Raw genomic sequence first — 56177 nt, 5'->3', positions numbered from 1 at the left:
CACGTCCACCAGCAGCAGGGGCCTGGGATCAGCCATGGCGCACCGCCCGCCGGCGCAGGGCCGGGCCGAAGCGCGAGACCAGCTGGTCATCGACCCAGGCCAGTTCCGCGGCGATGCCCTGGGCCAGGGCGGTTTCGCTGGCCGGGCGCAGGGCCTCGGGCAGCACGTTCCAGCTGTAGGTTTCCACCTCCAGCACCGGGTGCAGCCCGGGGTGCGCGGCCAGGGTGTCGAAGACGGCATGCAGGGCCGCCTGGGTGCCGTGCAGCTCCGGCCACTGGAAGCGCTCGGTGAACAGCGGCACGTGGAAGTGCACGCGCAGCTCCACGCAGGCGTGCAGCGCCGGGTCGGCCAGGGCCTGGGGCAGGTCGGCCCAGCTGCTCAGCCCGCCGTCGTGGCGGCGGCCCTTCACCTGGTGCAGGTAGACGCCTTCAGCGAAGCCGGCCAGCCGCTCCAGGGCCAGGGCACGGGCGCGTGCCTGGATCGGCAGCTGGCAGGCGAGGGCGTTGGACAGCTGGATCTTGCCCACCGGGATACCGGCCTGGTGCAGCTGCACCAGGGATTCGCCCACCTCCTCGAACAGCACCGCCTGGTGGCACACGTCGACGCACAGCGCCAGGTAGCGCCAGTTCGGGTCCGTGTCGCGCCAGCGGGTGAAGAACGCCAGGGCCTCCTCGGTGCGTTCCAGCACGCAATCCGGCTCCATCTCCAGGCACAGGCGGATGTGCTTGCCGGTGCGCTGGCGCAGTTCGGCCAGGCCTCGGGTGAGCTGGCGCAGACGGTTCTCCGCGTGCTGCTGGCGGGCCGGCGTCCAATGCGCGCGGTAGCCCAGGGGCACGCTGGAGATGACGCCCTGGTTGCAGTCCTCCGGCAGGGCCTCGGCCAGCAGCTCCGCCAGTTGCAGGCTGTAGGCCAGGCGCCGGGGATCGGCCCAGTCGGGCTGGTACACCTCGGCCTTGACCGCCGCACCGTGGAAGCGCCCGAAGGGGAAGCCGTTCAGCGAGGTCAGGCGCAGCCCGCAACGCCGCAGCAGGGCGATGAAGGCGCGGCGGCGGGCCGGCACCTGCAGTTCGCTGGCAGCGTGGGCGCTGATCCACAGGCCGCTGTCCTGTTCGGCCAGGCCACGCTGCCGGCGCACCGCCTGGAACGGCCCGGAGATGGAGGCACAGAGTGCCTCCAGGTCATGGGCCGGGTGGACGTTGCCGCAGTAACCCAGTTGCGCTGGGGTCCATCCCATCGCGCCGTTCATTTCACCACCGGTTCCTGGCCGCGCAGGGCCGAGTTTTCCTGCCAGAGACGGCGTTGATCGATGGGCAGCAGGCTGCCGACTTCGGCCTTGTCCAGCTGGCCGCTCTGGGCGAAGAAGTCCACCGGGTTGTCGAACAGCACCTGCTCCACCTGGGCCTCGCTGAAGCCGGCCTGGCGCATGGCTTCGCCGGTCTTGGGCACCTTCAGCGGGTCGCTGACGCCCCAGTCGGCGGCGCTGTTGACCACCATCTTCTCGGTGCCGTACTGCTGCAGCAGCGCCACCATGCGCTGCTCGGACATCTTGGTGTTGGGGTAGATGGAGTGCCCGCGCCAGCAGTCGCTTTCCATCACCAGGGGCAGGGTCAGTTCGTTGAGGTGGTCGATCAGCACCAGGTGCTCGGGGACGCCCACCTCGCGGATCACCGAGAGGGTGCGGCGGGTGCCGCCGATCTTGTCGCGGTGTGGGGTGTGCACCAGCACCGGCAGGTTGAAGCGCTTGGCCAGGTCCAGCTGGCGGGCGAAGAAGTGCTCCTCCTCGGGGGTGATGTCGTCGTAGCCGATCTCGCCGACGCCCACCACGCCTTCCTTGACCAGGTAGCGCGGGAGGATGTCCAGCACCTCGTTGGCCAGGGCCATGTTGTTGGCCTCCTTGGGGTTGAGGCCGATGGTGCAGAAGTGGTGGATGCCGAACATGCTGGCGCGGAAGCGCTCCCAGCCCACCAGGGTGTCGAAGTAGTCGATGAAGCTGCCCAGGCTGGTGCGGGCCTGGCCCTGCCAGAAGGCCGGCTCGATGACGCCGGTGATGCCGGCGTCGGCCATGTTCTGGTAGTCGTCGGTGGTGCGGCTGACCATGTGGATGTGCGGGTCGAAGTACCTGGGCATGGGGGCGTCCTTTCTCGGTGTGCGGGGAATCAGGTGCGGGGGAAGTCGGCGGGCAGCCAGCCGGGCGGCAGCCGGCCGGCGCGGGCGTGGGCCTGCAGGTTGGCGATCTGCGCCGGGCTCAGCAGGGGCCAGGCCAGCAGCTGGGCAAGGCCGGGCAGGGCGCTGCGGCCGGCGGCCAGGCGCTCGTTCAACTGGTCCAGCACCAGTTGGTTGAGCGCCCCGTTGCGCCGCGCCTCCAGGCCCTGCACGCGGCGCATGTCCAGCTCCATGGCGACGCCCTTGAGCATCAGCTGGTGGAAGGCGCGCTCGGGGAAGAAGCGGGCGGCGTAGGGGTTGTCCAGGGCCAGGGCGGCGAACACGTCGCTGCTGTTGGTGCGGGTGGCCTGCTGGGCGAGGTCCAGGCAGATGCCGTCGCCGTCGAGCCAGTCCAGGGCCTTGAGCAGGGCGGCCTTCTCCAGGTCGTCGCCCCAGGCGAAGTAGCGCTTCAGCAGCGCTTCGCGGGCGCCTTCGGGCTGGGCTTCCAGTGCCTGGGCCAGCAGCAACGCGCGGCCAAGCTCACCGCGCCGCCAGTGCAGGCCCGGCACGTACTGCTCGCCAAGCTGGCGGCGAAGGCGGCCGCTGAGCAGGGCCAGGGTGTCGCCATCGGGGTGTTCGGCCAGGCGCTGGCAGGTCAGCTCCCAGGCCGCTCGCGCGTCATCGTCCAGGGCGGCGACCAGGGCCTGGTGCAGGTCGGCGATCCGTGCGGTGTCGAGGCGCAGGTCGGGCAGGAGGCAGGCCATGTGATTCATGTCGGTTTCACCCAGCGTTGCAGGCGCGGCAGGAGCAGGAACACGCCGATGCAGAGGAGGCTGCCCAGGGGCACGTTGGCCAGCGCCAGGACCATGCCGTCGTACAGCGGCAGCGCACTCAGCCCGGCGCCGATGAAGGCCCGCACGTTGCGCTGGTCGGGGCGTGCCAGGTGCTGGCGGTAGCTCTTGCCCAGCCAGCCGAGCCAGAGCAGCAGCATCAGCCAGAACATCAGGCCTTCTCCCCGGAAGGCCAGCAGCAGCGGGCTGAGCATCAGCAGCAGCGGAACCAGGCTGGTGAGCCGGTTGAGGTGCTCCTGCCGGGCCACATAGGTGAGGCCGCTGATGTAGGTGCCCAGCAGCAGCGCACAGAGCCACAGGGACGCCGACGGGGCGCCGAGGCTGGCGGCGGCCGTGAGGTACAGCGCGACACGGCAGCCGCCCATCAGCCACACGCTGTGCAGGTAGTGCTTGTGCAGCAGGTTGTAGGCCAGGATCAGCCCGGCCAGGGCGGCGGCGCTGGCCAGCAGCCAGAGGGGCTGCATGGCGAGGCGGCTGAGCAGGAGCACGGCCAGGGCCGCCACGGCCAGCAGCCCGGCGCTGGCCAGCAGCACCTGCTGCCGGCTGGCCTGGCCCAGGGCGATGGGGCGCGGGTTCTGGTGCTGGCTGTCCCAGTCGGCGTCGAACAGGTCGTTGAGCAGCATGCCCGCCAGGTACAGCGCGGACCCTGCCGCCAGCAGCAGGAGCCAGCCCAGGGAGGAGGGCGGCGCATAGGGCCCGGACGCGCTGGCGATCAGCGCGGCGGCCAGGACGTTGGTCCAGACCGTGGGCAGGTTGGAGACCCGTCCCAGGGTCAGCCAGGTGTGCAGCGAGCCCTGGGCCATCATGACGGGGCGCCCTCTGCAGGGGCGAAGGCCTGGTGGCCGAACCCGGCGAGGCGTTCGATGGCCTGCTCCATGCGCAGGTCGTCGATCTGGTGCAGGTCCACGGCGTGGCCGATGCGGTCGAGCATGGGGATCGACAGGGCGCCGCCCAGGTGCTGGCGGAAGTCCTCCAGCCCTTGCAGCACCCGCAGCTGGCCCTGTTCATCGCGCAGGGTCAGCTCCGCCGGGGAGAGGTCGAACCCCAGGCCCAGCAGCAGGTGCAGCAGGCGCTCCAGCTCGGAGGTGGGCAGCAGCCCGCTGGCCTGGGCGTAGAGCGCATCCAGGGCCATGCCGACGGCCACCGCTTCGCCGTGGCGGAGCCGGTGGCGGCTGAGTTTCTCCAGCTTGTGGGCGGCCCAGTGGCCGTAGTCCAGCGGCCGGCCGTTGCCGCGCTCGAAGGGGTCGCCGGCGCGGGTGATGTGCTGCAGGTGCAGTTCGGCGCAGCGGTGGATGGCGTGGCGGCTGGGGGCGTGCTCGAAACGGGCGAGTGCGTCGGCGTGCTGCTCCATCCAGGCGAAGAAGGCGGCGTCCTTGATGGCGGCGACCTTCACTGCCTCGGCCAGCCCGGCCAACTGGTCGCGGCGCGGCAGGCTGAGCAGCAGCTGGAAGTCGTTGAGCACCGCATCGGCGGGCTGGAAGGCGCCCAGCAGGTTCTTCTGCTCGAAGGCGTTGATGCCGTTCTTGACGCCGATGCCGGCGTCGTTCTGGGCCAGCACGGTGGTGGGGATGCGCACCAGGCGCACGCCCCGGTGGAAGGTGGCGCAGGCGTAGCCGACGCTGTCCAGCAGCGCACCGCCGCCCAGGGCGAGCACGTAGCAATGACGGTCCAGGCCGTGTTCGAGCATCTGCGCGTAGAGCCGCTGCAGCACCTCGGCGGTCTTCGCCGCTTCGCCGGCCGGCACCGGGATGGGCGCGGCCAGCAGGCGCAGGTCCCCGTGGGCCTGCACGTAGCGGGTGATGCGTTCGCCGAGGCCGGGCGCGGCATCGAGCAGGCCCTGGTCGGCGAAGGCCAGCAGCGAGACGGGGCCGCTGCCGCGCTGGGTCAGTTGCTCATGCAGGCAGGGGTTGGCGGGGTCGAACAGGTGGTCGGTGAAGCGCACCGGGTAGTGGTAGGCCACGGTGAAGCGGCCATCCAGGGTTTCGCCGGCCTCGTCGGCACGGGGCTGGCGACGGGCCAGGGCGCCCTTGCCGAGCAGGAACAGCCCGGGCAGGACCATGCTGGCCATCACTGCCCAGAGCAGCACCTGCTCCTCGGCAACGACGCTGCCCAGGGCGCTGTACACCAGCGCCAGGCCGGCGTTGGCCAGGGTGGTGATGACCAGGAAGCGGCGCAGCGGGTAGCGCTGCATGCCGGCGGCGAGCACGGAGGTTTCCGCCAGCACCGGCACGCCGCGCAGGCAGATCAGCGACAGGGTGTTGATGCGGTTGGCGAGGCGGCTGGCCTTGTCCCAGTCGGCGAGGTTGAGCCAGCCCGAGAGCAGGCGGATGTAGCCGGCGCCCAGCCAGTACCCCAGCAGCGAGCCCAGGCACAGCCCGGTGAAGATCGCCAGGTAGCCACCGACAGCGCCCAGGGCCGCCACGGCGAGCAGCGAAACCATGCTGGAGGGCACCGGCAGCACCACGTCCAGGGCCAGCAGGGCCACTAGCAGGGCGGCCAGGCCCAGGCTGCGCAGCGGGTCGGTCGCGGTCGGGCCGAGGCCGTCCAGCCATTGCTGCAAGGGGGCTTCGAGCAGCAGGAAGCTGACGATCACCAGGCCCACGAAGAGGGCGAGCGATAGGCAAAGGAATTCCGTACGGCCTCTGCGGGAGAGGACGTGAGTCATCAGGCCACGTTTCATGCGAAGTCCTTGTTCTTATGGCGGATTTCCGTATCCCGTCTGTCTCAAGGCGCGCTGCCGGGCAGCGGATTCAGCGGGGCCGACACACTTCCGGATGGGTCGGTTGGGAGAAGGCTTACCTATGCTGTGGTTTTGCTATCAACGTAGTCAGCGAAGGGGTATTTGCAAGGCGCGCCCCCAGCCCCGTCCGAGACCGGGAAGGCCCGCACCAGGGCGGTGCGTTGTACGTGTGGGAGGGGCTGAAAGCCGCGCCGGGCGAGGGCTTTGCCGCATCGGCGGGCAGGGACTGCGGCCGTGCATCCAAAGCCTTTGGTTATGGATACACGGCTCCATGATGAAGAAAGGCTCTAGCCGGCGGTGCCCGGCGATGCAGGGTCGACGACGGACGAGCCGGTCAAGGCAGCCACTGGGGCCGATACCCTGCGGGCTGTTTTTGGTAGGCGGGGCGGTGGGCGCCGCCCACGTCATCAGGCGCCGGGTCGGCTGGCCGCATCGAGCCGGGCCAGGCCCTCGGCGTCCAGGGTGAGCCGGCTCGCCCGCACCAGGCTGGCCAATTGGGCTTCGCTGGTGGCGCTGGCGATGGGTGCGGTGACCCCCGGCTGGTGGCGCAACCAGGCCAGGGCCACTTCGCCGGGCGCGGCGTCGAGGCGTTCGGCCTCGGCGTCGAGGGCGGCGAGGATGCGCATGCCCCGGTCGTCGAAGTACTTCTCCAGGTCTTCGCGCCGGGCGCTGTCACCCAGGTCGGCCAGGCGGCGGTATTTCCCGGTGAGGAAGCCGGAGGCGAGGCTGAAGTAGGTGGTCACCACGCAGCCCTGCTCGGCCGCCAGGGGCAGGTCGTCGGCCTCGCAGCGGGCACGGTCGTAGAGGTTGTATTCCACCTGCAGCGCCGAATAGGTCGGCAACCCGGCGTGGTCGGCGCTGGCCCGCGCCGCGCGCAGTTGCTCCGGGCTGAAGTTGGAGGCGCCGATGGCCCGTACCTTGCCGGCGCGGATCAGTTCCTCGTAGGCCCGCAGGGTTTCTTCGTGGGGCGTTTCCGGGTCCGGATAGTGGGAGAAGTAGAGGTCGATGTAGTCGGTGCGCAGGCGCCGCAGGGAGTCTTCCACGGCCTGGCTGATCCAGTGCCGCGAGAGCCCCCTGCGGGTCGGCGAAAGCTCGGCACCGACCTTGGTGAACAGGGTGATGCGGTCGCGCTCGCCAGGCCGGCTGGCCAGCCAGTTGCCGATGATGCGCTCGGACTCGCCGCCGCTGTTGCCGCTGGCCCAGGCGGAGTAGAGGTCGGCGGTGTCGATGCTGGTGAGGCCGGCATCGAGGCTGGCGTCCAGCAGGCGCCGGGAGTGCGCTTCGTCGAGGGTCCAGCCGAACACGTTGCCGCCGAGCACGATCGGGGAGATGGCCAGCGCGCGGGCATGGGTGGGGTGCAGGGACATGGTCGCTTCCTTCAGCAGACGGCGATGTGGGAGTCGGCGCGGGGCTCGGTGCCGCCGCAGAGCACGCCGGTCTGCGGGTCGCGGACGATGATCTGGCCACGGCCGAAGTCCGTCAGGTCGCAGGCTACCTGCACCTCGTGGCCCCGGCGGGCCAGGGCGAAGGCCAGGTCGCGGGAGGCGGCCTGCTCGATGCCCACCTTCAGCCCGCCCAGCCATTGCCAGCGCGGGGCATCCAGCGCGGCCTGGGGGTTGAGGCCGAAATCCACCAGGTTCATCACCATCTGCACGTGGCCCTGGGGCTGCATGTAGCCGCCCATGACGCCGAACGGCCCGACGGCGACGCCGTCCTTGCTGAGGAAGCCGGGGATGATGGTGTGGAAGGTCTGCTTGCCCGGGGCCAGTGCGTTGACGTGGGTGGGGTCGAGGCTGAATTCCGAGCCGCGGTTCTGCAGGGCGATGCCGCTGTCCGGCAGGACCACGCCGGAGCCGAAGCCGTGGTAGGCGCTCTGGATGAAGGACACCATGTTGCCTTCGCCGTCGGCGGTGGCGATGTACACGGTGCCGCTGGCGTCGGGGTTGCCGTGCCGGGGCGGGGCGGCCTGCTCGCCGATTTCGCCACGGCGGCGGGCGGCATAGTCGTCGGCCAGCAGCGCGGCGGTGCTGACACGCATGTGCTCGGCGTCGGTGATGAAGTGCAGGCCGTCGGCGTAGGCGAGCTTCATCGCCTCCAGCTGGCGGTGCCAGGTGAGCTGGCTGTCGCGGTGGTCGAAGTCGAAGCCCTGGAGGATGTTGAGGGTCATCAGGGCGATCAGGCCCTGGCCGCTGGGGGGGATCTCCCAGACGTCATAACCCCGGTAGTTGACCTTGATCGGCTCGACCCAGCGTGGCCGGTAGCCGGCCAGGTCGGCGCTGCCGAGGTGGCCGCCGCTGGCGGCGGCGTGGGCGGCCAGGCGCTCGGCGAGGGCGCCCCGGTAGAAGCTCTCGCAGCGGGTTTCGGCCAGCTCGGCGAGGGTGCGTGCCTGGGCCGGGTTGCGGAACAGCTGGCCGGCACGGGGCGCCTGGCCGTCCACCAGGTAGGTGTCGAACCAGGTTTCCAGCGCCGGGTGCTCGGCGCGGCTTTCCTGGTATTCGCGGCGCGCCACTTCCCACTGGTGGGCCACCACCGGGGAGACCGGGAAGCCGTCGCGGGCGAGGGTGATGGCCGGTTGCAGCAGCTCGGCGAAGGGCAGCCGGCCGAAGCGCGCGGACAGCTCGGCCCAGGCCGAGGGGCAGCCCGGTACGGTGACCGGCAACCAGCCGTGCACCGGCATCTGGGTGTGCCCGGCGGCCTTCACCGCGTCGATGCTCAGGGAGGCCGGTGCGCGGCCGCTGGCGTCGAGGCCGTGGAGTTGGTCCTTGACCCAGACCAGGGCGAAGGCATCGCCGCCGATGGCGCAGCCAGTGGGCTCGACCACGGTGAGCGCCGCCGCCGTGGCGATGGCGGCGTCGATGGCGTTGCCGCCGGCGCGCAGCAGGCTGATACCGGCTTCGGCGGCCAGGGGCTGCGAGGTGGCGACCATGCCATTGCGGGCGAACACGCTCTGGCGCTGGGAGGCATAGGGGTATTCGTGGGCAGAGAAGCTCAGCATGGAAAACTCTCTTCGGTTCAGCGGTCGGTCTTGATGCGGGTCCACTCGCGGGTGATCACGCGCTGGATCTTCGGCGGCAGGTCGGCGGAGACGTAGAGCTTTTCGATCACCGCGTCGCTGGGGTAGATGCCGGGGTTGTCACGCACCTTGGGGTCGAGCAGTTTCGTGGCGTCCGGGTTGGGGTTGGCGTAGCCGACGTAGTCGCTCACCGGGGCGATCACCTCGGGGCGCAGCAGGTAGTTCACCAGGGCGTGGGCGCCCTTGGGGTTCTTCGCGTCACGGGGGATGGCGAGCATGTCGAACCAGAGGTTGGCGCCTTCCCTGGGGATCACGTAGCGCACGTCGATCTGCTTGCCGGCCTCCTGGGCGCGGGTGCGGGCCTGCATCACGTCGCCGGAGTAGCCCACGGCCACGCAGATGTCGCCATTGGCGAGGTCGGTGGTGTACTTCGAGGAGCTGAAGTAGGTGATCGACGGGCGCAGTTTCTGCAGCAGCGCGGAGGCCTTGGTGTAGTCGTCCGGATTAGTGCTGTTGGGGTCCAGGCCGAGGTAGTGCAGGGCCTGGGGGATGATCTTCACCGGCGCATCGAGGAAGGCCACGCCGCAGCCGTGCAGCCTGGCCAGGTTCTCGGGCTTGAACACCAGGTCCCAGGAATCCAGCGGGGCGCTGTCGCCCAGGGCGGCCTTGACCTTGTCGAGGTTGTAGCCGATGCCCACGGTGCCCCACATGTAGGGCACGGCGTAGCGGTTGCCGGGGTCGGCGGCCTCCAGACGCTGCATCAGGCGGGGGTCGAGGTGCGTCCAGTTGGGCAGCTGGGCGCGGTCCAGGGGCTGGTAGACGCCGGCCTTGATCTGCTTGGTGAGGAACTGGCTGGAGGGCACCACCAGGTCGTAGCCGGAGTGGCCGGACAGCAGCTTGGCCTCGAGCATTTCGTTGGTGTCGAAGACGTCGTAGCGGACCGCGGTGCCGGTCTCCTTCTCGAAGTTCTTCAGGGTGTCCGGGGCGATGTAGTCGGACCAGTTGTAGAAGCGCACGGGCACTTCGTCGGCCTGGGCGGCGAGGGCGCAGGCGATCAGGGACGTGCTGGCCAGCAGGGGGAGGGCGCGCATGGGGTGTCCTTGGGTCAGAGAACGCGGCTGAGGAATTCCCGCGTACGCGGGTGGTGGGGGTTGCCGAAGACCTGGGCCGGCGGGCCCTCTTCGATGAGCTCGCCCTGGTGCAACACCACCACGCGGTCGGCCACTTCGCGGGCGAAGCCCATTTCGTGGGTGACCACGACCATGGTCATGCCGTCCTCGGCGAGTTCCTTCATCACCTGCAGCACCTCGCCGACGGTTTCCGGGTCGAGGGCGCTGGTGGGTTCGTCGAAGAGCATTGCCTGGGGCTTCATCGCCAGGGCGCGGGCGATGGCCACCCGTTGCTGCTGCCCGCCGGACAGCTGGCTGGGGTAGTGCCCGGCCTTGTCCGCCAGGCGCACCCGGGCGAGCAGGCGCTGGGCCTGTTCGATGGCCTCGGCGCGGGGCACGCCGAGGACCTGGGTCGGGGCCTCGATGATGTTCTGCAGCACGGTCATGTGGGGGAACAGGTTGAAGCGCTGGAACACCATGCCGATGTCGCGGCGGCGCCGTGCGATGTTGCGCTCGGAGTCGCGCACCAGGCGGCCGTCGGGGCGTTCCCGGTAGCCCATCAGCTCGCCGTTGACGCGGATGCTGCCACCCTGGATGTCCTCCAGCAGGTTGATGCAGCGGATGAAGGTGGTCTTGCCCGAGCCGGAGGCGCCGATCAGCACCACCACTTCGCCCTTGCGCACCTCCAGCGAGACGCCCTTGAGGATCGTCAGGTCGCCGAAGGCCTTGTGCACGTCGCGGGCCTGGATCACCACGTCATTCGTGATCGGGATCATGTCAACGCCCCCTCAGCAGTTTCAGGGCCTGCTGGCCGAACAGGCGCCCCGAGGCGGCCGGCGCCGGGGACTCGGACCGCCCGAAGCGCACTTCCAGCCAGCGCTGGAAGACGCCCCAGAGGGTGGTCAGCAGCAGGAAGTACAGGGCCACCACCAGGTACAGCTCGAACACCCGGAAGGTGGCGGAGGTGACCATCTGGGTGCTGAGCAGCAGCTCCTGCACGCCGATCACGCTCACCAGGGTGGTGTTCTTCAGCATCACGTTGAACTCGTTGCCCAGCGGCGGGACGATGACGCGCAGCGCCTGGGGCAGCACGATGCGCCGCATCAGCCGTGGGAAGGTCATGCCCAGGGACCTCCCGGCTTCGTACTGGCCCTTGTCCACCGCGCCGATGCCGGCACGGATGATCTCGGCCATGTAGGCGCCTTCGTTGAGGCCCAGGGCGATGATCGCCGCCTGGATGTTGCCGGGCAGGATGAACAGCCCGAGGTCCAGGTCCTCGAAGCGGAACACCCCGCCAGCGGCCAGTGCCGTGTAGAGGAAGACGATCTGCACCAGCAGCGGTGTGCCACGCATCAGCCACACGTAGAAGCGCACCGGGTATTGCAGCACGGGGTTGGTGGACAGCCGCATCAGCGCTGCCAGCAGGCCCAGCGCGCAGCCCAGGAGCATGGCGCTGACCGCGATCACGCAGGTCAGCCAGAGCCCGTACAGGTAGATGTCGCTGGGCCTGAGCAGGTACTGCCAGAACACATCCCAACTGAAGTTCATGGGGTCACCTCGGCTCAGTCGAGCTTGTCGCCTTCGATGTGCCATTTGGCGAGAAGGGCCTGGTAGCTGCCGTCGGCCTGCATGTCGCGGATGATCTGCTGCACGGCGGCGCTCAGCTGCGGATCGTTCTTGCGGATGCCGACCCCGGTGAGGATGCGGGCGAAGGCCGGGACGCCGATCTCGAACAGGTCGGGGGCCATGCCCTGGTAGTAGCCGGCGGTTTCCAGGGTGGTGCCGTAGGCGTCGGCCTGGCCGACCCGCAGGGCCTGGAAGGCGTCGGTGTCGGTGTTGTAGACGACGATCTTCATCGGCGCCTTGCCGGCCTGGGCGAGCACCTGGTTGTGGGCGTCGAGCAGGGTGCGGATGGTGGAGCCGTTGAGCACCGCGACCTTGCGCCCGGACAGGTCGTCGAGGCTGCGAATGCCGCGAGGGTTGCCCTTGCCGACGACCACGGCCTGGCTGGAGTACATGTAGTTGACCATGTCGATCACTTCACGCCGCTCGGGCTTGTCGAACAGCTGGTCGACGAGCATGTCGCACTGCCCGGCGAGCAGGGCGGGAATCAGCCCGGAGAAGGGCGTGACGCGCCATTCGATGGCCTTGTTGCCCAGGCGCTGGGCGAAGGCCTGGCCCAGCTCGACGGTGAACCCGGTGGGTTTCTGCGCGCTGTCGTAGAAGCCCATGGGCGGTGAGTCCATGCCGCCGCAGAACACCAGTTTGTCGGTGTTCTTCAGGCGGTCGGGAATCTTCACCGTGTCGGCCTGGGCCAGCGGGGCGGCCAGGCAAAGGGCAAGAAGGCACTGCGGGATCCTGCGTACGAACATGATCAGCTCCTGTGGGCGGGGTTGCCGAGGCAGTTCAGGGGAGGAATGAAGGCCGGGTCTCAGGCGCCCGTTGCTTCAAGGAATTCCAGCAGCGAGGGCACGGTGCCCTCGATGTGTTCGCAGATCACCCGCTCGGCTTCGCGGGCATCGCCGGTGCGCAGGGCATCGAGGATCACCGAGTGTTCCTCGCGGGCGCTCATGGGTTTGTCGACGTGCTGCAGCCAGAGGCGCATGTGCGGCTCGATCACCGAGTAGAGGGCGTTGATCTGGCGCATCAGCCGTGGCCGCTCGGCCAGGCTGCAGAGGTATTCGTGGAAGGCGCGGTGGCGGCTGACCCACTCGGCGCTGTCGTCGCGGTAGTCGTCCATTTCGTCCAGCTGGCGCTCCAGGCGGGCCAGGTGGCGCTCGGTGAGCTTGGGCACGGCCAGGCGGATGGCCAGGCCTTCGAGGGCGCTGCGCATTTCGAAGACTTCGCGCATCTCCTCGATGTTGAGGCCGCTGACGATGGCGCCGCGGTTGGGGCGCAGGGTCACCAGGCCTTCGGCCGCCAGGCGGCGGAAGGCTTCGCGCACGGGCATGCGGCTCATGCCGATGTCAGTGGCGATGTCCTCGGCGATCAGCCGGTCACCGGTGCGGTACTGGCCTTTGCAGATGGCGTCCAGCAGGTAGCTGTAGGCCTCTTCTTCGGCGGTGGCGGGGGCTCGCTCGTAGTTGGGGACCAGGCGCATCGGGGTGGCTCCGTTTGTATTTTTGGATCCAATTATCCATGCATGCACTAATGCACGCGCTGTGCCAAGGTGCGGTGGCAACGGACAAGTGATTGATGCGACGGGAATTATCCGGTCGAGAGCGGGCTGTGCAGGGGAGGAGAGTGGGGCCGGGCGTAACACCGGGAGGGCGCAGGATGCTTCCTCCTGGTGCGGGCTGTAACCGCTGCGCCCACTCGGTGAGCAGGCGCAGGTGGGGAAGAGGGGAGCGAGGCGGGACCTCGCTCCGGGGCGTCACAGCGCCATGCGGTATTCGATCACGCCGGGTTTCTCGGCGATCCAGTCATACAGGCGCTGGGCGGTGTGGTTGGTCTCCTGGGTGTGCCAGTAGAGCCGGTCGCAGTGGCGGGCACGGGCCTGGCGCTGGACGTGTTCGATGAGCTGCTTGCCGATCATCCGCCCACGGGCTTCGGGGGAGACGAAGAGGTCCTCCAGGTAGCAGAAGTCGTTCTGCCCCCAGGTGGAGCGGTGGAACACGTAGTGGACGAAGCCGAGCACCCGCTCGCCCTCGACGGCCACGGCGCACGCCACCGGCTCGGCCGCGTCGAAGAAACGGGCCCAGGTGCGCCGGGTGATCTCCGGCCCCAGTTCCACCTTGTAGAACACCTGGTACTGGTCCCAGTACGCCTGCCATTGCTCGAAGTCCGCTTCCGTCACGGGGCGAACGGCTACCACCTGCTGCATCGCTGTCATGGGTATGAATCCTTGCTGGTCTTGAAGGCCTGGGTCGGCAACTGCCAGGACCCAGGCCGGGATTTATACCGAGCGAGTGGACGGCGAGGTCGGACCAATCCGAGGCAGGTGGGCAGACCACTTGGGTGGCGGCACGGCCTATGAAGGCGAGGAGGGCGCTGTTGGGTCAGATCAGAGGCTTGCGGCCTTTCGGGCCCCGGCTTCGGCGTCGTCTTCGGCTTCCACGACGTCGATGCCCCAGTCGCCGTGGCGGTACCAGTCATCGCCCAGCATCTCGACCGGGTGCATGGTGCGGTCGGCGCCGTTGCCGCAGGCCAGGGAATCCGCCGGGCAGTAACGGTCGCAGCCCCAGCAGATGCGTTCCGGGTGGCGGGGATGCAGGGGGAATTTCTTGGCCATGGCAGCGCTTCCGATTGTCTGGACGAAATCCAGGCTAGGCCCACGGGGCGCTGCAACCTTGACGCGGATCAAGGCTGCGCAGGGTGGCGCTACACGCCCGGCCAGGCTGCCTTGACCGTGGTCAAGGCAGCCGCAAATGCGCTGCCTAGACTGGCGCATCGCCGTTCGAGCAGGAGTCGTTTCATGCATCTGGTCTGTCCGGCGGGCAGTCTGCCCGCCCTCAAGGCTGCTCTCCAGCAAGGCGCGGATGCCATCTACGTGGGCTTTCGCGATGACACCAACGCACGCCACTTCGCCGGGCTCAACCTGGACGAACGCCAGCTGGAGACCGGCCTGCAGCTGATCCGCCAGCGCGGCCGACAGCTTTACGTGGCGGTGAACACCTACGCCCAGCCCCAGGGCTGGACGCGCTGGCAGCGTGCGGTGGACCAGGCGGCGGCGCTGGGCGTGGATGCGCTGATAGCGGCCGATCCCGGCGTGCTGGCCTACGCCAGCCGGCGCCACCCCGATCTCAACCTGCACCTGTCCGTGCAGGGCTCTGCCACCAACCCGGCCGCGCTGGAGTTCTATCAGCAGCGTTACAACATCCGCCGCGCGGTGCTGCCCCGGGTGCTGTCCCTGGCCCAGGTGCGCCAGGTGGCGGAAAAGAGCAGTGTGCCGCTGGAAGTGTTCGCCTTCGGCAGCCTGTGCATCATGGCGGAGGGCCGTTGCCACTTGTCGTCCTACGTGACGGGGGAGTCACCCAACCTCTGTGGCGTGTGCTCGCCCGCCAAGGCGGTGCGCTGGCAGGAGGACGCCGAGGGCCTGAGCTCGCGCCTCAGCGAGGTGCTGATCGACCGCTATGCGCCGGGAGAGCCGGCGGGCTACCCGACCTTGTGCAAGGGCCGCTTCCTGGTGGAAGGCCAGCGCTTCCACGCGCTGGAGGAGCCCACCAGCCTGAACACCCTCGACCTGATTCCGCAGCTGGCGGAAATGGGCATCGCCGCGGTGAAGATCGAGGGCCGCCAGCGCAGCCCGGCCTATGTCGAGCAGGTCACGCGCGTCTGGCGCGAGGCGCTGGACGCCCACGCCAGCGGCCGCTTTGCCGTGCAGGAGCAGTGGCGCAAGGCACTGGACGGGCTGTCGGAAGGCAGCCAGACGACCCTCGGCGCTTACCACCGATCCTGGCAGTGAGGACCCCCATGAAACTGAGCCTCGGACCCGTGCTGTTCTACTGGAGCCGCAGCAAGCTGCTGGACTTCTATGCCGAGATGGCCAGCCAGCCGCTCGACATCATCTACCTGGGCGAGACGGTGTGCTCGAAGCGCCGCGCCCTGTCGCTGGACGACTGGCTGGGCCTGGCCCGCGAGCTGCGCGAGAGCACCCGGGCCGAGCTCGTGCTGTCGGGCCTGGCGCTGGTGGAGGCGTCCTCGGAACTCTCCAGCCTTCGCCGCCTGTGCGACAACGGCGAACTGCTGGTGGAAGCCAACGACATGGGCGCGGTGCAGTTGCTGGCGGAGCAGGGCAGGCCCTTCGTCGCCGGCCCTGCGCTCAACCTGTACAACGCCCATGCACTGATGGAGCTGCAAGCCTGCAGCCTGCAGCGCTGGGTGCCGCCGGTGGAATGCTCCGGGCGCCTGCTGGAGGACTGCCTGCAGCAACTCGACGCCATGCAGGCGCCGCGTCCGGAGGTGGAGCTGTTCGCCTACGGGCATCTGCCGCTGGCGTATTCGGCCCGCTGCTTCACGGCGCGCGCCGAGAACCGGCCCAAGGACGATTGCCAGTTCTGCTGCCAGAACTACCCCGAAGGCATCCCGCTGCTGAGCCAGGAAGGCCAGGCACTGTTCACCCTGAACGGCATCCAGACGATGTCCGCCGAGGTGGGCAACCTGCTGGCCGATTACCCCGGCATCGCGGGCCGTGGCGTCGATGTGCTGCGCCTCAGCCCGCGCGCCGAAGGCATGGACAGGGTCATTGGCGAATTCGCCGCCGTGCGTGACGGTGCCTTGCCGCCACTGGCGGTCAATGGTTGCAACGGCTACTGGCACGGCAAGCCGGGGATGCTGGCCGTGGAGGAGGGTGGGCTATGAGCGTCGCCAAATGGGCGTTGAAACTGGGCCAGCCGCTGCTGCCCTACAGCCGCCACGTGCCGTTCGCCATCCAGCGCCGGGTGATCGAACTGGCTGCCGCGCGGTTGTTCGCCACGCCGTTGTCCGAGGGGGCATTCCATCTGCTGGAAAATCGCTGGCTGCGTCTGGAAGTCAGCGACCTGGGCCTGGCCTGGTGCGTGAGTTGCAGCGGCAACCGGCTGCGGGTGGCCCAGCGCCGCTCGGTGGACGTGTGCATCCGCGGCACCTGGCGCGACTTCCTGCTGCTGGCCAGCCGCCAGGAAGACCCGGACACGCTGTTCTTCCGTCGGCGCCTGGTCATCGAAGGCGATACCGACCTGGGTCTTGGCATGAAGAACCTGCTCGACGGCCTCGATCCGGACCAGCTGCCGCCGAGGCTGTGGCAGTTCATGCAGGAGATGGGGGCGCAGGTGCGGTGAGTGCATTCCAGCCGTGCCTACAGGCCGAGCCTGCATCGGCTGATCAAGGAAAAGCGCTCAGGTCGTTCGTGATTCCTGCGTAATGCCTTAAAGTGGCCGGTCGCAGAAAGAACCGTCATGGCCGTAGCCATGAAGGGCTTTCATTCTTTACAGATACCTGTGTGGTGAAGATGAACAAGCCTTTCATTTCGCTGTGCCCTGAAATCACTCGGGCACACGCGCTGACGTTGATGGACTGGTTGGAGGATGAGCGCGTCACCTGCTACCTGAGCGATTCGCGTGATGTGTCGCGGTCCATCGAGCAAGCCATGGATCGGACCCAAGCACCGATCCTGACCCATCTGTTCAACCGGGACGGCCGATTCTTCCTGGCCTTCGACCGGCACGACGCCCCGGTGGGCTTTGTCCGCCTCATCAAGACCGGCTCGGAGTGCGAGATCGTCCTGGCCATCGGGAACAGCGGCGAATGGGGCCGCAACCTTGGCGCCCGCACGATCCGCGAAGGCATGAAGCTGGCCTTCCTCGACATGCGGGCCAAGAAGCTGATCGCCAAGATCCACCCAGACAACCTGCGTTCGCTGAAGGCCTTCCAGCGCAGCGGTTTCCTGCTCGAGAGCGAAACGCCGGCATTGAAGTCGTTTTCCATGACGGCAGGGCGCTACCTGCAGTTGTTGCGCGAAGGTGCCCTTGGCGATTCCACCGGGATCTACATCACCGAGTTCGACAAGGCCAGGCTCGAGAGCCTGATCGTCCTCGAAGAAGGTCCGGCCGTTGTGGAGCTTGAACATGAGATCGAGCGAGCGACCGTGGTCACGCCGGAGCAGGTGGCGCGCGATGTCGTCACGATGAATTCCAGGGCCTTGCTGCAGGTGGACGATGAAGAGATCGAAGTGGTCCTGGTCTATCCCGAAGACGCCGACAGCCGCGCCGGGAAACATTCCGTGTGCTCCGACATCGGCGCCGCCATCCTGGGCTACCAGGAGGGTGACGCCATCGACTGGCGAATCTCAGACCGGACCCGCCGGATCGAAATCAGAAAGGTGCTTTACCAGCCGGAAGCTGCAGGCGACTTCCACCTGTAGTTGAGTGAGCAGGCACCGGCCAAACGAAACAGCCTCGACCAGCGCCCAGTGGCGGAGGTCGAGGTGATATCCAAGCAAACAAAGCGGGGCGAGTGAGCCGGCAGAGTCATCAGTGACGACCAATCCATAATATTTGATTTAACTTATAGGCGATGTCATATATTCATAAGCTGCTCATAGGACCGAGATTACTGAATCAGTGATCTCGAAATTAACGCGATTGTTCATCTGTTGATGTTCATAGACCTAGTTTTTCCCGCCATCCTTAGCTTCGTCGCCCCGGCCTGTGACGGTCCAAGTCCAGAGGCTGATAGATGCTGGTTTTCAAAAAAAACATGCTTTGGGATCTGGTTGGAAATCGGGTAGAACCTGGCAGGCTCAGAATTGAGCATTGTGGTTTGTCCCGGAGCTGGTTGCTCATGGCACCTCCTAACAGTCTCAATTGTGAGGCTCGGAGGTCTCAAGGGAAGCGGGGCTTGTTCAGGCTACATCTTCCAGCGGCCAGTCGAGCACCGTCCGCATCGCTGGGGTTAGGCTGAAGCTTCTCAAGAGGCCGCGGCACATGATGGGCCGCTGGCGGCGACGAGGCCATCACTCACTTTGATGCACCTAGCGAGAGGGTCTTGAGCGTTCTACAGTCTTGCAGCTACTGTGTGGTCTGAAGCCTTTTTGTATGCCGACGCGCTGGAAGGGCTAGTGCGGGTGATGGTGAAAGGCAAAGTGTGGTTATTTGGAGATGACGGGTTATGGAAAGGGGACCGGTGGTGCAAAGGCCGGTCCCTTGCAGTGCTTACCCGCGAACCACGGTCAGGCCGGTGAGCGGCACCCGCAAGCGTATTGCGCTTTGCGCACACTCGAGGATCAGCCAGGCAACGCCATCATAGGCGTCGCAGAAAGCGTGGAAGCCCGTCTGTTCGCACGGGTCGGTCTTGCCGTAGATGGTGTATTGAGCGAGTTCGACCCTGATCTCGCAATGGTCTTTGTGGCCCCGGATAATGCCCTTTACGCCAACCGGTTGGGTGTCGGAGATATGTGCTGAAACAGCGGTCACGGCAAACATGAAGGCCTGTGGGTTTGCGTAGGACTTCATGATGATCGGCACACGGCTTTCACCATCGAACTGATCGACGCCAATACCGATGTGGCTGTTGTCTAACTTGGGTACTTGGACCTCCAGCCCACCACACTCAACCTTATAGAACGCCCCATCGATATTGCTGATGTCGATCTTTAGCGTTCGTTCCCAGCCGATATCGGCCACACGAATGCGTTCGCCAGGCTTGCGTTCACTCAACACCTTGTCGTAGAACCGCACTAGCAGTGCGTAGCCGAGCAGGTCGCCCTTTTCGATTAGGCATAGCGCCTGGCCTTGCTTCGCGATGGGGTTGTCGGGAGTATGTTGCAGGCAGCGCTCGAACAGTCTCAATGCAGCCTCGTAGTCGCCATAAAAGCGTTTTAGTTCGCCTTTTTGTGACAACGCTTGGGGCTGACCAGGGTTGAAAATCAGCGCTCGTTCGACATGTTCGAGCGCTTGCTTATACCGCCCTAAGTGGAATAAGCAAACAGACAGGTTCAGGTGAGCGTCGCTGAGATTGGGGTCGGCCTCGATGGCTTTCCCGAACCACTCCGCAGCTTGGTCGATGCTTTTCAGTTGCAGGTTAGCGACGCCTATGTTGTATAGGATGAAAGGGTCGCCTGGCTTATGTGCATTGGCGGACGTCAGTAACTCCAGGGCGAAGTCCAAATCACCGAGTTCAGCATGCAAGGTGCCCTTGATGGCTAACGCATCACTGCAACGCGGGAATTGTTGCAACGCCTTGTCACAGTAACCCAGCGCTTGGTCAAGATTGCCTAGCACCTGAAACAGCGCCGCGCATTTGATCAGCAGTTGTTCTGACTCGATTACATCGGCCAAGGCGTGGTAGATGTCCAAGGCTTCTTGGTACTGTTCGGCTTTGAGGGCTTGTTGCGCTTTGCTCAGCTTCGCGTCGACTGATTCCAGCAGTTGATGCTGGTCAATGTTCAGCCTATGCAAGAATTCCATCTGGCTCGAGTGGCCGGTAGCGGGGATGAAAATGCGGCCGTGTTTTTTCAGCAGATCAAGAACCGCCCTGCCAGTGATGTACCCGCGATCTTTTCTGGCAGCGGACACCATGTGGCAGAATTCGAATAGGCAGTTGTCCGAGTCGATGTAAAGATGGTGCGCTACGCCACATGCAATCAGCTCGACCGCCACACGCTGTTCCAGGCCGTGCTCCTGAATGATCTCGATCGACCAAGTATCGGGAATTGCCGCGATACCGCTCTGGTCAAAGGCGTGCTTCTTCAGCACGCCAGCAAATTGCGTGGACACGGCAAACTTGCAGTCGCTAGTTTCAGGCGAGGATTGTTGATTGCGAAAATGCTTCACGTAGCGCCAAAGGGTATCGAGTTCCTTGTTGACACTCGAACCAATAAGTATTTTTTCATTGCCCATGTGGACTTTGGCTAGCGGAACAGTCAGCGTTTCATACTTCACTTGGCAAGCAACTTTGCGCTGCCCGAATAGCAGACAGAAGTCGTCGTCGGTCTCGATCCCGAGCCCCTCGAATGCCGGATCGTCGTAATGCTTAAGGAGGAAAAGCATGGCGCAATGGTCCTGGTAGGAGAAACCGTAGGAAGCATTGGAACCGCCGGTCTTGCTTTTGCCGAAGTAGTCAAGCTGGGTCATGCGAGCACTCGATAGGGTGGTTGCGCTGTTCGTGTCTGCAAACCTACCATTGATACAGTTGAATCGCCCCGTCTTTCCTAGACACTCTCCAAACTCCGGGCTTGTGCCCCCACCTATAAGCGAACGATCCCTGTCCCCGGTGTCCGTAGCCGTTCAAGCCAATTGGCGAGCGCATCGCGCTCAACAGTCTGGATCGGATACCCCCTCGCTGTGATCGTTGCCGCAGCACCAGGGCTGAGGGTAGAAGTGGTGACGATCAGCCCGTAATCGGCCTCCATATACTGCACATCAGCAGCCAGGCCCTTGATGATAACTTTCTCAACCTTCGCCTTCTGCCGCTTGCACTGGACTAGACACGTCGGCTTCGAATCTTCAGGAGCATCTGGTTTCCAGAGCCGCACATCAACACCGTCGTCATTACTGCCTGGCCCGATCTCGACGCGGAACCCCTCGCGTTGGAAATACTCCGCAGTCATCTCTTCAAACTTCCGCCAATGCATATCCGGCATTCGATGGGTATTGTTCGAGAGGTAGTCGAGGTAACGCTGATCGATGAATGTTCCTGCCTCTGGAGTTAGGGCTGTTCCAGTGAAGAGCCTGTTCAGATCCAGCGGGTTCTGCCATTCGACGTATCGCCCCTGATGGTAAGGGCTCACACGCAACGCATTTCCCCAAGCGAGCAAGTGATCGTAGGCCATCTTCAGACCAACCGAGCTTAGCTCTGCTCTGCACCGATCAAAGAAAGGTTTGGGGTCAAGTTTTTTGTCTGGCCTTTTCGCTGCCGCCTCGATTAAGTCTGGGATCATCCCCAGAAAGATCCCGTACATTGCTTCGTACTCAGCAAGCAACTTGGGAACACCCTTGTACTTGTGGTACTCCCGAATCCCAGGTGGCACGCCTACGTGCTCGTCTTCCGTGTAGCCGATGCGGTACAGAAGCCGGTAATGGACCGCTTCGTATTCCTCAGATCGGATGCGAATGCCGTAAGCCTCGGAATGACGCACCATGTCGGCCATTCGGCCAGAACCACTGAGGTGATCGCAAATTTCTTCAACGGTAAGAGCCAAGCCAACCTTATAGCCGGCCATCTCAGAGAGGTGTTCGGCGAGGGAGCCCGGGGCGAAGTTCAATGCCATGGTGCGTGTCCTGAGAGAATCTGTCCGATAATCCCCTAGGGATCGGTACACCACCGTCGTTGACCAAGCGTCAGCTATAGCCAGAAACAGCCCTTTATCTTAATCGGCCAGAACCCGACCATGCTGGGCCATTTACGATCGGATTGACATCAGGTGCTGGGTTACTGAGCAAATGTGTCGAGCAACCAGCGATGAATCGGGGAGGGCAGCAGTCCATTGAGTGCATTTGGCAAGTTCTCGAGGCCTCCTGGTAACCGCTCGCGATTGCAATGCAATGGCTGGGCGCCGATCTGTGGTAGTGCCAAGTAGAATTTGAGTTCACCCTCAAGCCTGGCGGTGCGAAACCTCGACACATCGCATCTTCCAGCACCCGCTGCAGCTACTCACTCACTAGCCAGTAAGCTTTTGCCGAGCCCTGACGTGCGTAGCCTATGCAGAACGCCATCAAATCGCTCATGCGCTCATCAACCATGGTGCGCCGAATGCCAGGTTGAACGCCTACCACCGTGAAGGTAAGAGCTGTTGCAGGTGTTGACCGCAGCAACTCGTAGGTTTCATCCCAGTCCCCGCTGACAAAGTACTAAGGAGATGTGTGTCTGCGATGCATGCGATCTTCCATATGATGCAGCAAGGTCGCGACGTTGCAGAAGTAAGCTGACTTTACCAGCTGTCCCGCAACCTCATACACATCACCAACTCGCCCTCCATTGGCTGGCCCTCCTGCACCTTTACAGTGATAGAGGGTGACGTTCACTTCCTGGGCTGCATTGACAGTGACGCAGATGTAGTCGGCGGCCTCACCTGAGCGATGGTCATAATACAAGCACCGGAGATCTGGAAGCGTCAGAAGGTATTGCTCCAAGTGCTCCTGCACTGTTGCTTTGCCATCGAGCTCTGCACGTCGATCCAGTGTGCGACGCTCCTGATTGTTCGGCAGGAACTCTACCTCGATCGCACAGCCTGTCCAATCGATTGACTCCGCATCACCTGGAGCAAGTGCGAGGGTTCTGAGAAGAGGGGCAGCGATTTTGTTTAGCCCTTCAAACGAAGACTTATCTGTTGCATAGAAAATAGGAGGGTACTCACTAAGCCAGTCGGCCAATGGCATCCAGCCATCCTGGCTAGACTCGATCGTCATTGTGGCATCGGGTTCCAGGCAGCGAATCAGTTGGCCACCCTCAAGACTCAGGCGCATACGGATCTGCCCCTCAGCATGAACGATCGAAAAATCCAAGTGCCCGGCTTGTGGATCGCACTCAAATTCCTGGATATCCCACTCCACAAGCCTGGAGGTTTGTAGCTCTTGTTCCTGCGTAGCCCTGAAGTGAATACGAGGATTGCGAGTGAGACCTTGCCGTGACCAGTTGGCTGCCATCACCGCTTCTGGTAGCTCCCGAAGAGTCGTAGTGGTTCTGACCAAGTCGAGGTGGGTTTGGCTAAACGCAGCATCCCCTACGATGCGCCCATGAAGCGTCTGCACCCAGGCAAAGAAGTCAGGAACGGATAGGCGCTGATTGCTCCAGATTCTAGAGCTGCTACTGGCTCCGATGGTTTCACGCACCTGGCCGTTCATGCCACTCCCGAAGTAGTGACCCTGAGCGTAAGCGCGGCTGTCACCGGCAGTGACCGCGCGCTCGGCTTGAGGGCCAGTCAGGGTTCGGTAAGTTTCGACTTGCGAATTGAAGGTCGTGTTCTGCAAGCCAACAGCAAAAAACCTCATCCCCTCCAGTCCGGCCCTTGCTCGGCTCGTTTCTTCGTAGCTCAACCCTCGGCTGCCGGCACGGCAAACGATATCCATGATGGTCAGGTACAGCTTCTCTGTCCTGAGGGTTGAGCCGATGAAGCAGTAGCTCGATTCAGGAAAATACATCAGCAAGAAGGCCTCGTGCCGAATATCAGTGAGCGTGTCTGAGGTCGACCAGTTCGGAGGTGCTTCATCTGCTGTCAATACGAGAGACAGATTGCCATCTGGCGTTCCCCACTGCTTTACAATCCGAAGCACTCGACCGACCTTTTCTCCCAGCAAGTCGAAATCCGGCCTGCGACTGCAGTGAAACCCGCGGACGTGCGCGTACAAATTGAAGGACAACGCAGAAACGGATTCATAGTCAGATTCAGTCATCCGACGCACCGGCAAGCTTTCGATGAATTCTTGGGCTTCAACTGCGCCCTGGATCTCAGCAAGCGCGGCATCATCAATCATCTGCGCCAGATCGACCCCCTCTCTGAGCAGAGTCGCGGTCGCCTCACGCACTCTGAATGCTGGTGCAATGAGGGTTGGGCGTCCCGTGGCGTCGTCGATCCTGGCGAACCTGCCGATGAACTGGATTGTGGGTACAAGTGATTTGTGCGGTGCGTGCAACGCGGCGACCTTGAGCTTTGGGAAGTCATAGCCTTCGCCAAACATGTCTACACAGATGATGGCCTTCAATTCACCAGAAATGAGCTTCGCTTCAATTAAGTCCTGTTGTCGTTTGGTCAGTCGGCTGCTTATGGCGGCGACGGAAACGCCCAGTTGCTCGTAGATCGGGACGAGCGCTTGCGCGGAAGATATGGTCGAGGCGCGTACGAAAAGCCTATGATCAAAACCGTTAGCGATATCTTCTTCGAGCTGTGCCACTGCAGTTTGGGCAATTACCCGATCAACATGCTCATCATCAAGCTCGTTATCTATTGGGGCCTCCCGGAAGACGATAGGGTCGAACGCCCCTTCAGATACGGCTCTCATCACAGGATATCGGTAGACTAGCTTGCCCGGAATAACGCGGTCATCGCGCCTGAAGGGAGTTGCTGTCAAGAATATAAATCGAGCGGTCGAGTAGTGATCCAGATACGCTGCCCAGGAATCCGCCGGCGCATGGTGAGCTTCATCGAAAATCACCACGTCAAAGAGGTCGGGCGCAGCGCCCGGGGCAATCATTGGCGAAGAACTGCCGGGGGTTGAGATCACGACGTCGAACTCCCGCAACTGCTCCCAAGCCTCGGGTGTTATCGGCCGCCCCGAATGCAAGTGAGCGGAAGGTAGCGGCCCGTCTTCAGGTAGCGCACCGATGCGCCTGAGTGTTGAAAGGCTGGAAAAATGCGAGTGCACCTGTTTGCGCAGAGCACTTGATGGCTCGACGACGAGGATCCGGGTTGCTCCAAGTAGAAGCGGTAGCGACATCATCAATGATGTCTTTCCATAGCCAGTGGGCAGGCAGATGATCGCGGGGTCGTCTTGCACAGAGAAATGGGCCAATGTTGCATGCATTGCGCCAAGCTGGCCCGGCCGAAAGCCGCTATTAGGTGCGTCAGCTTGCTGAAAAAGCTTGAGTGATCCCGCCTGCTCTACGAAAAATCCAGCCATTTCGACCGTCCTTGGATATTTCTAACCAATCCTAATGTGCGACGGGCTTCAAACAAGTGGTGAAGGTGCAAGTTTCTTTCAGCATCCCCTGGCTTCTGCTTGCTTCAGCAGGAGAATGAGGTGCTGGGACCCGAGTAACTCACAATGGCTCGCCTGAGCGCGGCCCGTTCGTTGCAATTAGTATAGGTGTTGCTACTGCGGTCGCCGGCGCTCTTTGTTCCGCAAACGGACTCCCTCATGGCGCTGCCACTCTGGGTTTGATGCGGTGATCAACCAGACAAGCAAGCTCATGCCTCCTCTGTCGAGGGAGTGTTTGTATCGTACGCAGCGAGCCTCGTGCTGCCCCCCCAATTTACAGAGCCAGTCTTCGGCTCCATCCATAAGTGGCGTAATCAAGGGTCACAATGGCTGCGGCTTCAGAAGCCACCTTGTGGAAAGTGTTGTCCTTGGTCGTGTCCCCGTGGTAACGGTGCAGCAGCGCCATCCTGCACAAGCAGCGGCATTCGATAGCCTTCAGAAAAAAGGCACTGAATCAGCTTCATCGACGCAACCCTCCATGAACAAATGAGCATAGCCCGTATGTAGGAGTGGACGCTGAAGAGGGATCAGTCAAATCAAGACCTTGAGGAGTAGGACGAACTGAAAATACGAAAAGAACGGAATATTAAGGCTTTGATTTTTCGGCAAAATTTAAAATTTTTTATCTTTCAATACTGCTGGAGAAAAGTAAAAGCTAAGTGGTAGCGCTGTAATGACTCTGCCATGAACTAAAGATCAAAAATGGTAGATGATGACATCGACCAATATATATAGCGATGCGCCATACACATGGCCAGCATGGAATAAATAGAGGGTTTTTTATTGGGAAATAGTCTAGGGGTCTTGTTATCATCTGATATCTTGCCAGTGGGCCATCTCCACCTGTGCGACACAGTACTTATAAGAGAGATCACCATGGACCCATCTATTCCTTGTGCTAGGGAGGATGGGTTGTGGTTAGGCGCAATTCTAAGATTTCAAACTTTACCAATCGTGGCCAGCACTTTGGGAACTCATGGGTAGTCTATAGCCATAAAGCTCGAAGAAGCCTTACGATTGTTAACGACATTGAGCTATGCTACTGGCTTACATTTTTGGAGTTTCAGCCAGACGTACTTAAGTTTAACCTTCATCCCGCATTCCGTATATTACCCACCAAAACGCCACGAAAAATCCTACTGACATCCGAAGCTACTCTCGTAGACGGAGCGTTAGAATGGCATTTACTTTATTCTCCAGAAAAAATCAATTTTGACTATCTGGCCGAGCTGAGAGAGCACGCCAACAGTTGTGGTGCAACGCTGCGAGAATTTACACCAGCGACTATCATTCCGCACAAATATAAAATAATGCCTCTGCTGAAGGTATGTGCATGCTTGGCAGCTGGAAAAGAATATTCTCTTCCGCCAGAAATAGTAAGCAAGGCTCAGTTTTACATCAGGCAGCGCGTCAGAGGTCGCATGAGTGATCTCTACGAGCAACTACGAGATTTTGACACGGCAACGGTGCACTATCTTGTTGCAAGAATGTTTGTCGAGGGTCGTCTTAAAGTTGAGTTGTCACCGTATTTTTTCAGTCCCAGCACCGAATGGGTGAGCGCATGAATGTTCGTGGGCGCTTAAAGGGTATCAATCTAGAAGAACTGATGCATGTTAATCCGGAGGCACTTCAAGAAAATATTAGAGAGGTGTTTGCCAATAGATTGACTGTTATTCGGTTAATTAACCAGGGTAGAACAGGAAACTTCATCTATCGTCGATGTGGTATCTCGAACTCCGAGCAAACTCGACTAGCTAATAGATTTCTCCAGCGTGACCCTGAAGGTAGATATTTTGGCGATCGTGCCCTGATTCCCCAGATGCGTACAACAGAGTATCGGAGGAATGCGCCTGTACAGCCAATGAGAAGCCAGCAGCAGGGTGGTTTGAGCGGAGTTCTTAAGCTGACATTAGAAAGGCATCCTACAGTTGCGACTGAAATTTCTAATTTCATTCTCCGATTTCACAGTGACTTTTCTGGTCAGAAATTTGATCGAAAATTCATTGCAGCAAAATTCAGATCGATACTGAAGGAGTCCGGTGTTACGGAAGATGAGTGGCCATTTAACCATAAAGGGTTAGGTCAAAGGACGATTGAGAAATATATTAATGAAATCCTGCGCAGCGATTTCATGTGTGCTGCTTCGACGCTTGGAGAGTTTGGCGTAACACATGCACAAATAGGTAGTGGGGAGCAAGGGTTGATCAGCCCCAGTCTACCATTTGACGTAGTGCAACTGGATGCCTACAAGGTCGACCAAATGTGCATAGTTAAAGCGGAGCCACTGCCCGGAATTCACACATCAAGAGTTATAGATCGTTTTTGGCTGTTGGCCGCTGTGGATACCGTGTCAACGGGAGTGCTTGCTGCGAGATTCGTGTTTAGCAGCGAGGTAAGGGCTCAAGACGTAGAGGATGTTTTGATCAGCGCTTTTCTGGGAAATTGGAAACCACGCGACGAAGCTGAGTTGCAGAACTTATCCTATGTTCCAGGTAGTGGAATGATTGGCTATGTGCTTCCGGAAACGAAGGGAGCGCTGTGGGGGGCGCTTTTTTTAGACAATGCGATGGCGCATCACGCGGACAGGATCAAGATTAAGCTAAAGGAATTGATTGGCTTCTCCGTAAGCTATGGTCAACTTAAACGACCTGAACGGCGATCCATAATTGAAAACACTTTTAAGCAGATTGCAGAACAAGTTATGCATCGGAGCCCGTCAACAACTGGGAGTGGACCCGGATTTGGCCGAGCAACTGACGCCGAAAGTAATGCAGAAAAATATGAGATATTTGTGGACGAGGCTGAATGTCTGCTCGACGTTTGGTTGGCTAACTTAAATGTAACCCCCAGGTCCGGCTCTACCTTCTCAATGAGTCCTGTTGAATTGATTCGAGCGCATTTGAATAATTATAAAGTGCCAATTTACCTTCCGACGGCGCGGGAAGAGAGCCTTAACAAAACTAAGCTAAGCCTGGATGTTGAATACTGTATTGTCAGAGGAAGTGCCGAGTCAGGAGTGGCCCCGCACATCACTATCGATAAGGCTCGGTATACCAACAAGGTTCTATCAAGGTCGCTGGAGTTAGTAGGGCAGCGACTGCTCGTCAAAATTGACCCCAAAGACCTTCGGCAAGTGGAAGCGATTCTTCCCAATGGGCAATCGCTGGGTTGCCTGAGCGTATTGGGCTACTGGTCTAAGACTGCCCACAGTCGAATCACACGGAAGCTGATCAATCGTGCACTCAGGGACAGAACGCTGGAAATAACGCGAAAAGACGACATTGTAATGTCCTTTGTAGATAACCTCTTGAGGAAGCGGAATAAGCGAAGCTTACTGGAATGGCAGCGAATGGAAAGGGAGCTTTCATCATTAGGGCAAAGCTCGTCAGGTGACGATTCAGAGAGCATTGAACGAACTGCATTTCAGCTCACTGACGGTGGAGTGACTAAGTTGGAGTTTCTGGATGATTTCTTTGATCAGTCCGCAGGGGGCGTTGCTGATGAATAGAGATCAGATGGATGCTCATGCCGTGTTCAGAAAGGATTTCACGGTAATAACCAATGCAATAGCAAAAGCAAGCAGCACGGCATTGGAAGCCATATTCATGCGGCAAACTGGCCTGATTTTTCACGGCCTTTCAAGAGTGGGAAAAACTTCGTGCATCAAGACCATCAACTCCAAGCTTCGCGGGTTTATGCCGCGCGCTTATGTAATCCAAATTGAGGTGGTCAAGAAAGAGGGTTCCTTCACAAACAATATACTCGATCAGCTAGCCACGGAGGAAGGTGTGAAGTTTCGAAGTCGAGAAACTCCGGTAGGTAAGTTAGATAGGATATCAGAGCACGTCATTAATCGTTGCGCCGAAAAATTTTGCAATCATTGGGTGCTGCTTCTTGACGAGTTTCAAAGACTTCGACCTCATGATCTGCATGTGCTTTTTGATTTGTTTAACAGGCTGGATCGTAAAGGTATTACTATGACCATACTATCGTTTGCGATGCCAGCTGTTTTCAAACAACGTGAAGATCTCATGTATGCTGGAAACAGCGAGCAACTAATCGCGCGATTCATGAGTGAGCTCATCGAGTTTAAAGGCTGCACCAGCGCTCAGGATCTCGCGGTAATATTGCAGACTTTTGACGAAAAATCGGAATATCCTCCTAAATCAGGTATCACCTATACCAATGGTTTCGCACCTCAAGCATTCGCAACGGGGTTCAGGCTGGAGCCACTTCACGGCTCATTCTGGAAAGCTCTTAACTCCGCCTCTGCCGGAGGCTATAAGAACAACGTACCTCTTGAACATCTATTTTTATCAATTCGCTACCTGCTAAGGTATCTGTCGCAAAATGACTATTCCAGGATTGTCATTCCAGATAAGTTGCTCGATGAGGTGGTGCAGAAATCGAATCTTCCGCAATTTTGTATGCTCAATGGAGGAGGGCAGGGGTGAAGCAACTGCCATTTTTTATTCGACGTGCCTATCCATTCGAGTCTACTGTCGGAATCATTGCCAGCCTGGCGCGATTCAATGGGGTCAATCCTGTCGATGTAATGCGGTGGCTGGAAATAAGAAGCGCTGGGAGTGTTCATAAGCTTTTCTATCTACCCGAGAGGGTTGCCAGCGCTCTGCCCTCAAGTCGGGCGCATGACTACAGGATGCATTTCCCCTCAGCGTTCCGACTGGCACCGTTCTCAGCGACAATGGTTGTACGGTACTGTCCGGAGTGCTTAGTCTGGGGATATCACTCTACCTTTTTTTGCCTGCCTCAGGTTGAAACATGCCTGATTCACAATGCCCCCCTCAAGCCGCTGTGTAAATGGTGTCACAGCATGTTGAGTCGTGATCTGCTTGATGCACCATGCTCACAGTGTGGTTTCTATGTTTGCCAAGCATTAAACCAAGTTAAATACCGCTGTTCCCCAACGATCGCGTTAAAAACATATAGAGCGGGAAAAGCACTAGCGGCGTGGTTTAAATTTGTCCGGAGCGGTGCACAATCAGGATCACCTTTCTTTATAAAACTGGACAAACTAGGTAGCTACACTGAAGACCCCATTGATAAAGTACTCATCACTTCCCTCGGTTGCCCGATTGCTAAGAATGAGGGCGTCGTACGGCGTCAAACCAAGATCGTGAACTGGGAAGTGCCGTCCAATCGCCGTCATTGGAAAGATTGGCAAGGCGCATGCCGAAATATAGAGACAGTCCATTTGCAGAGACATGAGTATTGTCTTGCGCATTGCGAAGGGTTGCTAGGGTATTGGGATGGAGTAAAGACACCTAGACCAACATGCCTCAAAACTGCTATTTACCTGCTCATTCGGTTGCGGCTAGCCATAACCTCCAGTGTGCCGTGGCTGCCTAGCAAGTTGGATTGCTTAGGTTTTGGATACATTGATGCGCTTCAACAATCGACATTCATTGATCAAGAGATTCCAGTGGTTTTGGTGAAAGTATATTATTTGAAGTTGTTATACGATGCTAGCATTTATCTCGAGCTTGGTTATGTCATAAGATTTAGAGTTAGAATGTGGCAAGGGCTGCTCCATGAGTTGGCGGCGCCCGCCGGCATCTCGATGAGGCGGGAAACAGTATTGGGGGTCGTTTCTGAAAAAATGTTGCGGTGCCCACATGTGCGTCGCGTCGTTAATACTCCTCATCTCTACATCTGTCGCGACAGCGACTCTAGTTGGACTTTGTCCTTGGCTTGCAGTGGAACTCAGCAAGTCATTATGGATTTATAGTGCTGTAAACGAAACAGCTATTTAGGAGTTCAATATGGTACCTAAAGGACCTTCCATTACACGCTTGGATGTAGCGCGCGCGGTTAATTTTTTGATTGGAGCAGGTGAGCAGGTGACGATTAGGGCAGTGAGAAATACTATCGGAGCCGGCAGCTTTACTACAATCAGCAAATATCTTCATGAGTCTGCGGTGCACTTGGACGGTGTTGGTACGCATGAGACGGATGAAGTCGCTGAGCGTAAATTGCCCAAAAAAGAGCTGGCTCCGCTACTGAAAAGCTCTGCAAGGGTGGACTGCCGTAGAACCTCAGTGCTTGATGGCCTTGCAGGAGAGTTACGAGAGATTTTTTTTCAATGCGATGAGGTCATCCGCAAGGCTGAAATTGAAATAATTACTGCGCGAGAAAAGCTTCAGAGATCCATCTCAAACGCGGATAGACTAACGCACGAAAAGCACGCGCTTATTCATGAGGTTCGTAAATTGCGGGCTGAACTCGCGGCGCTCAAGGTGCATATTCAATTCAAGAATCAGTAGTAGCTTGTATCAAGCCCCGACTTCACTGGTTTCGGCTCGAGCGCTGTCGAGCTATTCACCTTGAGGCGGCGAGACCAGCCTTCAGCATATTGCTTTGGGCTGCAGGTTAACCGTGGCTTTCTGTTCTGCATGGTTCAGGATCACGAAGGCTATTAATCGCGGAGCGCCGACTGATCCGACAAAGCCCTTCATCGAAAATGCCCTCAGTAACCATGCTCCGACTTGTGGGGCAGCGATTTCGTAAAAGCGAATGTTTGGCGTTTTCTCAGGGACTTCTGTCGCTGTCAGATCTTTCTTCCGAAGCAGTGGCACCCACGGCCGGGCCTAGCAACTGGCTCGCCTGACTGGATAGCAGCGACCCCGCCTGGAAGTAGTTCATCACCGTGGTGACGCTGCGGTGCTCAGTCATAGCCATCACTTCGCCGAGCGGTACGCTCTGACGCCCTGCCTCGGTGACGAAACCTGAGCGCAGGCTGTGCGCGGCCCAATCGCCGTCCAGGCCCGCCAACTGCGCACGGCGCTGGACAATTCGCGCCACCTGGTCGGCTGACAGGCCTTGGGTGCCGACCTTGCCACCCCTATAAATTCGACGGAACAGCGGTCCGGATTCGGCAGGCGCGACTTCCAGCCAGGCGGCGAGGGCTAGTGCTGCCGGCCCACGTAGCGGTTTCTCGCGGCGCAGCCCGCCGGTGTCGGTTTTAGTCGTGCCCAGTGCGTAGAGCCAGGTGTCAGCATCCAGTCGGCGTACATCACCGATCTGCAAGCCGACCACTTCGGAGCGACGGCGGCCACCGCCACTCCATGCCAGCAGGAGGAGGGCGCGATCACGTATCCCGCGCACGCCGTCGGTGCAAGTGGCAAGTAGCGCTTGCAACGGCTCGAGGATGATGGCGGTTTTCTTGCGCACCGACACGCCATGGCGCGACTGGGCTTTGCGCGCTTCGCGCAGCAAGGCCTTCAACGCCGCCGTCTCGGTTGGACTGCCCCAGCCGTTAATCCGATGCCATTTACCGAGTACCGCCAGGCGATGGCTGACGGTGTTGTAGGCCAATGGGCCGAGTTTGGCCTTGACTCGCGCAGCCACCAGCGCGGCGTCGATGGTAGGTGGCAAAAGGTGCACCCAGCCACCGCCAGCCGTCGGACGAGCCAGGTGGTCAACCACAAACTGTATGGCTACCGAGGAGGGCAATGCCGCATCGCCCAGCGCCTGGCCGTAGCGCAGTTGCAGCCACGCCGACCAGTAGGCGAGAGCGCTGCGGTAGCTGCGCAGGGTGTTGGCTGCGGTACCAGCGGCGATGAACGCCGCTGCCGCTTCCTGGGCGTTGATCGCCAGAGAATGTAGGTCCAGCTGCGTTTCGTTGGCCAGCGATAGGTGTTCTGTAATATTTAATACGTTCAACGTATTATATTTCCAAATTCAAACAAATAAGGTCGGATAACATTTGTTTATCAGATCTAATTTAACAGGAGACAGGGTATGGCGGTAGGCGTGCCGGAAACCGATGTATTCGCGGCTGCGGATGCGGTCTTGGCCCGCGGCGAACGGCCGACGGTGGAACGAGTTCGGCTGGAGCTCGGGCGTGGCAGCCCGGCGCGCGTCGGTGCACTACTGGATCAGTGGTGGGGGCATCTGGCCGAGCGGCTTCGCGGTGAAACACGGCTGCCAACACTACCGGCAGAGGTTTCGCAGTCCTTTGTCGCGATCTGGCAGCAGGCCATGCTATTGGCGGAGGGCGTTGCCGAGCAGGCGCTGGCCGAGCGACGCGCCGTGATAGAAGCCGAGCGGTTACAAGTGGCCGCAGTCGAGGATGAGGCACGACAGTTGATAGCCAAGGCCCGGCAGCAGGTAGCTGCCGCACAAGCAGCTCAGCACACTGCCGAGACTCGTCTAGCCGACTTGGAGCTGCTGCTGGTACAGCACCAGACACAGCTGGCGGACCAGAAAAGCCGCTGTACGGAGCTTGCCGAGGAGCGCAGAGTAGCTGTGCAGGAGGTGACTGTGTTGCGCCAAGAGTTGCAGGTCGCACAGCAGCAGTTGATCCACGAGCGTGATACCGCGACGGCCTACCTGCGCGGTATCGAAGATCGCGCCCACCGCGAGGTCGATCGAGCTCGTGAGGAGAGTAGGCTAGCCGCCGCTCAACTCAAGATCGTGACAAGGCAACACGGCCAGTTGCGCCAGCGGCTAGACACAGTGTTATCCCAACTTCTCGAGGCACAACAGGTCGCTGCCGCTGAGAAGGCACGGGCCAGCACCCTTGAGCAGCAACTGGTGAGACCTACCCGAGCCAGGCGCACAAAGGCTAAGCCGACCAAGTCGAAATCCAAAGCGGCTGCTCAAGCGGAGACTCCCGGCTCTGGGTGTTAGTTCTGGTTCCTTGAGGACGCTGATTCGCCTAGTGGCTAAGCGTTTAACTTTGTCGCGGAGTCCATGTGCTCAACTAATTCGTCCGTTCGGTCTGGAACGAGGGGGGTCTTGCTCAGCACAATACAGCGAGTAGTGCCGACATACTCTTCGATGAGATAGAGACTGTCCCCGACCTCAACGCCCATTACTTGGAGAATTTCATCAGGAATCCGGATGGCGCCATCGCCGTCCCAGTCTTGAATCACTACCCGAGTTGCAGCCATCTTTCGAAACCTCTGATGGTAGAGCTGGCGCCCTACAATGACGGACTACTTCTGTCGTTGCGAAATGCCCTCTAAGCATTGATGTCATTCCGTCGCAGATGCATTTCGGCCGAAAAAATAACGTCGGTGACAATCAGTGCCTCCAAGTTTTTCCGGTGATGCATTGAGTAGCTGACGCCATCGGCGACTTTATAGAGGTAGCCCGGATCTCCGGCGGGCCCATCTCGAACGATGCAAATTTCTTTCAGTGGCTCCATCAACCACGTTGAGTGGCCATTGACGTGTGCCGGTGTGACCAGCTGCACTTCCTCCACCCAGGCCAGATTCGACTGATCATCAATGATCTTTTTTAGATCATGGGCGTGATTAAGCATCAGCATGCTTCGATAGGCCTGACGGCCGTGGCGTCGGGCGATTTGCAGGTAGAACCAGGGCCAGCTGATCTCCTGCTCAACATAGCTCCACAGTTGGGCGGTGGTGCCCTTTGCGGTATCCAAGTGGATCTCCGCACTCCGGTAAGTCGTGAACATAGCCCTGCACCTGAAAATGAAACCTATAGATTGTAGCCCTATAGTGTACGTGAAGGCTTCATCGATCCCTTTTTAAGGATCGGCAAAATGGAGCTGAACACAGCATTCGGGCTGGCGCTTAAAAGGCTGCGCAAGCAGCAGGGCCTTACCCAGGAAGACTTTTCCAACGTCAGTAGCCGAACCTACCTGAGCAGCCTGGAGCGTGGCATTAAGGGGCCGACCATCGAGAAGGTCGAGCAACTCGCCAGCGTGCTGGATGTCCACCCGGCTACCATTCTGGCCGCCGCCTATCTGATCAAAGAAAGCGGAGTAGCGCGCCGTGACCTCGTTCTGCGGATTGAGGAGGAGCTCAGTCGCCTTGAGAATGCGCATTATTGATAATACGACTATGATCTATCAGTCACGCGATAGGATTTGAAATGGAGCGCAATCCCTGAGCCCAATGAGGCCTTCCGGGCATTACTTGTGAGATCTACTGCCAGAGTGCTCGGGTGGAAGGTTACGTTCGCAGCTAAGCTCAAGTGCTCTGCGCATCCACTGAGGCATTTTGCAGGTCATCAGGGTGATTTGGTCTGCAGGCTTGAGCGCGTTTTGGATGGCTGTAATGCATCCTGCGTTTGCACCTTCTTTGCCTAGATAAAAGAGAGCACTGATTGCTGTCCCAACTTCGGTTCCGGCATGCTGCATAACCGATGGCGGAGCATGTATCAGACGTACCTCACCTTTCCCGAAATGGAATGATCGACTTGGCCCGCTAGTGTAGTAAATCGGGACCAATGGCATCTGGGTGCTGAGACCAAACATTCGTACAGCATTGGCGCCATGCATTTGGAGGGTTTGACGGTTCTGCCTGGCAATCAACCTCACGACCTCCCAAGCACTAGGCCGGTACCGCGCTACATACCGACTAGGTTTGGGGCGCATGTAGATGCCTCGATGTAGCCTCTCTAAGTCGCCTCTGTTGACCAGCAGTGCTATTGCCTTGTAAACGGCATTGCGGGTGCCAAACTCCGCAAAGTTCCTGATAGAGAAGGGCTGTCCTTTCGGTAGGCGCTTGACCCGCTGTGCAATGCGGATAGATGTCGATTGAGATTTATCATTCGGCATTGCGGTTTCCACGCCTAGGATATGAACTCTATCGCTGCTTCCTGCGACTGAGGAAGAACAGCGATCTAAATAGGTCTCGGTTTTTTTATAAACCGTCCTGCCTCAGAAAATAACGACGCTCGAACTCTATCGGCGATAGCTTCTCGGTGAAACTATGTCGTCGCTTGGGGTTGTCGAATACATCGCTCCATGCTTTGCCGCGGCTCTCGTAGATTCTGCGCTTGATCTGCTCGCGCTTGAGCACTTGGAAAAAGCTCTCGGTGATTGCGTTGGCATGATGTTTGCTGGGTGACTCATGCTGCTCGTCAGATTGTTGGCTCGGATAAAGCGCTGCCAGTCCGCACTACTGAACTGACTGCCTTGGTCGGAGTGAATCATCACCTCTTGTCGCGGCTTGCGTCGCCATACCGCCATCAGCAGCGCGTAGATAGCCAGATCGCTGCTCATGCGGGGCTCCATCGACCAGCCGATGACCCGACGAGAGAACAGGTCGAGCGCTACTGCCAGGTAGAGCCAGCCTTCATAGGTGCGTATGTAGGCGATGTCGGTGCCCCAAACCTTGTTCGGCTCACTGACATTGAACTGGCGTTCCAGTCGATTCGGTGTCGGCGTAGCTGGCTTGCCATCGTAACGGCCAGGCCAACGACGATAGCACGTCTGCGAGCGCAATCCTTCCACACGCATCAGCCTGGCAACACGATGTCGTCCGCAGCGCTCACTCAGTTCACGCAAATCCGCATGGATCTTGCGGCAGCCGTAGACACCACCGCTTTCCAGCCATGAATGCTTGGTCATGATCGTCCTTGGCTCGCGCAGACTTAGGCCCGCTCAGCCAGCCTTAGTAGCCGCTGGGATGCACTTTCAGCACCTGACAGAGGCGTTGAACGGCGTAGTCCGCCGAGAGCTGGCGGACAAAAGCGTACTTCAGCCGGACTCCTTGGCAAAGTACGCGGCGGCCATTTCAGGATGTCGCGCTCCTAGGTCACTCGCTGAGCTCAGCACGTAGGCGGCGCAGTTCGGCCTGCTGATCATCTTCGCGCTTGCGCTGGGTCCGGTATAGGCCGGGGATGTCTACTGGAGCGGGGGTAGTCCACTTACTGTAGTGCTTAGTCCACACATACAGGCTTTGTGTGGATACGCCCAGCCGAGCCGCAACCTCGGCAGCAGGGAGGTCGCATTGGGTCACTTGCTTGACCGCTTCGATTTTGAGTCCTCAGGGTAACACTGGTTGCTCATGGTACCTCCTAAAGGCCTCAATTATGAGGCCCGGAGGCCTCTAGGGAAGCGGGGCGATACAATATTCAATTCCGCTATATGTCCAGGCGACAGCTCAAGCTCCCGAGCTGAATCAGCGCCTAAAGAAATTGGCAAGTCCTGTAGCAAGCAGTAGAGAATGTTAAAAATAAGCGGGAATCACCTGTAGAGACATGGGAGCAGAACAGTGACGATGGCATACGAACGCACCCGTAGCGTCGTGCAGACACGGGAGTTTTTGCAGGCTCTGTCCAAAGATAAGAGCCTTCCTGAGAACATACGACGTCAGGCAGAAAATCTGCTTAGACACTACCCAACAGCAGAAGCCATCTGGTTAGCTGGTCGGGTGGAAGAGCGATCAAAGGAAGAACTCTCGCTGCTGGCAGACAAGCATGGCCCCATGCATCCAGTGCTAGTTAGCTGGCTGCTGAGTGACCCCATGTTCTGTGGCCGCGAGGTCGGCTCCATTAGTATCGTCCACGATTTTTGAGTTGTTAGTTCTGAGCGCTTTCTCGCCATATGCAGGTTGAGCTGATAGTCGCCACTGGGGCTAGCGTCGCCAATAAATGGGGGCTGACAACACAGGTTCCTGTTCGGTATGTATTCCTAACCACCGGACGTTCTAGGGTGCTTCAGGTTGGCAAGACCACGGTATCGATTCGGCATGCGCCTCGATGGCTGATGGCTCTTGGCGCTACTGGAGCGGGGGATGCCATTCGAGCATTGGATTGGCTGGGCAAGGCAAGCGTAGGTGATGCCGTTTCAAAGCTTCATAAACTACTACCCGAGAGCGAATGGCGGGCTCTAGTGTCAGCTCACCTCTCGTTGCCTGCCTGGATGGCGAAAGCCATCTGCGCTCGGTCGAATTGCACCTGAGCTCGCTTTGTCATGCTGGGCTAGCTGTCAGCTGTAGTCTGCTTACCGGCAGACCGACATCAGCTGGAATGGGGGAATTCAATGTGAAAGCCCGTGAGGCCAGCCGCTGAAGTACACCAAATGCGGCCTTTGTGAGCCTCGATTATGGATCGGGTGATGGCAAGCCCGAGCCCGGCATTGCTCGGGCTACCTTCGCGTCGAGCAGGATCTACCCGGTAAAAGCGGTCGAAGAGTTTCTCTAGATGCTCCGAACTGATTGTGTTCCCAGGGTTCTCGATGCTGAAGGTAGTTGAGTCCGCTGTCTGGCGGATCAGGACCGAAATTGTCTTTCCCGCCGGCGTGTAACGCAGCGCATTGGACAGCAAGTTGGACAGCGCTCGATCAAGCATCAGCCGATCTCCTAGCACTTGGCCTTTGCCTGTGAGCGATAGTTCAATGCCGCGCTCTTCGGCCAGGAGGTGGTAGTAGTCAAACAGTTTGAAGACTACGTCAGCCAGTTCGATCCTGGCCTGCTCTGGGATGATCAGGCCATTATCAGCCTTGGCCAAGAACAGCATGTCATCGATCATGCGAGACATGCGCTTCAATTCCTCCAGGTTCGAGTACAGATTCTCCTCGTAGGCATTGATATCGCGCTTCTTGCTTAGCACCACTTCAGTGTGGGTCATCAGGTTGCTGACGGGGGTGCGCAGTTCGTGTGCGATGTCAGCGGAGAAATTGGAGAGTCGAATGAAGGCCTCTTCAAGTCGGGCCAGCATCGCGTTGAAGGACAGTACCAACTGCTGAAGTTCCTGTGGCACCGGCTCAAGAGGAATCCGTTCCTGCAATGAACGGGCGGACATCCCGGTGGCCACACGAGTGACCTGTCGCAGCGGCCTGAGGCCACTGCGAGCAACCACCCAGCCAAGCGCTGCACTGACCAAGGCACTGATGACCAATCCAATCCAGAACCATCGCTGCAGCGTGTCGAAAAAGTGTGTGTGATTGGTAACATCGAGAATCAGCAGAGCTGTAAGCGGTTCGGGTTGGTCAGTCACAGAGATTTGAGCCGTCATGCCCCGGTACATGTGCTCGTCTTTCTGCCACTCCCACATGCTCTGCTCATCGGCACGCCTGAAGCGTTCCGGCACTTCGACTGCTCTGGGGTCGGAAAAGAGCACTGCGCCGTCGCTGGCCAGGATGGTTGCGGCCAGATCCTGATGCGCTCCCAGCAAGGCTCGCAACTGCGGTAACTCCTCGGAGAGGCTAGCTCCGCTGCGAGCGTTGTTGAGAATATGTTTGGCTGATTCGAGTTTTTCCACCAGGGCCTGCCGGTCCAGCATCTTGAAGTGGTGCTGGCTGAGCATGTTGAAGCTCAGCCCCGCTACTGTCAGGACGGCAATCACCGCGGACATGAACATCAAGCTCATGCGGGCGGTCAGCGAGAGGTGCTTCATATTCACTCCGGCGCATCCATCATGTACCCCATGCCGCGGGCGGTATGGATCAGCTTGAGATCGAAATCGTCATCGATCTTGGCGCGCAGCCGACGTACAGCGACCTCAATGACGTTGGTGTCGCTGTCGAAGTTCATGTCCCAAACCTGCGAAGCAATCAGCGATTTCGGGAGCACTTCGCCGCGCCGGCGCAGTAGCAGTTCCAGCAGTGAAAACTCCTTCGCCGTCAGGTCAATTCTTTTCCCACCCCGGACCGCGCGCCGCTTCATCAGATCGACTTCGAGATCGGCAATTTTCATGGTGGTTTGCGTGGGTGAGCCATTGCCTCGGCGCAGCAGCGTTCTGACCCTGGCCAGAAGCTCTGAGAAAGCAAATGGCTTGATCAGGTAGTCATCCGCGCCCAGTTCCAACCCTTTAACGCGATCCTCCACACCATCGCGTGCGGTCAGGAACAGCACTGGGACGTCTTTTCCGGCGGCGCGCACCATGCGCAGCACTTCCCAGCCGTCCAGCCCCGGCATCATCACATCCAGGATCAGCAGGTCATAGGGCTCGCTCAGCGCGTGCTGCAGGGCATCCGTACCTGTCATAACCCGGTCGACATTGAATCCCGCTTCGGTGAGGCCTTGCTGCAGATATGCACCGGTTTTGGGTTCATCTTCAGCTACCAGTAGTTTCATGCGAGCAGACTCCAAAAAACGGGTGGCCTGAGTTTGCAGGCAAACAGCGGCACCAACCAGAAGCTTACGAAAATGTAATCCTGGTTTCAGGTCGCTGACAGGGTGGCTTGTCTAGGGTGCAAGCATGAGCACTAGGTTGTGCTCTCGGCCCTCGACAGACCAAAAGCAGAGGTGCCGGCCTCAGTTTGCAATGATGGAGACTGCCCCATGAAATCGCTGAAACCTTTGCTTCTGGTTGGTTCGCTACTGCTGTCTTCTATGGCTTGGGCCGAAGGGGGCAGCGATCGAGTATTCGAGCGCATCCAGCAGATGCGCGACAAAGCAGAAGCTGTGCTGATCCAGGCGGAGAAGGCCCCAGCCAGCGAGCGGCATGTGCACATGCAGGAGCACATGAAAATGCTCGAAAACATTATGAGTCAGCTGCACGACGAACATCCTGCTCCGGGTATGTCGACCGAAGAGCATCTGGCCTGGATGGAAAAGCATGACAAGCTGGTAGACGACGTGCTGGGTCAAATGATTCGCGAGCACAAACTGATGATGGCCGACAAAGAGTGCCATAAGTAAGAGTTTCCCCATCTTCCAGGCCTTCCGTGATTGCTCCTTTGGCCTAGCGGCGCCTCAATGGCGCCGTGCTTTTTTCCAGCTGACGCAATTGTAGTTTTGGGGTCAGCGGCCTGGCAGCAAGCGTGGAATAGCATGAGATTTCCAGCCTACCTAGCGAGGTCTCACCATGAAACGCATCCCCCTTAAGCTGCTGATCAGCACGCTGTTCATCAGCACTGCTATTCCGGCAATTGCCGAGCCCAGTGGAAGTGACTTTGGGCAACAAGCCCAGGCGACGCCGGCGACTCGTACCATCTTGGTGAAGATGGACGACATCAACTACAGCCAGAAGACGATCAACGTAAAGCCCGGCGAGACCGTGCGCTTCGTTCTGAAGAACGAGGGCGCATTGATGCACGAGTTCAACATCGGGCACGCAGCGTTCCAACTGGAACACCAGCGCAAGATGGCAGCCTTGTTCAAGGACGGCACGCTGACACCGACCGGTATGGCCGAAAGCATTGTCTGGCATGAGCGTTATGGCACGGGAGACTCCAACCCTCCAGGCTATCCGGAAGTCATCAAAGCCAAGCATGACGACCCGAACGCGGTTCTCGTCGAGCCCGGCACAACTAAAGAGTTCGTGTGGACCTTCCCTCAGGCGGGCAGTTTGAGCTTCGCCTGTACATTGCCTGGGCATTACCAGGCGGGAATGGTCGGTGAGTTTGCTCTGCGTTAGTCCGGCACCGGTGCTACCCGTTGGCCGCGGGCTGGGTAGCACCGATCTGACGAACCTTACTGCGATGTAGTTTTCGCGTCAGCGTACCGCCAGTTGCACCTCATTAGCATCGGGACTCATCCCTCCTCAACACCTCAGAGGCACACCATGAAACTCAGACCCGCTTTCATAATCACCACCCTTGGTTTACTGCTCAGTGCTGCCAATGCGCTGGCCAGCCCGGGCCACAAGAAAGACAGTATCGGGCAACCGGGAGACAGTCAGGCAGTAGATCGCACCATCGAAGTCCGGATGGGGGACATCTTCTTTGAACCCAAGGCAATGGAAATCAAGGCGGGCGAGACGGTTCGCTTCGTACTGCTGAACGAGGGAGCCCTGCTGCACGAGTTCAACCTTGGCAAAGCGGCATCCCATGCTGCGCATCAGAAAGAGATGGCTGCGATGTTTCAGAACGGCACGCTGTCCCCGACTGCAGCGCATGACATGAGCAAAATGGACCACGCCATGGGCGGCATGAAGATGGTCGGCATGGAGCACGACGATCCCAACAGCGTTCTGGTCGAGCCAGGTGCACGCGAAGAGCTGATCTGGACCTTCTCCGACGCTACTGATCTGGAGTTCGCCTGCAATGTTCCTGGACATTATCAGTCGGGAATGGTCGGTAAGGTGACCGTACGCTGAACTCCATTGATACGCGTCAACTCTGCCTGGCTAGAGCAACCTATGCTGATTCTATGGTCATTGAACCGAGGCTATTGTCATGGATCACACGCACCACACTGGCACTACGGAACCACCTTTTTGGAAGAGCAAGATTGGCATCGCACTGATCATGCTGGCCGTAATCGGCATCTTCTATGTCGCGCGCGAGCATTACGGTCATCTTTCGCAGGCTTTGCCATACCTCATCCTGCTGCTATGCCCGCTGATGCATCTGTTTGGCCACAATCATGGCGGGCACTCCCACTCCAGCGGAGCCGCAGTTTCCAAGGACGAGGATAGGAAATAACTCGAATGCAAAAGACCTCCTGCCATCATGACCAGTGCCATGCACATCACTCGCACGGCCATCCAGAGAGCCCACGCGATCCGGTGTGTGGCATGGAGGTCAAATCTGATAGTCCTTACCAGGAGAACTTTGAGGGAAGGGCCTATCGGTTCTGCAGTACAAAATGCCAGGAGAAGTTCCAGGCAGCCCCTCATCAGTACATGAGCCATCAATCGCATGCCGGGCACCACCAGCATGCCGCTCGGCCAGAGTACTCAACTCAGGCAGGACTGGGGGCTGAATACACCTGCCCGATGCATCCCGAGATTCGCCAACCGAGCCCTGGCAACTGCCCGATCTGTGGGATGACGCTCGAACCCGTCATTCCAGAGCTGGAGGACGAAGAAAATCCGGAGCTGAAAGACTTTTCGCGACGGTTCTGGTGGACCCTGCCATTGACCGTCATCGTGACCGTGCTGGCGATGGCTGGTCATTCCTTGCAGCTGTTCCATGGAACATCCCAGAACTGGGTTGAGCTGGTTCTGGCAACGCCCGTGACGCTTTGGGGTGGCTGGGTATTTTTCACTCGCGGAATAGACTCCATCCGGCAACGCAGCCCTAATATGTGGACCCTGATCGGATTAGGAACTGCAGCCGCCTACCTCTACAGCGTGGCAGCCACCCTGGTGCCGCAGTGGTTCCCGGCGGCCTTCGTTCAGGATGGACGCATCGGCGTCTACTTCGAGGCCGCCGCGGTGATCATCTCGCTCACGCTGTTGGGCCAGATGCTCGAACTCAAAGCCCGCTCGCAGACCTCTGCCGCCATTAAGTCACTGCTGGGATTGGCCCCCAAGACTGCCCGGCGCATCAGGCCTGACGGCCAGGAAGAAGATATTCCGCTGACCCACGTCCATCAGGGTGACCACTTGCGTGTCCGGCCGGGCGAAAAAGTCCCGGTGGATGGCACCGTGCTGGAGGGCGAGAGCGCTGTCGACGAGTCGATGCTCACCGGCGAGCCGGTGCCCGTCACCAAGCGGGCAGGGGATACCCTCATCGGTGCCACCCTGAACACCCACGGCAGCCTGGTGATGGAAGCGCAGAAGGTGGGCGCCGAAACCATGTTGTCGCAGATCGTCCAGATGGTGGCTAAGGCCCAGCGTTCCAAGGCGCCCATGCAGCGTATGGCCGATGCCGTGGCAGGGTATTTCGTGGTGGGGGTGATCCTGATCGCGATCCTGACATTTTTTGGCTGGGGGGTGTTCGGGCCGGAATCAGGTTGGGTATTTGGCCTGATCAACGCTGTGGCCGTACTGATCATTGCCTGCCCATGCGCCCTGGGCTTGGCAACGCCGATGTCGGTCATGGTCGCGACCGGCAAGGCCGCCAGCAGCGGTGTGTTGTTCCGCGATGCCAGCGCTATCGAGAACCTCTGCAAAATCGACACCTTGATCGTCGACAAGACCGGGACACTGACGCAGGGGCGGCCGGCCTTTCATAGTGCAGAGGGAACCGGGCCGTTCGACTCGGTCGAGGTTCTGCGCTTGGCCGCAAGCCTGGACCAGGGCAGCGAGCATCCGCTGGCGCATGCCATTGTCGATCATGCGCGTGAACAGGGTCTTGCCCTGGTGAAACCGGAGACCTTCGAATCTGGCTCAGGTATTGGTGTACGCGGACAGGTCGATGGCCATCAACTGCAGCTTGGGAACACAGCGTTGATGGAGGAGGCGGGCGTCGATATTACTCCGCTGCGTAACCGTGCAGAGCAACTGCGCCTGGAGGGCATCAGCATCATCTATCTGGCCGTCGATGGTCGCCTGGCGGGTCTCCTGGCCGTTTCCGATCCAATCAAACCGACCTCCCAACAGGCTGTTGCTCAACTCCAGAACGCTGACGTGAAGGTCATCATGGCCACTGGCGATGGCCTCACCACAGCAAGAGCCGTGGCGAAGCAGTTAGGCATCGAGGAGGTGCATGGCGAGGTGAAACCGCAGGACAAGGAGAAATTAGTCGCCGAACTGCAGAGCTATGGCCGGCGTGTTGCCATGGCGGGCGACGGCATCAACGATGCGCCGGCCTTGGCCAGGGCCGACGTAGGCATCGCTATGGGCACGGGCACCGACGTGGCGATGAACAGCGCCCAAGTGACCCTGGTCAAGGGAGACCTGATGGGCATCCTGCGGGCGCGCACCTTGTCGGTGGCCACGGTGAAGAACATGAGGCAGAACCTTGCCTTTGCATTCCTCTACAACGCGATGGGAATCCCGCTAGCGGCCGGGCTGCTGTATCCGCTGACAGGACATCTTCTGTCGCCCTTGATCGCTGCTCTGGCAATGAGCGTCAGTTCAGCCTCGGTGGTTTTCAATGCGCTTAGGTTGAAAGCAACGGACGTTGGCTAGTTGTAACGGCTCGCGTTTGAAAACGGCCGGGCTCGCAATCGATGCAATTTCCAGCTCAGATTAACTGCGGCTGACGAAGCCCTCGGGCTCACATTAGCTGCGAGCGAGCTTGCATTCAGCCGCGCCGGCTTGCATTTAATCTCAATGGGCTCACGCTTTCTGCAACTGAACGCCCCTCGCTCAGACCGTCCAATAAACCAAGGTTTATTGGACTGTCCGTACCATTGATGTTCACTTGTAGAAAGTGAGCCCATCGCGATGGAATACAGGATCGGTTGGTCAGGCTTTCAATGCCAGGATTCGGCGCGCACCGTTCAATACGATGAGGCCAACGACCGTACCAATCACCAAGTCTGGGTAGGGAGAGCCCGTCCACGCAACCAGCGCGCCGGCGACGATAACGCCAATGTTCGCGAGCACATCGTTGGCCGAAAAAATCCAGCTCGCTTTCATGTGTGCACCGCCTTCGCGATGGCCATAGATCATCAAGAGACAGCTGGCGTTTGCGACGAGTGCAACTAAGCCAATCCCCATCATCAGCATCGACTCAGGTTCGCTGCCATAGTGGAAGCGTCTAGCCACCTCCACGAGTACGCCCAGTGCCAACAGGATCTGAAAGAAACCCGCCAGGTGCGCAGCGCGAACTTGCAGCTGTGCACTGCGGCCGACGGCAAAGAGAGCCAAGCCATAGACGGCAGCATCCGCAAACATGTCCAGCGAGTCGGCAATAAGGCCCGTCGACTGAGCGATCAACCCTGCGCCCATCTCGATAACAAACATGGCAGCGTTGATGCCGAGCAAAATTTTCAGGGTGCTCGCCTCTTTCGACGCCGCTAATTCCTCATCAGCGCGATTGGTCGAGGCTGCTTCCTGACTAGCTGGTTGAGTCCCCAGTAGCGCTGCCCCTAGACCCAGGGACTCCAGCTTGGTAGTGATTGGGTCAACCGCCCCGTCATGGAAAGCGAGTACCTGCCTGCTGCTCAGATCAAAGGACAACGAACGAAGCTCAGGCAAGCTATTCAGCGCGAGCCGAATCATTCGCTCTTCCGAAGGGCAATCCATCTTGGGTACAGAAAAATGGCTGACCCAGGCTCCTTCGGTCGAGGGCGCGCTCGCTGCTTCAGCAGGCGCTGACACTGAACCGCAGCCACAGGATTTTTCACACGAGCTCATGATCCGCCTCTCCTATCAGGTTCAATTCTGGCAATTGAAAACCATATAGCAGGTATAGGGTCAAGCCTGGATATACTGGCTGTTTATCGAGGAGCAGCCTATGCGCATTGGTCAACTTGCACAGCTGACGGGAGCGGACATTCAGACCATTCGTTTCTATGAGCGCCAGGGCCTGCTTGCATCGCCCAATCGCCAGGCAAATGGCTACCGAGCCTACGAAGCGGATCATGTGGAGAAACTGCTGTTCATCCGCCGTTGCCGGTCCTTTGGCATGTCGTTGGACGAAATTGGTGTTTTGCAGAGCGTTCAAGCACAGCCGCAGCAACCGTGCGCGGCGGTCAATACGCTGCTTGATAGCCATATCGCCCAGGTCAGGGCCCAGATCGCATCCTTGCAAGCCCTGGAAAACCAGTTGGTGACGTTACGCAGCTGCTGCGATGACGAACGACAAAGCCTGGACTGCGGAATACTTTCGGGTCTAGTGGAGGGAGGCAAACGGCTTCCATAAGGCGCGCTAGAAAAGTGCCATTCGCTTCTGCTCAAAGCGTAGAGCTTGACCCTATAGCGGCTACAGGGTGTTCACTTGCACGATCGGCCCAGAATCATGGCCTTCCAACTGCTGCGCAAGTGAGTTCCAGATGAATACCGCCCTCCGCAATGCCATCGATGAAGCCTTTTTCCAGGCAAGGACAGCACTCCGTGAAAAGGCGCCAACCGAGGCATTCCCCTGGCTCGAGCGCGCCCACATCTTGAGCCAGCACATGCCCGTCCTGCATGCGCGGAGCCATTGGTTGATGCTAAGGGCTGGCTGGCAGTTGCGCGACTACCGGGAAATGTTCGGCCAAGCACCACGGATCATCGCTGCCGTGTTGTTCTCGAAGATCTGGGTACCGCTCGGCAATACCGGACGCGCGAGGATCAGTGCATTCGCGCCGATGCCCGTCTCACCCGGATTGCAGCGACTGTTTCAGGGAGCGAAACAATGAAATCGCCACTTGGAATGGCGCACCGTATCACTCCCGGGCTCTGGTGGACGCTATCGCTAGCCGTTGCCCTGGCCGACCAGGCGATCAAATATGTAATTGAGGGTTCGCTCTCGGTCGGCGCCGTGGTTCCTCTGACCCCAGTCTTCAATCTGGTCCATTTCTGGAATACCGGCGCAGCGTTCAGCTTCCTAGCTGACGCGGGCGGTTGGCAGCGCTACTTCTTCATTCTCCTCGCACTGGTTGTTTCGATTGGGCTCGCGTTGCTCTTGCGTAAGCCCAGGGCCAAGCTCGAAGCGCTGGGCTATAGCCTCATACTGGGAGGGGCAGTGGGGAATCTGATCGATCGCAGCTTCCGAGGCCATGTGATCGACTATCTGGATTTTTTCTGGCAATCCTGGCATTGGCCTGCATTCAACTTGGCGGACATCGGCATCGTGGGCGGTGCCGCCATGTTGCTCCTGAGCAGTGTGCTGAGTCCCAGCGCGGAACTGGACCGGGGCAGATAATGCGAAGCTCGGATGCCGCAGAAGTGGCTCGCTGGTCAGGCCATGCCTGGGTCGGCCCCGGTATCGGCGTCTTTCTCGGCCATGCCGCCCACCAGGATTGGCACCATCATCAAGCACATCAAATTGCAGTGGGGCTCGACGCCGCGATAACGGTTGAAACGCCGTTGGGTGGGCAATCTGGGGCTGCCATCTTGATTCCGGCAGGCTTGAAGCACCGGCTCAGTGCTGGGCAGGTCCTGTCGATCTACCTGGATGTGCTGTCCGATGAGGCGCGTGCCTTGCGGGTGAGCGGAGCCGTGAGGCTGATGGAGATCGTAGCGGCCGATATTGCTGCGATGGTCGAGGCACTGAGGGCGTCGGGGCATTCGCCTGTCCAGTTGCAGGCGCAGGTACGTCGGCTGTTGCGGCTTGCCGATCCACCAATCCCTGATCCGCGCTTGACCAAGGTCACCGCAGCGCTGCGCGAAGGCCAAATGGGGCGTGAGGCAATGGCCGCGTTGGTGCATTTGTCACCCACGCGTTTTTCCCATTGGTTCGTGGAGCAAACCGGCCTGCCGTTGCGCAGCTATGTCAAATGGCTGCGCCTCACCCAAGCCCTGCAACACCTGGCCAAAGGGGGACGGCTGACCGAAGCCGCGCATGCGGCGGGTTTTTCCGACTCGGCGCATTTCTCCCGGACATTCAGGGCGCTGCTGGGCATCGATCCGTCCTCCGCCCTGGCTGCGGTCGATCTCCAGAAGTCATAGCTCTTTCGTTCAAGTCGAACGTCGTCCTCTGCACCTACCGTGAAGGCTCTCTACATAGGAGCTGAGCGATGTCCACTTCTCTTCGATTCGCCCTACGCTGGTTGAGCTATCCGCTCGTGTTTGGTGGCAGCGCCGCCTTCATGGTCTGGGCCTTGTACGCCGGGGTGCCGTACTGGCCCAGCACACCCTTGGTAGCCGCAGTCGGTCTATTGGCCGTCGCGGGGCTGGAGCGTATCCAGCCTTTCCGGGAGGGCTGGCTGGAGGATCACCAGGACACCCTGACCGACCTGGTGCATATGCTGGTGAATCTTTCCGTCATCCAGTTCACCGCCGAAATCCTGGCCAGGCTGGGCGATGCAGTGCCGGCTACAGTTCGTCTCTTCCCAGTCGAGAGTCCACTTTGGGTTCAGCTGCTGCTGGTCGCCGTCGTGCTCGATCTGAGCCTGTATGCCATGCACCGCATCAGCCACCACGTACCCTGGCTGTGGCGTTTTCACATGATTCACCACAGCGCCGAGCGCTTGTACTGGATGAATGGGGAGCGCCGGCATCCCCTACATGCGATGCTCATGGCTGGCCCGGGATTGGTGCTGCTGTTTGCATCCGGCGCGCCTTCGGCAGTGGTTGCCACCTGGTTCGGCATTCTGACCGTTCACTTGGGCTTTCAGCACTCGAACCTGGATTACCGGCTGGGTTGGCTGCGCCATGTCATCGGGGTGGCTGAAATTCATCGTTGGCACCACAAGCGCGACTTCGAAGATGCCCAGGTGAACTTCGGCGAATTTCTGATGGTGTGGGATCGGCTATTCGGGACGTTCTACGACAGTACAGGAAAGCAGGGCGACGCCAATGTCGGCTTGCGTGAGAGGGACTATCCCAAGGGTTACCTTGGTCAGTTGACCGAACCCTTTGGGCGAGACCGAGCCCGCACATAGCGTAGTGGGCCTCAAAGCTGTAGGCCCCATGTGTTTGCCTGGAATGATCTGGCTCGTGGGCGGAAGAGACTAGATGTTCCCGCATGCCAAGCAGACATGCGCTCTAACGAGGCAATCGATTCACTACCTATAAGCCCCGTCATTTGCAATTAATGCTGGTTGGTAGCCATGGAATGCAGGTCAGCGCGGATAAATGCAGGTTCATTCGCAGCTAATACTGGTTTGCCGGGCCGGTCAGTCGCAGTTAATTCCGGTCGAAAATCGTATTGATTGCAGGTCGGGACGTTTTCGTTTGCAAGCCGTTACAAGTAGGAGACTGACAGTCGTTACCCCATGAGGATTCTCCGTGGCCCGCATTCGCCGACTGCAAATTAGCAACTTCCGGTCTATCCAGGCGCTCGACTGGGTGCCGGCCCCCGGAATTAACTGCCTCATTGGTCCGGGTGACAGTGGGAAGTCCAGCATCCTGGACGCGATTGACCTTTGCGTCGGCGCCCGCCGAGGCGGCACGTTCGGCGACATGGACTTCTTCGCATTAAACGTCGATGTACCCATCACCATCAGCGTGGCGCTTGGCGATTTGCCGGTATCGCTGATGGATATCGATGTCTACGGCGAGTTCTTGCGTGGATTCCATCCCGGTACGGGGGAAGTCGAAGACGAACCGCGAGCGGGGCTGGAGACCGTCATCACCTTGCGTCTGCAAGTTGGTGCCGATTTGGAGCCTGTTTGGACACTTTTCTCCGAGCGCGCGGAGCAGCAGCAACTTGAACGCACTCTTCCCTGGAAAGAACGAGCGGCACTAGCGCCCGCCCGTATCGGCAGCTTTGCGAGCTCGAACCTGTCGTGGAGTCGTGGCTCAGTGCTCAATCGACTTACCGATGAGCGCGCCGAGCTTGGTGCTGAACTGGCGCGCGCCGCTAGGCAAGCAAGAGCGAACTTTGGCAATCAAGCAGCCGAACATCTGACCCAGACGCTTGAGGTCGTGCAACGCACAGCACAGCATCTTGGCGTTTCGGTCGGGGCTATGCCTCAGGCGCTCCTTGACGCACATTCTGTGTCGATTGGCGAGGGGGCGATCGCGCTGCACAGTGAAACAGGTATTCCGCTGCGCTCCCTTGGCACGGGCTCGTCACGCTTGCTAGTGGCAGGGCTTCAAAGGGCTGCGGCCAGCGCCGCGCCAATTGCCCTGGTTGATGAGGTGGAATACGGGCTTGAACCTCATCGGCTCATGCGATTCCTGGACTCGCTGGGTGCAAAGGACGCTGCCGCTCCGTTGCAAGTGTTCATGACGACGCACTCGCCGGTCGCGCTGCGCGAGCTGTCCGGCAGCCAGTTATTCGTTGTTCGGTCAGCACCTCAGCGCCACAGTGTTATGCCAGCTGGGGAAGCCAACGAGGTACAAAGTACCCTTCGGAAGGACCCCGAAGCATTCCTCGCCAAATCCATCATCGTTTGCGAGGGGGCCAGCGAGGTTGGCTTCGCGCGTGGCCTTGACCAATGGTGGGTCAGTCTTGGCGCTACCTCATTCTTGGCCCATGGCGGCGCGTATGTGGACGCCGGCGGGGGAAGCCCCGATAACAGTCTTATCCGGGGAACAGCACTTCTGAACTTGGGTTACCGCGTGATGGTTTTTGTAGATGCCGACAAGCCTTCGACCGCGGGGCTCGCTGAAGCATTCTTGGCCGCCGGCGGGCAAATTCTTACATGGCGACCAGGTCTCACTCTGGAGGACGAGATCTTCCGCCATCTCAGTGACCAAGCACTCGATGCACTTCTGGCGAAAGCCGAAACAATAGTGGGTGCAGAGCTGATGAACGCACACATTCAGACGAAGTCCCAAGGCCGCGTGACGCTGAACGATATCCGAGCCGAGCGACTCGTGGATGGGTACTCACCTGAGAGACGAGAGCTGCTGGGAACCGCATCCCGTATCCGCAACAGCGGCTGGTTCAAGTCGCTGACAACCTATCAGGAGGTTGCAAGGGACATCGTCGGTCCGTCTTTACAGAACGCCGAACCGGGCTTCATGGCAGTCACGAATCAGCTCTGGACGTTTACAAGTGCCCCCTGAGATTGATCTTTTCGCTATCGAGCGTGGCTCCATAACGGCCCCCGCAGGTTGTGGAAAAACGCAATTGATTGCCGAGACGCTCATCGCGCATAGGCAGAGCAAACCCATCCTCGTCTTGACACATACGAACGCCGGCGTTGCGGCCATACGGGCGCGCCTGAGACGAGCCGGTGTTCCTAACTCCGCATATCGAGTCTCCACCATTGACGGATTCTCGATGCGCCTGATCGCTAAGTTCCCAGCGCGAAGCGGCCATAACCCGCAGATCCTACAGCTGCATCAACCCAATACTGACTACCCGGCAATTCGGGAGGCCGCCATGCAGTTGTTGCAGGCCGGTCACCTCGCTCAGCCCCTTCGCGCCACCTATGCACGGTTGCTTGTCGACGAGTACCAAGACTGCAACGTCGTCCAGCACGCCATCGTGTCTGGTTTGGCCCAGGTGCTTCCGACCTGCGTGCTCGGTGACCCGATGCAAGCCATCTTCGACTTTCGTGGCAATCGACTGGTGCATTGGGCGAATGAGGTGCAACCCCTGTTTCCCGCAGCGGGAGAGTTGAGGATACCGTGGCGCTGGCGGCTGGCTGGAGCTGAGAACCTCGGGCAGTGGCTGCTCGCCATAAGGCAACAACTTCAAGCTGGTCAGCCGGTGGATCTGCGCACGGCTCCAGCAGAAGTGCGTTGGGTGCAGCTAAACGCCGGAACCGAAGTTCAGCAGCGACTGGTGGCCGCGAGAACCGAAGCTCCCAACGCTCAGGGTAGCGTCCTCATCATCGGGGACTCCATCAACGTGCAAGGTCGCCATCAGCTCACGAGCCAGACACCCGGTGCCATGGCCGTAGAAGCCGTCGACCTGAGAGATCTCGTCAACTTCGCCAGGAACTTTGACTTGCAGGGTGCCAATGCTCTGGCACAACTTGTGGAGTTTGCTTCCAGCGTAATGACGGGGGTAGGTGCAGCAAACCTGCGAACGCGCGTGGAGTCGCTGCGTGCAGGAAGGGCCCGAACGCCTCCGACCGCGGCCGAGGCTGCGGCGATCGATTTCGTAGCAGCGCCAACATTGGGGCAAGCGCTCCGTGTGATCGATACGCTCGCTGAGCAGCACGGGGCACGTGTATACCGACCGGAGGTTCTGTACTGCTGCCGGTCTGCAATGCAAGCGGTGGTGGGAGGTGCTGCCGACTTTCTGAGTGCAGCCATTCAAGCGCGAGAGCGCAATAGACACCTTGCCCGACCGATCGCAAGACGCTCTGTAGGCAGCACATTACTTCTCAAGGGGCTCGAGGCGGATGTCTCGGTTGTCCTGCATCCTGAGCTTATGACCCCCCAGAATCTATACGTCGCACTGACGAGGGGCGCAAGGCATGTCGTGGTGTGTTCACCAACCCCCATCCTTACGCCCGTGGTAAACGGCTGATCCTTTTGTAGCGCTTACGGGCTTGACCTTGCCATCGTGTCAAGGTCGATGCTGTCCGTGCGGTAACTTGAGCCGCGGACGAAATGAGGTGAAAGACATGTTTAGTCTGAGTGTTGCGGGGATGGGCTGTGGCAGTTGCGTGAGCAAAATCACGAAGGCCATTCAAGCTCTGGATCAGGATGCACGAGTAGAAGTGGATCGAGCGGCCGGCAAGGTCACCGTTGAGAGCACAGAAAGTGCCGAATCGATCCGCGAACTCATCCAGGAGCTTGGCTATTCGGCCCAGGTCAGCGCTTGAGCGCTGACCTGCTATCCCACTAAATATCCAGTTCTGAGAGCTCTTTTAGCCCTGGGATACTGGTGATCTCGTTGGTCATACCTTCTGAACCATCTCGGCCGCGAAGCCAGTTTGAGTGATCGCCTGGCTCGCGCATTTCCAGCGTGTCATAGGAGTACCGCTTGCGCTTGAACAGGCTTTTCAATGCAGCGAACTCGTGGCTTTTTTCGTCTTCTATGCCGACGACTTCTCCTGCAAGCCGCTCCCAGTGACCAACGCCGTCGGCCAGCATTGCCTGATAGGTCTCCGGGTCAAGCAAGGCTTGCTGTTTGAAATGAATGATGCGGTGAGTCATAGAAGCGCTCGGAGTGGCCAAAGAGAGAGCGCTAGCCTAAAGGTTCCGGGTCATTCGTGTAATAGCTGGCCGCGCTTTAGCAAACCGTCGTTGACCCACAACTTCAACCAGGTCGCGGCTTGCAAGGGAGCTTGCTCGCCATGCGTGGCGCTCAACGACTCGCAGAGTTCAGCGAACGATCCGCCCTCGATGAGAAACTGCAATGCCGAAGCCTCCGCTGGCTCCAGGCTCCGGTACTGGCAGACGAGTTCATGACGCCAAACAAGACAGGCTAGGTTCGTTGGCAGGCGGGTAATATCAGGCAGCAAGCTGCCGGACTTGGCGGCTTTCCACAACTCCAGCGTGTTGTACTGCAGCTGCAACCACCGGGCAGATGCAGTCAGGGAAACCCTGAGTGAAATCCAGTCTTCAGCCGAAAAATCACTGATGGCCTGCAGTGAAAGCACTTCGACGTCCTGAGCATCGAAAGCCAGTGTAAAAGCCCACTCAAGCTCCGCGAGTTCGCGCATCGGCGATAGTTGGGGTTCTTCGACGTAGCTGCTAATGAACTCGGGCAGCTTCTCGCCCAGCCAGCGAATGCTGAAATGTCGTGGTGGCCAGGCGGCCAAGTAGGCCAGTGCGAGCTGCTCGAATGATTCGTTGCCGATCCAGTGAAGCAGGGCAGGGAAGTCTTCTCGCAAGACCGCAAGCAGGCGCGAACGGTAAGCGTTGTGGTAGATCTGCAGGCCTTCGAGAGCACTCAGCGCTGTGCTACCTCGGGTCTGCTCCAAAAGCTCGTTGGAGGGCAGGGCACTGTCACCTGTCAGGTAAGTTTCAAATGCAGTCTGTAGGGCGATCAGGCTCAAGGGGTGGCCCCCGATATCACAGATTTGGCGATAGCACGGGCATGTGCTAATTCGGACAACAGCTCTTCCAGCGGCGGAAACTGGTCATCCCGCTCGATCAAGGTCGATGTCGGGCCCAAGTAGCTCAAAGTCTTGCTGTAGAGAGACCAAACCGGATCAGCGATGGGCTGGTCATGGGTGTCGATGAGGTACTGCCCGTAATCGCTGTGCCCGGCCAGATGAATTTGACGAATCCGCTCGTGCGGCAATTCCAAGATGAACTGCCATGGGTCGAAATCCTGATTTCGTGCGCTGACGTAGACGTTGTTCACGTCAAGGAGCAATTCGCAACCGGTCAGGAAACTCAGTTCCGAGAGAAACTGCGATTCGCTCATGCTGGACGTCTTCCACTGCACGTAAGAAGAAACGTTCTCCAGCACAATGGGACGTTCCAGAACATCCTGCACTAGACGCACCCGCGCGGCGACATGCAGCAGGCTTTCTTGGGTAAACGGCAGCGGCAGCAGGTCGTGGAGTTGATGGGCGTTGCCGCGACTCCAGCACAAGTGGTCGGAAACCCACTGGGGCTGTATCCGGTCCGCCAGTTGCTTGAGCTGTCGTAGGTAGCCCATGTCCAGGTTATGCGAACCGCCGATCGACAGCGATACTCCGTGCATCACCAACGGGTATTGCTCGCCAATCGCATCGAGAAAGTAGAGGGCCTTGCCACCGCCCACCAGGTAATTCTCGGAAATGATCTCAAACCAGTCGACCGCAGGTCGCTGTTCAAGAATCTGCTGGTAATACTCTCTGCGAAGGCCAAGACCGAAACCCAGTGTTTTGCGCTTACTCATTCAAGACTCCAGCAGGGGAGTGGCAGGCACTCCCCGCAACGGCATTATTCGCTGGTCTTGCCACCGGCCTCATCGCACTTGGCCTGAGTCATCAGCTTGAAGCCCTGGCCTTTGCATTCTCCCTGGCCTTTGCAGGCATTTTTGGCGGTCATGCAGTCGTTCTGGCCCTTGCAACCGTTGACGCCGAAGCACTTCACTTCAGCTGCTTTGGTGTCCTGGGCGGCCTGGACAGGCAGGGTAGCAAACAGGCTGGCGGCCACGAGAGCCAGAGCGGCACCGGTAGCGACGTTGGATTTATTCGACATAGTGACAATCTCTCTTAATTGTTGGTGGTCTTATCCGCGGGTGCGAATGACCCTGAGTAGCTTAGGCATCGCTGCCGAGCATGCCCTCTCAAGAAATTCGCAAGGCTTTATGAGGGCATGAAAGACAGTACCGAGCCTTCTGGATGGGCTACAAGAAAGAAATAGCAACCTGACAGAACTGTAATGTTCGGCTCAGGTTGCTGACAGGCCCTCTTAGTTAACGTGACATCGAGCCTAAAGCTCGGCCTCTGCAGTTGCAGGGACCACTTAACTTACGAGGAATACCCAAAATGAAATCGATCAAAGCTCTGCTTGTAGTTACTGCTCTGAGCATCTCCAGCTTGGCAATGGCTGAAGGTGGTGCTGACCGAACCTTCGCGCGCATGGAGCAGGCACGCCAGACGTCTCTGGAGGCCTACCGGGTGGCCCAGCAGCAGAAAGTTGAGGCTCCTGTAGCCAGCAGTCCAACCGAGCAAGCAGAGCACACCAACTGCTGAAGTCATCTACCTTACAGAAATGTAATCACCCGGATGGTTGGGATATGGCAGTTTCATACTGCTCATCGTCGGTAAGGCTTGTGCAATGCACCGACGTGGAAAGTTGAGGGGTAAATCCCCGACATTGAAGCAGCCATGAACCCGAGACCGGGCACACCATCACCGGCTCATTTGACGGATTGGACAAAACGGCATGCAAAGCAAAACCACAAGGCGCACCTTCGTCAAAGGCCTGGCAGCCACCGGTATTATCGGCGGACTTGGCCTGTGGCGCACGCCGGTCTGGGCGGTGAACAGCCCCGGCCAGCCCAACGTACTGACTGGTAACGAATTCGACCTATTCATCGGTGAAACCCCGGTGAACATCACCGGCGCAGCGCGCACGGCCATGACCATCAACGGCTCGCTCCCTGGGCCGATTCTTCGTTGGCGCGAAGGCGATACCGTCACATTGCGCGTGCGCAACCGCCTCAAGGAGGACACCTCCATCCATTGGCACGGCATCATCCTGCCGGCGAACATGGATGGTGTTCCTGGCCTGAGCTTCCATGGCATCGCCCCTGACGGCATGTATGAGTACAAGTTCAAGGTCAACCAGAACGGTACCTACTGGTATCACAGTCACTCGGGGCTGCAGGAGCAGGTCGGCGTATACGGCGCGCTGGTCATCGATGCCAAGGAGCCCGAGCCCTTCAGTTACGACCGTGATTACGTCGTGTTGCTGAGCGACTGGACGGATGAAAATCCAACGCGGGTACTGGCCAAGCTCAAGAAACAGTCGGACTACTACAACCAG

At 59.6% G+C, this 56177-nt stretch carries 56 protein-coding genes and 2 pseudogenes (1 of these 58 running past the window's edge); 28 read left to right on the top strand and 30 right to left on the bottom strand.

The genetic code is table 11. The features are described 5' to 3' along the window. The 15 genes from BM198_RS18810 to BM198_RS18740 form a co-directional block, all read right to left on the bottom strand. On the bottom strand, positions 1–36 hold the 5' portion of the coding sequence (locus tag BM198_RS18810) for an alkaline phosphatase family protein (RefSeq protein WP_074971693.1). The gene continues 1410 nt to the left of window position 1, outside the view; only the first 36 of its 1446 coding nucleotides appear in the window; the start codon lies at positions 34–36; its stop codon lies beyond the left edge, outside the window. Further along, positions 29–1246 carry a metabolite traffic protein EboE gene (gene eboE, locus BM198_RS18805; RefSeq protein ID WP_074971692.1) on the bottom strand — a complete coding sequence of 406 codons (1218 nt, stop codon included), beginning with the start codon at positions 1244–1246 and terminating at the stop codon, positions 29–31. Before eboE ends, BM198_RS18810 begins: the two co-directional genes overlap by 8 nt. Further along, on the bottom strand, positions 1243–2127 hold the full coding sequence (locus tag BM198_RS18800) for a TatD family hydrolase (protein WP_074971691.1): 885 nt from the start codon (positions 2125–2127) through the stop codon (positions 1243–1245). The genes eboE and BM198_RS18800 overlap by 4 nt, the downstream gene beginning before the upstream one ends. A 29-nt stretch (positions 2128–2156) precedes the next feature. Then, the gene (locus tag BM198_RS18795) at positions 2157–2906 is read right to left on the bottom strand and encodes an EboA domain-containing protein (RefSeq protein ID WP_139233660.1); all 750 of its coding nucleotides are present in this window, start codon (positions 2904–2906) and stop codon (positions 2157–2159) included. A gap of 5 nt (positions 2907–2911) precedes the next feature. After that, on the bottom strand, positions 2912–3796 hold the full coding sequence (locus tag BM198_RS18790; RefSeq protein ID WP_074971816.1) for a UbiA family prenyltransferase: 885 nt from the start codon (positions 3794–3796) through the stop codon (positions 2912–2914). Beyond that, on the bottom strand, positions 3796–5673 hold the full coding sequence (locus BM198_RS18785) for a 3-dehydroquinate synthase (protein ID WP_074971689.1): 1878 nt from the start codon (positions 5671–5673) through the stop codon (positions 3796–3798). Before BM198_RS18785 ends, BM198_RS18790 begins: the two co-directional genes overlap by 1 nt. A 467-nt stretch (positions 5674–6140) precedes the next feature. Further along, the gene (locus BM198_RS18780) at positions 6141–7100 is read right to left on the bottom strand and encodes an aldo/keto reductase (protein ID WP_074971688.1); all 960 of its coding nucleotides are present in this window, start codon (positions 7098–7100) and stop codon (positions 6141–6143) included. 11 nt (positions 7101–7111) lie between these two features. Then, complete coding sequence (locus BM198_RS18775; protein WP_044402800.1) at positions 7112–8728, bottom strand: gamma-glutamyltransferase family protein; 1617 nt, start codon at positions 8726–8728, stop codon at positions 7112–7114. A 17-nt stretch (positions 8729–8745) separates the two neighbouring features. Continuing rightward, complete coding sequence (locus tag BM198_RS18770; protein ID WP_074971687.1) at positions 8746–9837, bottom strand: polyamine ABC transporter substrate-binding protein; 1092 nt, start codon at positions 9835–9837, stop codon at positions 8746–8748. A gap of 14 nt (positions 9838–9851) precedes the next feature. Continuing rightward, positions 9852–10631, bottom strand: coding sequence for an amino acid ABC transporter ATP-binding protein (locus BM198_RS18765; RefSeq protein ID WP_074971686.1), 780 nt, complete (start codon positions 10629–10631; stop codon positions 9852–9854). 1 nt (position 10632) lies between these two features. Next, positions 10633–11403, bottom strand: a complete 771-nt coding sequence (locus BM198_RS18760; RefSeq protein ID WP_074971685.1) for an amino acid ABC transporter permease — start codon at positions 11401–11403, stop codon at positions 10633–10635. 14 nt (positions 11404–11417) lie between these two features. Beyond that, positions 11418–12227: an ABC transporter substrate-binding protein gene (locus tag BM198_RS18755; protein ID WP_074971684.1), complete on the bottom strand. Its 810-nt coding sequence runs from the start codon at positions 12225–12227 to the stop codon at positions 11418–11420. 59 nt (positions 12228–12286) lie between these two features. Then, positions 12287–12955, bottom strand: coding sequence for a GntR family transcriptional regulator (locus BM198_RS18750; RefSeq protein ID WP_074971683.1), 669 nt, complete (start codon positions 12953–12955; stop codon positions 12287–12289). Between the two features lie 273 nt (positions 12956–13228). Further along, positions 13229–13687: a GNAT family N-acetyltransferase gene (locus BM198_RS18745; protein ID WP_074971682.1), complete on the bottom strand. Its 459-nt coding sequence runs from the start codon at positions 13685–13687 to the stop codon at positions 13229–13231. 171 nt (positions 13688–13858) lie between these two features. After that, complete coding sequence (locus tag BM198_RS18740; RefSeq protein WP_074971681.1) at positions 13859–14086, bottom strand: DUF3079 domain-containing protein; 228 nt, start codon at positions 14084–14086, stop codon at positions 13859–13861. A 183-nt stretch (positions 14087–14269) separates the two neighbouring features. On the opposite strand from BM198_RS18740, the gene ubiU reads away from it, so the two are divergent. From ubiU to BM198_RS18720, 4 genes and pseudogenes are all read left to right on the top strand, one after another. After that, positions 14270–15259, top strand: coding sequence for a ubiquinone anaerobic biosynthesis protein UbiU (gene ubiU, locus BM198_RS18735; protein ID WP_074971680.1), 990 nt, complete (start codon positions 14270–14272; stop codon positions 15257–15259). 8 nt (positions 15260–15267) lie between these two features. Beyond that, positions 15268–16155: a U32 family peptidase gene (locus tag BM198_RS18730; protein ID WP_074971679.1), complete on the top strand. Its 888-nt coding sequence runs from the start codon at positions 15268–15270 to the stop codon at positions 16153–16155. Continuing rightward, the gene (gene ubiT, locus BM198_RS18725; RefSeq protein ID WP_074971678.1) at positions 16152–16613 is read left to right on the top strand and encodes a ubiquinone anaerobic biosynthesis accessory factor UbiT; all 462 of its coding nucleotides are present in this window, start codon (positions 16152–16154) and stop codon (positions 16611–16613) included. Before BM198_RS18730 ends, ubiT begins: the two co-directional genes overlap by 4 nt. Positions 16614–16730: 117 nt before the next feature. Next, positions 16731–17695 (top strand): annotated as a pseudogene (locus tag BM198_RS18720) (GNAT family N-acetyltransferase). Between the two features lie 790 nt (positions 17696–18485). Here BM198_RS18720 and BM198_RS18715 read toward each other — a convergent pair. The 3 genes from BM198_RS18715 to BM198_RS18705 all read right to left on the bottom strand — a co-directional run bounded on the left by BM198_RS18715 (position 18486) and on the right by BM198_RS18705 (position 24887). Next, entirely contained in the window at positions 18486–20405 is a 1920-nt protein-coding gene (locus tag BM198_RS18715; RefSeq protein ID WP_074971677.1) for a tetratricopeptide repeat protein, read from the bottom strand. A gap of 113 nt (positions 20406–20518) precedes the next feature. After that, positions 20519–21541 (bottom strand): restriction endonuclease, encoded by a 1023-nt coding sequence (locus tag BM198_RS18710; RefSeq protein WP_074971676.1) that lies wholly within the window; start codon positions 21539–21541, stop codon positions 20519–20521. Between the two features lie 580 nt (positions 21542–22121). Then, positions 22122–24887: a DEAD/DEAH box helicase gene (locus BM198_RS18705; RefSeq protein ID WP_244165714.1), complete on the bottom strand. Its 2766-nt coding sequence runs from the start codon at positions 24885–24887 to the stop codon at positions 22122–22124. Between the two features lie 992 nt (positions 24888–25879). Here BM198_RS18705 and BM198_RS29725 point away from each other — a divergent pair. The 5 genes from BM198_RS29725 to BM198_RS18700 all read left to right on the top strand — a co-directional run bounded on the left by BM198_RS29725 (position 25880) and on the right by BM198_RS18700 (position 31249). Next, positions 25880–26530, top strand: coding sequence for a hypothetical protein (locus BM198_RS29725; RefSeq protein WP_139233659.1), 651 nt, complete (start codon positions 25880–25882; stop codon positions 26528–26530). Continuing rightward, positions 26515–28473: a hypothetical protein gene (locus BM198_RS29720; protein WP_021703153.1), complete on the top strand. Its 1959-nt coding sequence runs from the start codon at positions 26515–26517 to the stop codon at positions 28471–28473. The genes BM198_RS29725 and BM198_RS29720 overlap by 16 nt, the downstream gene beginning before the upstream one ends. Continuing rightward, the gene (locus BM198_RS29715) at positions 28430–29419 is read left to right on the top strand and encodes an ATP-binding protein (protein ID WP_036992958.1); all 990 of its coding nucleotides are present in this window, start codon (positions 28430–28432) and stop codon (positions 29417–29419) included. Before BM198_RS29720 ends, BM198_RS29715 begins: the two co-directional genes overlap by 44 nt. 380 nt (positions 29420–29799) lie before the next feature. Further along, positions 29800–30714 (top strand): hypothetical protein, encoded by a 915-nt coding sequence (locus BM198_RS29710; protein ID WP_124014620.1) that lies wholly within the window; start codon positions 29800–29802, stop codon positions 30712–30714. 34 nt (positions 30715–30748) lie between these two features. Next, positions 30749–31249: a DNA-binding protein gene (locus tag BM198_RS18700; RefSeq protein WP_074971675.1), complete on the top strand. Its 501-nt coding sequence runs from the start codon at positions 30749–30751 to the stop codon at positions 31247–31249. 265 nt (positions 31250–31514) lie between these two features. On the opposite strand, the gene BM198_RS18695 is transcribed toward BM198_RS18700, so the two are convergent. Beyond that, positions 31515–32648, bottom strand: coding sequence for a site-specific integrase (locus tag BM198_RS18695; protein WP_003452352.1), 1134 nt, complete (start codon positions 32646–32648; stop codon positions 31515–31517). 78 nt (positions 32649–32726) lie between these two features. Between BM198_RS18695 and BM198_RS18690 the strand changes: the two genes are divergently transcribed. Continuing rightward, entirely contained in the window at positions 32727–33617 is an 891-nt protein-coding gene (locus BM198_RS18690; protein ID WP_036992954.1) for a DNA-binding protein, read from the top strand. A 35-nt stretch (positions 33618–33652) separates the two neighbouring features. Here the strand turns inward: BM198_RS18690 and BM198_RS30515 are convergent, their stop codons facing one another. Both BM198_RS30515 and BM198_RS18680 read right to left on the bottom strand, forming a co-directional pair. Next, entirely contained in the window at positions 33653–33880 is a 228-nt protein-coding gene (locus tag BM198_RS30515; protein ID WP_036992951.1) for an AbrB/MazE/SpoVT family DNA-binding domain-containing protein, read from the bottom strand. Positions 33881–33951: 71 nt separating this feature from the next. Next, positions 33952–34410, bottom strand: coding sequence for a hypothetical protein (locus BM198_RS18680; protein WP_036992949.1), 459 nt, complete (start codon positions 34408–34410; stop codon positions 33952–33954). A gap of 87 nt (positions 34411–34497) precedes the next feature. Here BM198_RS18680 and BM198_RS18675 point away from each other — a divergent pair, with 87 nt between their 5' ends. After that, complete coding sequence (locus BM198_RS18675) at positions 34498–34788, top strand: helix-turn-helix domain-containing protein (protein WP_003452348.1); 291 nt, start codon at positions 34498–34500, stop codon at positions 34786–34788. A gap of 81 nt (positions 34789–34869) precedes the next feature. On the opposite strand, the gene BM198_RS30510 is transcribed toward BM198_RS18675, so the two are convergent. Together BM198_RS30510 and BM198_RS29360 are read right to left on the bottom strand one after the other, a co-directional pair. Next, a complete protein-coding gene (locus tag BM198_RS30510) occupies positions 34870–35517 on the bottom strand; it encodes a DUF6088 family protein (RefSeq protein WP_074971674.1) in 648 nt (215 codons plus the stop codon). Positions 35518–35602: 85 nt separating this feature from the next. After that, positions 35603–36753 (bottom strand): annotated as a pseudogene (locus BM198_RS29360) (IS3 family transposase). Between the two features lie 211 nt (positions 36754–36964). On the opposite strand from BM198_RS29360, the gene BM198_RS18655 reads away from it, so the two are divergent. Further along, complete coding sequence (locus BM198_RS18655; RefSeq protein ID WP_074971673.1) at positions 36965–37261, top strand: BPSL0761 family protein; 297 nt, start codon at positions 36965–36967, stop codon at positions 37259–37261. A gap of 29 nt (positions 37262–37290) precedes the next feature. Continuing rightward, positions 37291–37647 (top strand): DUF6088 family protein, encoded by a 357-nt coding sequence (locus BM198_RS30505; protein WP_244165713.1) that lies wholly within the window; start codon positions 37291–37293, stop codon positions 37645–37647. Positions 37648–37706: 59 nt separating this feature from the next. Here the strand turns inward: BM198_RS30505 and BM198_RS18645 are convergent, their stop codons facing one another. Continuing rightward, the gene (locus BM198_RS18645; protein WP_192817701.1) at positions 37707–39083 is read right to left on the bottom strand and encodes a heavy metal sensor histidine kinase; all 1377 of its coding nucleotides are present in this window, start codon (positions 39081–39083) and stop codon (positions 37707–37709) included. 2 nt (positions 39084–39085) lie between these two features. Further along, positions 39086–39763 carry a heavy metal response regulator transcription factor gene (locus BM198_RS18640; RefSeq protein ID WP_003452340.1) on the bottom strand — a complete coding sequence of 226 codons (678 nt, stop codon included), beginning with the start codon at positions 39761–39763 and terminating at the stop codon, positions 39086–39088. A gap of 207 nt (positions 39764–39970) precedes the next feature. Between BM198_RS18640 and BM198_RS18635 the strand changes: the two genes are divergently transcribed. The 5 genes from BM198_RS18635 to BM198_RS18615 all read left to right on the top strand — a co-directional run bounded on the left by BM198_RS18635 (position 39971) and on the right by BM198_RS18615 (position 44432). After that, positions 39971–40330, top strand: coding sequence for a co-regulatory protein PtrA N-terminal domain-containing protein (locus BM198_RS18635; protein ID WP_003452338.1), 360 nt, complete (start codon positions 39971–39973; stop codon positions 40328–40330). 166 nt (positions 40331–40496) lie between these two features. Further along, positions 40497–41048, top strand: a complete 552-nt coding sequence (locus BM198_RS18630) for a cupredoxin domain-containing protein (RefSeq protein WP_062832778.1) — start codon at positions 40497–40499, stop codon at positions 41046–41048. A gap of 147 nt (positions 41049–41195) precedes the next feature. Further along, positions 41196–41729, top strand: coding sequence for a cupredoxin domain-containing protein (locus BM198_RS18625; protein ID WP_021221948.1), 534 nt, complete (start codon positions 41196–41198; stop codon positions 41727–41729). A gap of 79 nt (positions 41730–41808) precedes the next feature. After that, positions 41809–42057 carry a DUF2933 domain-containing protein gene (locus tag BM198_RS18620; RefSeq protein WP_009686142.1) on the top strand — a complete coding sequence of 83 codons (249 nt, stop codon included), beginning with the start codon at positions 41809–41811 and terminating at the stop codon, positions 42055–42057. Positions 42058–42062: 5 nt separating this feature from the next. Further along, on the top strand, positions 42063–44432 hold the full coding sequence (locus BM198_RS18615; protein WP_074971672.1) for a heavy metal translocating P-type ATPase: 2370 nt from the start codon (positions 42063–42065) through the stop codon (positions 44430–44432). A gap of 279 nt (positions 44433–44711) precedes the next feature. On the opposite strand, the gene BM198_RS18610 is transcribed toward BM198_RS18615, so the two are convergent. Then, the gene (locus BM198_RS18610; protein ID WP_033902376.1) at positions 44712–45605 is read right to left on the bottom strand and encodes a cation efflux transmembrane domain-containing protein; all 894 of its coding nucleotides are present in this window, start codon (positions 45603–45605) and stop codon (positions 44712–44714) included. A gap of 100 nt (positions 45606–45705) precedes the next feature. On the opposite strand from BM198_RS18610, the gene cadR reads away from it, so the two are divergent. The 8 genes from cadR to BM198_RS18570 all read left to right on the top strand — a co-directional run bounded on the left by cadR (position 45706) and on the right by BM198_RS18570 (position 52567). Then, positions 45706–46113 carry a Cd(II)/Pb(II)-responsive transcriptional regulator gene (cadR, locus tag BM198_RS18605; RefSeq protein WP_024015046.1) on the top strand — a complete coding sequence of 136 codons (408 nt, stop codon included), beginning with the start codon at positions 45706–45708 and terminating at the stop codon, positions 46111–46113. A 130-nt stretch (positions 46114–46243) separates the two neighbouring features. Beyond that, positions 46244–46591, top strand: coding sequence for a DUF3703 domain-containing protein (locus BM198_RS18600; protein WP_024015047.1), 348 nt, complete (start codon positions 46244–46246; stop codon positions 46589–46591). Beyond that, positions 46588–47097: a signal peptidase II gene (lspA, locus tag BM198_RS18595; RefSeq protein WP_003452327.1), complete on the top strand. Its 510-nt coding sequence runs from the start codon at positions 46588–46590 to the stop codon at positions 47095–47097. The genes BM198_RS18600 and lspA overlap by 4 nt, the downstream gene beginning before the upstream one ends. Next, positions 47097–47843: a helix-turn-helix transcriptional regulator gene (locus tag BM198_RS18590; RefSeq protein WP_036992934.1), complete on the top strand. Its 747-nt coding sequence runs from the start codon at positions 47097–47099 to the stop codon at positions 47841–47843. Before lspA ends, BM198_RS18590 begins: the two co-directional genes overlap by 1 nt. Before the next feature lie 68 nt (positions 47844–47911). Continuing rightward, positions 47912–48778 carry a sterol desaturase family protein gene (locus BM198_RS18585; RefSeq protein WP_036992931.1) on the top strand — a complete coding sequence of 289 codons (867 nt, stop codon included), beginning with the start codon at positions 47912–47914 and terminating at the stop codon, positions 48776–48778. A gap of 346 nt (positions 48779–49124) precedes the next feature. Next, the gene (locus BM198_RS18580; RefSeq protein WP_003452323.1) at positions 49125–50852 is read left to right on the top strand and encodes an ATP-dependent nuclease; all 1728 of its coding nucleotides are present in this window, start codon (positions 49125–49127) and stop codon (positions 50850–50852) included. Beyond that, entirely contained in the window at positions 50842–52269 is a 1428-nt protein-coding gene (locus BM198_RS18575) for a UvrD-helicase domain-containing protein (protein ID WP_003452322.1), read from the top strand. Before BM198_RS18580 ends, BM198_RS18575 begins: the two co-directional genes overlap by 11 nt. 97 nt (positions 52270–52366) lie before the next feature. Beyond that, on the top strand, positions 52367–52567 hold the full coding sequence (locus tag BM198_RS18570; protein ID WP_003246756.1) for a heavy-metal-associated domain-containing protein: 201 nt from the start codon (positions 52367–52369) through the stop codon (positions 52565–52567). A 19-nt stretch (positions 52568–52586) separates the two neighbouring features. Here the strand turns inward: BM198_RS18570 and BM198_RS18565 are convergent, their stop codons facing one another. The 4 genes from BM198_RS18565 to bufA2 are packed head-to-tail and all read right to left on the bottom strand — an operon-like array spanning position 52587 to position 54884. Continuing rightward, a complete protein-coding gene (locus BM198_RS18565) occupies positions 52587–52901 on the bottom strand; it encodes a hypothetical protein (protein WP_074971671.1) in 315 nt (104 codons plus the stop codon). Positions 52902–52951: 50 nt separating this feature from the next. Continuing rightward, a complete protein-coding gene (locus BM198_RS18560; protein WP_074971670.1) occupies positions 52952–53746 on the bottom strand; it encodes an HvfC/BufC N-terminal domain-containing protein in 795 nt (264 codons plus the stop codon). Beyond that, entirely contained in the window at positions 53743–54579 is an 837-nt protein-coding gene (bufB, locus tag BM198_RS18555) for an MNIO family bufferin maturase (protein ID WP_074971669.1), read from the bottom strand. The genes BM198_RS18560 and bufB overlap by 4 nt, the downstream gene beginning before the upstream one ends. A gap of 44 nt (positions 54580–54623) precedes the next feature. Then, the gene (gene bufA2, locus BM198_RS18550) at positions 54624–54884 is read right to left on the bottom strand and encodes a BufA2 family periplasmic bufferin-type metallophore (RefSeq protein WP_004577564.1); all 261 of its coding nucleotides are present in this window, start codon (positions 54882–54884) and stop codon (positions 54624–54626) included. Between the two features lie 290 nt (positions 54885–55174). Here bufA2 and BM198_RS18545 point away from each other — a divergent pair, with 290 nt between their 5' ends. Continuing rightward, a complete protein-coding gene (locus BM198_RS18545) occupies positions 55175–55381 on the top strand; it encodes a co-regulatory protein PtrA N-terminal domain-containing protein (RefSeq protein WP_003139535.1) in 207 nt (68 codons plus the stop codon). Between the two features lie 193 nt (positions 55382–55574). After that, the coding region (locus BM198_RS18540; RefSeq protein WP_139233658.1) for a multicopper oxidase domain-containing protein at positions 55575–56177 on the top strand (603 nt) is incomplete at its 3' end.

The sequence above is a fragment of the Metapseudomonas otitidis genome, from assembly GCF_900111835.1.
Taxonomy (GTDB): Bacteria; Pseudomonadota; Gammaproteobacteria; order Pseudomonadales; family Pseudomonadaceae; genus Metapseudomonas; species Metapseudomonas otitidis.
The sequence above is the reverse complement of the archived record's forward strand: the minus strand, read 5'-3'. Positions and strand labels throughout refer to the sequence as shown.

Coding starts and splice junctions, on each gene's coding strand:
- eboE (WP_074971692.1), bottom strand. CDS start 1,246: ATGAACGGCGCGATGGGATGGACCCCAGCGCAACTGGGTTACTGCGGC.
- BM198_RS18800 (WP_074971691.1), bottom strand. CDS start 2,127: ATGCCCAGGTACTTCGACCCGCACATCCACATGGTCAGCCGCACCACC.
- BM198_RS18795 (WP_139233660.1), bottom strand. CDS start 2,906: ATGGCCTGCCTCCTGCCCGACCTGCGCCTCGACACCGCACGGATCGCC.
- BM198_RS18790 (WP_074971816.1), bottom strand. CDS start 3,796: ATGGCCCAGGGCTCGCTGCACACCTGGCTGACCCTGGGACGGGTCTCC.
- BM198_RS18785 (WP_074971689.1), bottom strand. CDS start 5,673: ATGAAACGTGGCCTGATGACTCACGTCCTCTCCCGCAGAGGCCGTACG.
- BM198_RS18780 (WP_074971688.1), bottom strand. CDS start 7,100: ATGTCCCTGCACCCCACCCATGCCCGCGCGCTGGCCATCTCCCCGATC.
- BM198_RS18775 (WP_044402800.1), bottom strand. CDS start 8,728: ATGCTGAGCTTCTCTGCCCACGAATACCCCTATGCCTCCCAGCGCCAG.
- BM198_RS18770 (WP_074971687.1), bottom strand. CDS start 9,837: ATGCGCGCCCTCCCCCTGCTGGCCAGCACGTCCCTGATCGCCTGCGCC.
- BM198_RS18765 (WP_074971686.1), bottom strand. CDS start 10,631: ATGATCCCGATCACGAATGACGTGGTGATCCAGGCCCGCGACGTGCAC.
- BM198_RS18760 (WP_074971685.1), bottom strand. CDS start 11,403: ATGAACTTCAGTTGGGATGTGTTCTGGCAGTACCTGCTCAGGCCCAGC.
- BM198_RS18755 (WP_074971684.1), bottom strand. CDS start 12,227: ATGTTCGTACGCAGGATCCCGCAGTGCCTTCTTGCCCTTTGCCTGGCC.
- BM198_RS18750 (WP_074971683.1), bottom strand. CDS start 12,955: ATGCGCCTGGTCCCCAACTACGAGCGAGCCCCCGCCACCGCCGAAGAA.
- BM198_RS18745 (WP_074971682.1), bottom strand. CDS start 13,687: ATGACAGCGATGCAGCAGGTGGTAGCCGTTCGCCCCGTGACGGAAGCG.
- BM198_RS18740 (WP_074971681.1), bottom strand. CDS start 14,086: ATGGCCAAGAAATTCCCCCTGCATCCCCGCCACCCGGAACGCATCTGC.
- ubiU (WP_074971680.1), top strand. CDS start 14,270: ATGCATCTGGTCTGTCCGGCGGGCAGTCTGCCCGCCCTCAAGGCTGCT.
- BM198_RS18730 (WP_074971679.1), top strand. CDS start 15,268: ATGAAACTGAGCCTCGGACCCGTGCTGTTCTACTGGAGCCGCAGCAAG.
- ubiT (WP_074971678.1), top strand. CDS start 16,152: ATGAGCGTCGCCAAATGGGCGTTGAAACTGGGCCAGCCGCTGCTGCCC.
- BM198_RS18715 (WP_074971677.1), bottom strand. CDS start 20,405: ATGACCCAGCTTGACTACTTCGGCAAAAGCAAGACCGGCGGTTCCAAT.
- BM198_RS18710 (WP_074971676.1), bottom strand. CDS start 21,541: ATGGCATTGAACTTCGCCCCGGGCTCCCTCGCCGAACACCTCTCTGAG.
- BM198_RS18705 (WP_244165714.1), bottom strand. CDS start 24,887: ATGGCTGGATTTTTCGTAGAGCAGGCGGGATCACTCAAGCTTTTTCAG.
- BM198_RS29720 (WP_021703153.1), top strand. CDS start 26,515: ATGGGTGAGCGCATGAATGTTCGTGGGCGCTTAAAGGGTATCAATCTA.
- BM198_RS29715 (WP_036992958.1), top strand. CDS start 28,430: ATGATTTCTTTGATCAGTCCGCAGGGGGCGTTGCTGATGAATAGAGAT.
- BM198_RS29710 (WP_124014620.1), top strand. CDS start 29,800: ATGTTGAGTCGTGATCTGCTTGATGCACCATGCTCACAGTGTGGTTTC.
- BM198_RS18700 (WP_074971675.1), top strand. CDS start 30,749: ATGGTACCTAAAGGACCTTCCATTACACGCTTGGATGTAGCGCGCGCG.
- BM198_RS18690 (WP_036992954.1), top strand. CDS start 32,727: ATGGCGGTAGGCGTGCCGGAAACCGATGTATTCGCGGCTGCGGATGCG.
- BM198_RS30515 (WP_036992951.1), bottom strand. CDS start 33,880: ATGGCTGCAACTCGGGTAGTGATTCAAGACTGGGACGGCGATGGCGCC.
- BM198_RS18680 (WP_036992949.1), bottom strand. CDS start 34,410: ATGTTCACGACTTACCGGAGTGCGGAGATCCACTTGGATACCGCAAAG.
- BM198_RS18675 (WP_003452348.1), top strand. CDS start 34,498: ATGGAGCTGAACACAGCATTCGGGCTGGCGCTTAAAAGGCTGCGCAAG.
- BM198_RS30510 (WP_074971674.1), bottom strand. CDS start 35,517: ATGCCGAATGATAAATCTCAATCGACATCTATCCGCATTGCACAGCGG.
- BM198_RS18655 (WP_074971673.1), top strand. CDS start 36,965: ATGGCATACGAACGCACCCGTAGCGTCGTGCAGACACGGGAGTTTTTG.
- BM198_RS30505 (WP_244165713.1), top strand. CDS start 37,291: ATGCAGGTTGAGCTGATAGTCGCCACTGGGGCTAGCGTCGCCAATAAA.
- BM198_RS18645 (WP_192817701.1), bottom strand. CDS start 39,083: ATGAAGCACCTCTCGCTGACCGCCCGCATGAGCTTGATGTTCATGTCC.
- BM198_RS18640 (WP_003452340.1), bottom strand. CDS start 39,763: ATGAAACTACTGGTAGCTGAAGATGAACCCAAAACCGGTGCATATCTG.
- BM198_RS18635 (WP_003452338.1), top strand. CDS start 39,971: ATGAAATCGCTGAAACCTTTGCTTCTGGTTGGTTCGCTACTGCTGTCT.
- BM198_RS18630 (WP_062832778.1), top strand. CDS start 40,497: ATGAAACGCATCCCCCTTAAGCTGCTGATCAGCACGCTGTTCATCAGC.
- BM198_RS18625 (WP_021221948.1), top strand. CDS start 41,196: ATGAAACTCAGACCCGCTTTCATAATCACCACCCTTGGTTTACTGCTC.
- BM198_RS18620 (WP_009686142.1), top strand. CDS start 41,809: ATGGATCACACGCACCACACTGGCACTACGGAACCACCTTTTTGGAAG.
- BM198_RS18615 (WP_074971672.1), top strand. CDS start 42,063: ATGCAAAAGACCTCCTGCCATCATGACCAGTGCCATGCACATCACTCG.
- BM198_RS18610 (WP_033902376.1), bottom strand. CDS start 45,605: ATGAGCTCGTGTGAAAAATCCTGTGGCTGCGGTTCAGTGTCAGCGCCT.
- cadR (WP_024015046.1), top strand. CDS start 45,706: ATGCGCATTGGTCAACTTGCACAGCTGACGGGAGCGGACATTCAGACC.
- BM198_RS18600 (WP_024015047.1), top strand. CDS start 46,244: ATGAATACCGCCCTCCGCAATGCCATCGATGAAGCCTTTTTCCAGGCA.
- lspA (WP_003452327.1), top strand. CDS start 46,588: ATGAAATCGCCACTTGGAATGGCGCACCGTATCACTCCCGGGCTCTGG.
- BM198_RS18590 (WP_036992934.1), top strand. CDS start 47,097: ATGCGAAGCTCGGATGCCGCAGAAGTGGCTCGCTGGTCAGGCCATGCC.
- BM198_RS18585 (WP_036992931.1), top strand. CDS start 47,912: ATGTCCACTTCTCTTCGATTCGCCCTACGCTGGTTGAGCTATCCGCTC.
- BM198_RS18570 (WP_003246756.1), top strand. CDS start 52,367: ATGTTTAGTCTGAGTGTTGCGGGGATGGGCTGTGGCAGTTGCGTGAGC.
- BM198_RS18565 (WP_074971671.1), bottom strand. CDS start 52,901: ATGACTCACCGCATCATTCATTTCAAACAGCAAGCCTTGCTTGACCCG.
- bufB (WP_074971669.1), bottom strand. CDS start 54,579: ATGAGTAAGCGCAAAACACTGGGTTTCGGTCTTGGCCTTCGCAGAGAG.
- bufA2 (WP_004577564.1), bottom strand. CDS start 54,884: ATGTCGAATAAATCCAACGTCGCTACCGGTGCCGCTCTGGCTCTCGTG.
- BM198_RS18545 (WP_003139535.1), top strand. CDS start 55,175: ATGAAATCGATCAAAGCTCTGCTTGTAGTTACTGCTCTGAGCATCTCC.